This is a genomic window from Allopusillimonas soli, assembly GCF_004153445.1.
GTDB lineage: Bacteria > Pseudomonadota > Gammaproteobacteria > Burkholderiales > Burkholderiaceae_B > Allopusillimonas > Allopusillimonas soli.
In genome coordinates this window covers 226670-282975 of the sequence record NZ_SDQC01000006.1, presented here as the reverse complement: position 1 = coordinate 282975, position 56306 = coordinate 226670, and the positions used below count along the sequence as shown (strand labels likewise).

52 protein-coding genes (2 of these 52 running past the window's edge) are annotated in these 56306 nt (G+C 62.1%); 33 read left to right on the top strand and 19 right to left on the bottom strand.

All coding sequences use genetic code 11. From position 1 onward, the window contains the following. Positions 1-638, bottom strand: partial view of a tRNA preQ1(34) S-adenosylmethionine ribosyltransferase-isomerase QueA gene (queA, locus tag ERD78_RS17775; RefSeq protein WP_129971027.1) — the 5' portion only. The gene continues 418 nt to the left of window position 1, outside the view; 638 of the gene's 1056 nt are visible here — the first part of the coding sequence; it begins with the start codon at positions 636-638; the stop codon falls past the left edge of the window. A 153-nt stretch (positions 639-791) separates the two neighbouring features. Here queA and dacB point away from each other — a divergent pair, with 153 nt between their 5' ends. From dacB to ERD78_RS17745, 6 genes are all read left to right on the top strand, one after another. Beyond that, complete coding sequence (dacB, locus tag ERD78_RS17770) at positions 792-2267, top strand: D-alanyl-D-alanine carboxypeptidase/D-alanyl-D-alanine endopeptidase (RefSeq protein WP_371734620.1); 1476 nt, start codon at positions 792-794, stop codon at positions 2265-2267. 42 nt (positions 2268-2309) lie between these two features. After that, positions 2310-2948, top strand: coding sequence for a uracil phosphoribosyltransferase (gene upp / locus ERD78_RS17765; RefSeq protein ID WP_129971025.1), 639 nt, complete (start codon positions 2310-2312; stop codon positions 2946-2948). 137 nt (positions 2949-3085) lie between these two features. After that, positions 3086-3802, top strand: coding sequence for a TapB family protein (locus ERD78_RS17760; RefSeq protein WP_129971023.1), 717 nt, complete (start codon positions 3086-3088; stop codon positions 3800-3802). A 144-nt stretch (positions 3803-3946) separates the two neighbouring features. Beyond that, a complete protein-coding gene (locus ERD78_RS17755) occupies positions 3947-4264 on the top strand; it encodes an ElaB/YgaM/YqjD family protein (RefSeq protein ID WP_129971021.1) in 318 nt (105 codons plus the stop codon). A gap of 47 nt (positions 4265-4311) precedes the next feature. Beyond that, a complete protein-coding gene (locus ERD78_RS17750; RefSeq protein ID WP_129971019.1) occupies positions 4312-4728 on the top strand; it encodes a phage holin family protein in 417 nt (138 codons plus the stop codon). After that, entirely contained in the window at positions 4725-5075 is a 351-nt protein-coding gene (locus ERD78_RS17745) for a hypothetical protein (RefSeq protein WP_129971017.1), read from the top strand. Before ERD78_RS17750 ends, ERD78_RS17745 begins: the two co-directional genes overlap by 4 nt. 68 nt (positions 5076-5143) lie before the next feature. Here ERD78_RS17745 and ERD78_RS17740 read toward each other — a convergent pair whose 3' ends face one another. After that, positions 5144-6715 carry a UbiD family decarboxylase gene (locus tag ERD78_RS17740; protein ID WP_129971015.1) on the bottom strand — a complete coding sequence of 524 codons (1572 nt, stop codon included), beginning with the start codon at positions 6713-6715 and terminating at the stop codon, positions 5144-5146. Between the two features lie 93 nt (positions 6716-6808). On the opposite strand from ERD78_RS17740, the gene ERD78_RS17735 reads away from it, so the two are divergent. After that, the gene (locus ERD78_RS17735; RefSeq protein WP_129971013.1) at positions 6809-7675 is read left to right on the top strand and encodes a lytic transglycosylase domain-containing protein; all 867 of its coding nucleotides are present in this window, start codon (positions 6809-6811) and stop codon (positions 7673-7675) included. A gap of 2 nt (positions 7676-7677) precedes the next feature. Here ERD78_RS17735 and ERD78_RS17730 read toward each other — a convergent pair whose 3' ends face one another. Further along, positions 7678-8841, bottom strand: a complete 1164-nt coding sequence (locus tag ERD78_RS17730; protein WP_129971012.1) for a pyridoxal phosphate-dependent aminotransferase — start codon at positions 8839-8841, stop codon at positions 7678-7680. Positions 8842-8969: 128 nt separating this feature from the next. Here ERD78_RS17730 and ERD78_RS17725 point away from each other — a divergent pair, with 128 nt between their 5' ends. The 4 genes from ERD78_RS17725 to ERD78_RS17710 all read left to right on the top strand — a co-directional run bounded on the left by ERD78_RS17725 (position 8970) and on the right by ERD78_RS17710 (position 13997). After that, positions 8970-9896, top strand: a complete 927-nt coding sequence (locus ERD78_RS17725) for a hypothetical protein (RefSeq protein ID WP_129971010.1) — start codon at positions 8970-8972, stop codon at positions 9894-9896. Between the two features lie 153 nt (positions 9897-10049). Then, on the top strand, positions 10050-12338 hold the full coding sequence (locus tag ERD78_RS17720) for an NADP-dependent malic enzyme (protein WP_129971008.1): 2289 nt from the start codon (positions 10050-10052) through the stop codon (positions 12336-12338). After that, positions 12319-13533, top strand: a complete 1215-nt coding sequence (locus tag ERD78_RS17715; protein WP_129971006.1) for a patatin-like phospholipase family protein — start codon at positions 12319-12321, stop codon at positions 13531-13533. The genes ERD78_RS17720 and ERD78_RS17715 overlap by 20 nt, the downstream gene beginning before the upstream one ends. Beyond that, positions 13533-13997 carry a barstar family protein gene (locus tag ERD78_RS17710; protein ID WP_129971004.1) on the top strand — a complete coding sequence of 155 codons (465 nt, stop codon included), beginning with the start codon at positions 13533-13535 and terminating at the stop codon, positions 13995-13997. The genes ERD78_RS17715 and ERD78_RS17710 overlap by 1 nt, the downstream gene beginning before the upstream one ends. 58 nt (positions 13998-14055) lie before the next feature. Here the strand turns inward: ERD78_RS17710 and ERD78_RS17705 are convergent, their stop codons facing one another. Continuing rightward, positions 14056-14787: a 16S rRNA (uracil(1498)-N(3))-methyltransferase gene (locus ERD78_RS17705; RefSeq protein ID WP_129971002.1), complete on the bottom strand. Its 732-nt coding sequence runs from the start codon at positions 14785-14787 to the stop codon at positions 14056-14058. 155 nt (positions 14788-14942) lie between these two features. Here ERD78_RS17705 and tkt point away from each other — a divergent pair, with 155 nt between their 5' ends. From tkt to ERD78_RS17655, 10 genes are all read left to right on the top strand, one after another. Continuing rightward, the gene (gene tkt / locus ERD78_RS17700; RefSeq protein WP_129971000.1) at positions 14943-16988 is read left to right on the top strand and encodes a transketolase; all 2046 of its coding nucleotides are present in this window, start codon (positions 14943-14945) and stop codon (positions 16986-16988) included. A 104-nt stretch (positions 16989-17092) separates the two neighbouring features. Continuing rightward, the gene (gene gap / locus ERD78_RS17695; RefSeq protein ID WP_129970998.1) at positions 17093-18103 is read left to right on the top strand and encodes a type I glyceraldehyde-3-phosphate dehydrogenase; all 1011 of its coding nucleotides are present in this window, start codon (positions 17093-17095) and stop codon (positions 18101-18103) included. Between the two features lie 9 nt (positions 18104-18112). Next, entirely contained in the window at positions 18113-19306 is a 1194-nt protein-coding gene (locus ERD78_RS17690; RefSeq protein WP_129970996.1) for a phosphoglycerate kinase, read from the top strand. Positions 19307-19439: 133 nt separating this feature from the next. Beyond that, entirely contained in the window at positions 19440-20873 is a 1434-nt protein-coding gene (locus tag ERD78_RS17685) for an aldehyde dehydrogenase family protein (RefSeq protein ID WP_129970995.1), read from the top strand. Between the two features lie 26 nt (positions 20874-20899). Next, complete coding sequence (mog, locus tag ERD78_RS17680; RefSeq protein WP_129970993.1) at positions 20900-21538, top strand: molybdopterin adenylyltransferase; 639 nt, start codon at positions 20900-20902, stop codon at positions 21536-21538. Between the two features lie 120 nt (positions 21539-21658). Further along, positions 21659-22723, top strand: a complete 1065-nt coding sequence (fba, locus tag ERD78_RS17675; protein ID WP_129970991.1) for a class II fructose-bisphosphate aldolase — start codon at positions 21659-21661, stop codon at positions 22721-22723. A 69-nt stretch (positions 22724-22792) separates the two neighbouring features. Further along, positions 22793-23677: a phosphoribosylaminoimidazolesuccinocarboxamide synthase gene (locus ERD78_RS17670; RefSeq protein ID WP_129970989.1), complete on the top strand. Its 885-nt coding sequence runs from the start codon at positions 22793-22795 to the stop codon at positions 23675-23677. 40 nt (positions 23678-23717) lie between these two features. Continuing rightward, the gene (gene purE / locus ERD78_RS17665; protein WP_129970987.1) at positions 23718-24266 is read left to right on the top strand and encodes a 5-(carboxyamino)imidazole ribonucleotide mutase; all 549 of its coding nucleotides are present in this window, start codon (positions 23718-23720) and stop codon (positions 24264-24266) included. A 76-nt stretch (positions 24267-24342) separates the two neighbouring features. Beyond that, positions 24343-25593, top strand: a complete 1251-nt coding sequence (locus ERD78_RS17660; protein WP_129970985.1) for a 5-(carboxyamino)imidazole ribonucleotide synthase — start codon at positions 24343-24345, stop codon at positions 25591-25593. Beyond that, positions 25590-26633: an L-threonylcarbamoyladenylate synthase gene (locus ERD78_RS17655; RefSeq protein WP_129970983.1), complete on the top strand. Its 1044-nt coding sequence runs from the start codon at positions 25590-25592 to the stop codon at positions 26631-26633. Before ERD78_RS17660 ends, ERD78_RS17655 begins: the two co-directional genes overlap by 4 nt. A 99-nt stretch (positions 26634-26732) precedes the next feature. Here the strand turns inward: ERD78_RS17655 and ERD78_RS17650 are convergent, their stop codons facing one another. From ERD78_RS17650 to ERD78_RS17620, 7 genes are all read right to left on the bottom strand, one after another. Then, entirely contained in the window at positions 26733-27443 is a 711-nt protein-coding gene (locus tag ERD78_RS17650; RefSeq protein ID WP_129970981.1) for an ABC transporter ATP-binding protein, read from the bottom strand. After that, positions 27440-28192 (bottom strand): ABC transporter ATP-binding protein, encoded by a 753-nt coding sequence (locus ERD78_RS17645; RefSeq protein ID WP_129970979.1) that lies wholly within the window; start codon positions 28190-28192, stop codon positions 27440-27442. The genes ERD78_RS17650 and ERD78_RS17645 overlap by 4 nt, the downstream gene beginning before the upstream one ends. An 11-nt stretch (positions 28193-28203) precedes the next feature. After that, positions 28204-29208: a branched-chain amino acid ABC transporter permease gene (locus ERD78_RS17640; RefSeq protein ID WP_129970977.1), complete on the bottom strand. Its 1005-nt coding sequence runs from the start codon at positions 29206-29208 to the stop codon at positions 28204-28206. A 3-nt stretch (positions 29209-29211) separates the two neighbouring features. Then, positions 29212-30093, bottom strand: coding sequence for a branched-chain amino acid ABC transporter permease (locus ERD78_RS17635; protein ID WP_129970974.1), 882 nt, complete (start codon positions 30091-30093; stop codon positions 29212-29214). Positions 30094-30174: 81 nt separating this feature from the next. After that, complete coding sequence (locus ERD78_RS17630; RefSeq protein WP_129970972.1) at positions 30175-31332, bottom strand: ABC transporter substrate-binding protein; 1158 nt, start codon at positions 31330-31332, stop codon at positions 30175-30177. 60 nt (positions 31333-31392) lie between these two features. After that, positions 31393-32205, bottom strand: a complete 813-nt coding sequence (locus tag ERD78_RS17625; protein ID WP_129971091.1) for an alpha/beta fold hydrolase — start codon at positions 32203-32205, stop codon at positions 31393-31395. Beyond that, entirely contained in the window at positions 32205-33764 is a 1560-nt protein-coding gene (locus ERD78_RS17620; RefSeq protein WP_129970970.1) for a benzoate-CoA ligase family protein, read from the bottom strand. The genes ERD78_RS17625 and ERD78_RS17620 overlap by 1 nt, the downstream gene beginning before the upstream one ends. 223 nt (positions 33765-33987) lie before the next feature. Here ERD78_RS17620 and ERD78_RS17615 point away from each other — a divergent pair, with 223 nt between their 5' ends. The 5 genes from ERD78_RS17615 to ERD78_RS17595 all read left to right on the top strand — a co-directional run bounded on the left by ERD78_RS17615 (position 33988) and on the right by ERD78_RS17595 (position 39982). Further along, the gene (locus ERD78_RS17615; protein WP_129971089.1) at positions 33988-34887 is read left to right on the top strand and encodes a helix-turn-helix transcriptional regulator; all 900 of its coding nucleotides are present in this window, start codon (positions 33988-33990) and stop codon (positions 34885-34887) included. A 144-nt stretch (positions 34888-35031) separates the two neighbouring features. Then, entirely contained in the window at positions 35032-36690 is a 1659-nt protein-coding gene (boxC, locus tag ERD78_RS17610) for a 2,3-epoxybenzoyl-CoA dihydrolase (protein ID WP_129970969.1), read from the top strand. 33 nt (positions 36691-36723) lie between these two features. Next, the gene (boxB, locus tag ERD78_RS17605; RefSeq protein WP_129970967.1) at positions 36724-38151 is read left to right on the top strand and encodes a benzoyl-CoA 2,3-epoxidase subunit BoxB; all 1428 of its coding nucleotides are present in this window, start codon (positions 36724-36726) and stop codon (positions 38149-38151) included. A gap of 30 nt (positions 38152-38181) precedes the next feature. Beyond that, the gene (gene boxA / locus ERD78_RS17600; protein ID WP_129970965.1) at positions 38182-39456 is read left to right on the top strand and encodes a benzoyl-CoA 2,3-epoxidase subunit BoxA; all 1275 of its coding nucleotides are present in this window, start codon (positions 38182-38184) and stop codon (positions 39454-39456) included. Between the two features lie 82 nt (positions 39457-39538). After that, positions 39539-39982, top strand: a complete 444-nt coding sequence (locus tag ERD78_RS17595; protein WP_129970964.1) for a MaoC family dehydratase — start codon at positions 39539-39541, stop codon at positions 39980-39982. A 40-nt stretch (positions 39983-40022) separates the two neighbouring features. On the opposite strand, the gene ERD78_RS17590 is transcribed toward ERD78_RS17595, so the two are convergent. Then, entirely contained in the window at positions 40023-41252 is a 1230-nt protein-coding gene (locus tag ERD78_RS17590; RefSeq protein ID WP_129970963.1) for a nucleoside recognition domain-containing protein, read from the bottom strand. A gap of 142 nt (positions 41253-41394) precedes the next feature. Here ERD78_RS17590 and ERD78_RS17585 point away from each other — a divergent pair, with 142 nt between their 5' ends. Next, positions 41395-43611: an acyl-CoA dehydrogenase gene (locus ERD78_RS17585; RefSeq protein WP_129970962.1), complete on the top strand. Its 2217-nt coding sequence runs from the start codon at positions 41395-41397 to the stop codon at positions 43609-43611. A gap of 6 nt (positions 43612-43617) precedes the next feature. On the opposite strand, the gene ERD78_RS17580 is transcribed toward ERD78_RS17585, so the two are convergent. From ERD78_RS17580 to ERD78_RS17565, 4 genes are all read right to left on the bottom strand, one after another. Beyond that, the gene (locus ERD78_RS17580; protein WP_129970960.1) at positions 43618-44826 is read right to left on the bottom strand and encodes a CaiB/BaiF CoA transferase family protein; all 1209 of its coding nucleotides are present in this window, start codon (positions 44824-44826) and stop codon (positions 43618-43620) included. Beyond that, positions 44826-45653, bottom strand: coding sequence for an HTD2 family dehydratase (locus tag ERD78_RS17575; RefSeq protein ID WP_129970958.1), 828 nt, complete (start codon positions 45651-45653; stop codon positions 44826-44828). The genes ERD78_RS17580 and ERD78_RS17575 overlap by 1 nt, the downstream gene beginning before the upstream one ends. A gap of 223 nt (positions 45654-45876) precedes the next feature. Beyond that, on the bottom strand, positions 45877-47400 hold the full coding sequence (locus ERD78_RS17570; protein WP_129970956.1) for a fumarate hydratase: 1524 nt from the start codon (positions 47398-47400) through the stop codon (positions 45877-45879). 66 nt (positions 47401-47466) lie between these two features. Then, positions 47467-48234: a crotonase/enoyl-CoA hydratase family protein gene (locus ERD78_RS17565; RefSeq protein WP_129970954.1), complete on the bottom strand. Its 768-nt coding sequence runs from the start codon at positions 48232-48234 to the stop codon at positions 47467-47469. Positions 48235-48398: 164 nt separating this feature from the next. Here ERD78_RS17565 and glyQ point away from each other — a divergent pair, with 164 nt between their 5' ends. The 6 genes from glyQ (at position 48399) to gloA (ending at position 54241) form a co-directional block, all read left to right on the top strand. After that, positions 48399-49307, top strand: a complete 909-nt coding sequence (gene glyQ / locus ERD78_RS17560; protein ID WP_129970952.1) for a glycine--tRNA ligase subunit alpha — start codon at positions 48399-48401, stop codon at positions 49305-49307. Next, a complete protein-coding gene (gene glyS, locus ERD78_RS17555) occupies positions 49304-51454 on the top strand; it encodes a glycine--tRNA ligase subunit beta (protein WP_129970950.1) in 2151 nt (716 codons plus the stop codon). Before glyQ ends, glyS begins: the two co-directional genes overlap by 4 nt. Then, positions 51451-51996: a D-glycero-beta-D-manno-heptose 1,7-bisphosphate 7-phosphatase gene (gmhB, locus tag ERD78_RS17550; RefSeq protein ID WP_129970948.1), complete on the top strand. Its 546-nt coding sequence runs from the start codon at positions 51451-51453 to the stop codon at positions 51994-51996. The genes glyS and gmhB overlap by 4 nt, the downstream gene beginning before the upstream one ends. After that, a complete protein-coding gene (locus ERD78_RS17545; RefSeq protein WP_129971087.1) occupies positions 51996-52724 on the top strand; it encodes a lysophospholipid acyltransferase family protein in 729 nt (242 codons plus the stop codon). Before gmhB ends, ERD78_RS17545 begins: the two co-directional genes overlap by 1 nt. Before the next feature lie 73 nt (positions 52725-52797). Next, positions 52798-53691: a M48 family metallopeptidase gene (locus ERD78_RS17540; RefSeq protein ID WP_371734628.1), complete on the top strand. Its 894-nt coding sequence runs from the start codon at positions 52798-52800 to the stop codon at positions 53689-53691. A 154-nt stretch (positions 53692-53845) separates the two neighbouring features. Further along, positions 53846-54241, top strand: a complete 396-nt coding sequence (gene gloA, locus ERD78_RS17535; RefSeq protein ID WP_129970944.1) for a lactoylglutathione lyase — start codon at positions 53846-53848, stop codon at positions 54239-54241. 99 nt (positions 54242-54340) lie between these two features. Here the strand turns inward: gloA and folK are convergent, their stop codons facing one another. The 3 genes in view from folK to ERD78_RS17520 are tightly spaced (at most 25 nt apart) and all read right to left on the bottom strand, a layout consistent with a single transcriptional unit that may run on beyond the window. After that, complete coding sequence (folK, locus tag ERD78_RS17530; protein ID WP_245152515.1) at positions 54341-54856, bottom strand: 2-amino-4-hydroxy-6-hydroxymethyldihydropteridine diphosphokinase; 516 nt, start codon at positions 54854-54856, stop codon at positions 54341-54343. A gap of 25 nt (positions 54857-54881) precedes the next feature. Beyond that, complete coding sequence (gene pcnB / locus ERD78_RS17525; RefSeq protein ID WP_129970942.1) at positions 54882-56264, bottom strand: polynucleotide adenylyltransferase PcnB; 1383 nt, start codon at positions 56262-56264, stop codon at positions 54882-54884. Positions 56265-56273: 9 nt separating this feature from the next. Then, positions 56274-56306 carry the 3' end of an HAD family hydrolase gene (locus ERD78_RS17520; RefSeq protein WP_129970940.1) on the bottom strand. The gene runs 669 nt beyond the window's last position, so 33 of the gene's 702 nt are visible here — the last part of the coding sequence; its start codon lies beyond the right edge, outside the window — the gene reads right to left on this strand; the stop codon is at positions 56274-56276.

The following is a 56306-nucleotide window of genomic DNA, read 5'->3' as shown; positions in this document are numbered from 1 at the left end:
GGCTGGAACGTGCCCGCCCCCACATGGAGCGTGACAAATGCCTGTCCCACGCCCTGCGCCTTCAGGCGCTCCAGCATGCGCTCGTCGAAATGCAGGCCTGCGGTCGGCGCGGCCACCGCGCCTGGTTCGCGGGCGTAAACGGTCTGGTAGCGCGCCTCGTCTTCGCTTTCGGCGGCGTGCTCGATATAAGGCGGCAGCGGCGTGGTGCCATGACGATCCAGCAGATCCAGCACGCGCTCGGGAAACACCAGGTCAAAAAGCTCGCCCTGCCGCCCGGCAACCTCGACGGCAAAAGCGTTGGCCAATAGCAGGCGGCTACCCGCTCGAGGCGATTTGCTGGCTTTCACATGCGCCAGGGCACGATCGGGGGCAATGATGCGTTCGATCAGGACTTCGACCTTGCCGCCGCTCTCTTTGCAGCCATTCAGGCGCGCCTTGATCACGCGGGTGTCGTTGAATACGAGCAGGTCGCCGGGCTGCAGAAGCTGGGGCAGATCTGTGAACACGCGATCGTGCAGGCAGCCTCCGGCATCCAGATGGAGCAGGCGGCTGTCCGCCCTATGGGCGGCGGGAGACTGGGCAATAAGTTCGGGCGGCAGTTCGTAGTCGAACTGGGAAAGTTCAAGGTCAGGATTCACGGAAGCAGGGCGCGGGCCCGGAATGCGGCACGGTACGGGATATCTGAAAATACCCGCAAGTGTACCGCGCTCATGGAACGAGCCGTTACCATGGGGCGCTGTTCCAGGTGGGGCGAGTTTGGTTATCCTGATGTTTTTTTGAGGATGTGATCCATGTTGAGACTTTCACCGCGCCTGTTCCGTCATGCACGTCCCCATGGGCGCTGGCGATTCGGCGCGACGGTCTGGCTGGTCATGTTGCTGGCACTGTTTTCCGTGGCTGGCGTCCGGGCCCAGGGCCTGCCGCCCGAGCTGGCGTCGCTCTGGCGGGCCACCAAGCTGCCCGAGTCTTCTCTGTCGCTCTACGTCAAGGAAGTGGGGGCGGCAACGTCCATGCTTGACATCAATTCGGGTGTGCCACGCAATCCAGCGTCCGTCATGAAAATGGTGACGACCTGGTCGGCCTTGTCGGGACTGGGCAATGATTATGTATGGCGCACGACCATGCTGGCACGCGGCAAAGGACGTGTGGACGGCCAGGGCACGCTTATGGGGCCGCTGTATATCAAGGCGGCGGGTGACCCATTTCTTTCTGTGCAGGATCTCTGGAGCCTGCTGCGTGAGCTGCGCCTGCGCGGCATCAAGAATCTGACCGAAGTCGTGGTGGACCGTTCCATATTCGGGCCGGTGGCTACCGATCCGGGCGCCTTCGATGGCGCGCCAGACCGGCCCTACAATGCCAGCCCCGACGCCATGATGGTGGGGTTGGGCGCCGTGCGCCTGGTTTTTCAGCCGGACATGGCGGCGCGCAAATGGATTCCCATTGTCGATCCGCCCTTGCGCGATGTACGGATAGATGGCGAGATCGGGTGGCGCGACGCAGTCTGCCCGGGATCGCCGTCCATCAATACCCGGATAGAGCCGGTTTCGGGCCGTTATGTTGTCCATATCAGCGGGGCGGCCGTGGGTTCTTGCGGTGAGTTCAGTCTTTATCGGCTCGTGATGCCGCAGCCGCAATACTTCGAGGATATCTTTCGCCAGCTCTGGCGAGAGCTGGGTGGAACGCTTGCAAAGGGCATCCATGAGGGAACGGTGCCTGCCGACGCCACAGTACTGGCCTGGCACGACTCCCGCAGCTTGGGCGACACCATTCGCCAGATCAACAAGCACAGCAACAACGTCATGGCGCGCACGCTGCTTCTGACGCTGGGTGCGGAAAGGCTGGGTCCCGGTGCGACGCCCGATAGCGGCGCCCGCGCCGCGATGTCGGTGCTGGCGGCCCAGGGCGTGGATACGCGCGGCTGGCATATCGACAACGGCGCGGGCCTGTCCAGGGAAAGTCGGCTGACTGCCTCTGGCCTGGCGGGCATGCTCGACGTTGCCTGGCGCACGCCGCTCATGCCGGAGTTTATTTCCTCGCTGGCGGTTGCTGGCATAGACGGCACGGTGAGGCGACGCATGCGCGACGATGCGGTGCAGGGGATGGCGCATTTGAAGACCGGCAGCCTGCGCGCGGCCCGTTCGCTGGCGGGCTATGTGCTGGGAGCCAGCGGGAAGCGCTATATTCTCGTCAGTTTCGTCAATGATGACCGTGCCTATGCCGTGCGCGCATTCGATGACGCGCTGGTCGCCTGGCTGGCGGAGCAATGATGCCGCCGGGGCGCATGCCCAGATATTCGCAAAGGAAACGCCATGCCCATACATGAAATCCGTCACCCGCTCATTCGTCACAAGCTCGGCCTTATGCGCCGCGCCGACCTCAGCACCAAGAATTTCCGCGAGATGGCCCAGGAGGTTGCTGCGCTGCTCACCTACGAGGCCATGAAGGATCTGCCGCTGGAACCCGTGCGCATCGAAGGCTGGGCAGGATCACTGGATGTGGAGAAGCTGGCGGGCAAGAAGGTGACGGTGGTGCCGATACTGCGCGCGGGCATAGGCATGCTCGATGGTGTGCTGAGCCTGATTCCGGGCGCCCGCGTCAGCGCGGTGGGCATTGCGCGCAACGAAGAGACCCTGGAAGCCCACACTTATCTTGAGCGCCTCGCGGGCCAGATGGACCAGCGCATGGCGCTCATTGTCGATCCCATGCTTGCCACCGGCGGCTCCATGGTGGCCACGATAGACTTGCTCAAGAAAGCTGGCTCCCGGTCTATCCGAGCGCTGGTCCTGGTGGCCGCGCCAGAGGGTATACGCAGAGTGCAGGCGCGGCATCCGGATGTGGAGATCTACACGGCCTCCATAGACAGCCATCTGAACGAAGACGGCTATATCATTCCGGGCCTGGGAGACGCCGGCGACCGCATCTTCGGGACGCGCCAGAAGGGCGCCTGAACGACAGCGGTCGCATTGGCGTTTCGGACAGTGTGTAACGGTCCGAACATTTCCTAACCATCGCATGCGCGGCACGGGCGCAGTCATGCGTGTAAATCGGTTAGTATGAAGCTATGTATCTCCAACTGAAGGCTTTCATGCGTTCATTCTGGTTCAGGATTCTGGCGGTTTGCGCGTTCGGCGTGGCGGCCGCTCCGGCGTTCGCGGGCATGTGCCAGACGCCGTTCATGCATGATGGCGGCCATGTAACGCTGGCTGGGCAGGGCACCTTCAACCTGGGCGCCGACCTTTCGTTTTCCGAGGTGAGCAAGCAAGGCGACAACAGTTGCAAGGCGCGCGTGCAAGGCAAGGCCACGTACGGCTTGGCCGGCCTGCCGGGGGGAAGTTCTCGCGTTGACTATTGGATGACTGTGCGCAACGGCGAAGCAAGTTTCGAGAAGCAGGATGAGTCCGGGCGGCGCGTGCCTGTGCAGGGCAAGTTCGATTTGCGCATGTTGGGGCTGTTCTCTTATGCACAGCCCATCACACATGCCGGCCAGACATTTCCGGGCCAACATTTCCAGATTCAGGTCGACAACAAGGGCAGCAAGCCAGTTCGCATCAACACCACGGAACGCACCGTGGGTGAGAAGCAGACGCTGCAGACTGCTGCGGGCGCGCAGTCGTGCTGGCCGGTGCGCTACACCCGCACGAGCGAGGCCACACAGGCTTCTTTCAGCGGCCTGGTCCTGCCCATACCTGCCATGACGGCACAGGTCACCGACTGGTATTGCCCGGATGTCAGCATGGTCATGAAACAGGAAAGTGTTCAGAGCGGGGTAAGTTCGTATGTCGAGGTGACCGAACTGCGCTAGGGTGGCAGGAAAAAATGTTCCAGGCATCATTCTTGCTCCAGCCTGTTCCGCACCCGGCCCGAAGCAGCCCCTGGCGTGGAGTGCGTGGCTTTGGACGTGGCAAGGCATAGTTCTATTTGTTCATGTTTTATCAGGAGTTGAATCATGGCAACCAAGAAAACCGTTCGCAGCAGTGAAGAAGAACTCATCGACAGCGTCAAGGCCAGCCTGGACGATGCCGAGAAGCTGCTGCGCGAAGCGGCTGAAGCCACTGGCGACAAGGCGACCGAACTGCGCGAGCGCGCGCTGCTGTCCCTCAGGCGCACGCGGGAGGCGATGTACGACACCCAGGACGCGCTGGTTGAGCATGGCCGCCGGGCAGCCCGGGTCACGGATGATTATGTGCATGACAACCCATGGCAGGCCATCGGCATGGCCGGCCTGGCCGGCGTGCTGCTCGGCGCCTTGCTGTGCCGCCGATAGGAGCGGGGCATCATGTGGTGCAACCGTCCTGACAAGCAGGGCAGGCCATGGCATTGAGAGAATCAGCGGGCAATCTGGCCTGCTCCCTGCTGTCCATCGTGCGTACACGCCTCGAGCTTTTTTCGCTTGAGGCGTCCGAGCAGAAATCCCAGATCATTACCTTGCTGGGCCTTGCCTTCGGTGCGCTGCTTTTCCTGACGCTGGCCCTGCTGGTGTTTTCGATAGCTGTCGCACTGTATTTCTGGCCCACTGAGCAGCGCTACGTCGCGCTTGCCGTACTGGCGCTGGTCTATTTTCTGCTCGGTGCGGGCCTTTTTCTCTGGGTTCGGCGCACACTGCTGTACGCACCCATGCCTTTCCATGCCACGGTTGAGGAACTCAAGCGCGATCTGGCGCTGGCCGAGCGCCTGCGTGACCCCGAATCGGTAGACCGCGACGACGCGGTGGGGAGGACCTTGCCATGACGCAAGCAGGCATGTCGGCGCGTGAACGCGCCGTGCGCATAGAGCTGGCCCGGGCCCGGGCGGCGCTGGAGCGCCAGGCGGTGGCCCGCAGCACAAATGAGCTGGCGGCGTCGCTCACGCCCAGGGCGCTCTTGCACAGCGCCTTTCCGCGAGCCACCTCGAAGTCGCCAACCGACCTGCTGTTTCAGGCGCTGCGCCTGACACGCCGCTATCCGCTCCTGACATCCAGCGCCTCCGCCTTGGTATCGGGTGTATTGGGCCGCAAGCGCCGATGGTGGTGGCGTCTTGGCGCCGGCCTGCTGCTCAGCTGGCAGGTGGCGCGGTCCATGGATCGCAAGAGCGATTGATACCGGGCCGCTGCTGGCGGCATGGCCGGCGGCGAGGGAAAGAAAGCGTGATACCTGCCGGCCGGGGATCAAAGACCCAGGCTGCCCCATATGGCATCCACCCGGGTTTTCACGGCCGCATCCATCTCGATGGGACGCCCCCATTCACGCTGCGTTTCCCCTGGCCATTTGTTGGTTGCGTCCAGCCCCATCTTCCCGCCCAGCCCGGATACGGGCGAGGCAAAATCGAGATAGTCGATGGGTGTGTTTTCCACCAGGACGGTATCTCGTACGGGGTCCATGCGCGTGGTCATGGCCCAGATCACTTCCTGCCAATTGCGCACGTCCACATCATGGTCAACGACAACGATGAATTTTGTGTACATGAATTGGCGCAATACACTCCATAGTCCAAACATCACGCGTTTTGCGTGACCAGGATACTGTTTGCGCATGGACACGACAGCCATGCGATAGCTGCATCCTTCCGGAGGCAGGTAGAAGTCCACGATCTCGGGCAGTTGACGTTTGAGCAGGGGCACGAACACCTCATTCAGCGCCACCCCCAGCACCGCGGGCTCGTCAGGTGGTTTGCCGGTATAAGTGCTGTGGTAGATTGGCTGGCGTCTCATGGTGATACGGTCTACCGTGAACACCGGGAACCAGTCCTGTTCGTTGTAATAGCCGGTATGGTCGCCGTAGGGGCCTTCGAGCGCCATCTCATAGCCTGTGTCCGGCGGCGGTGGCGGCGCGTGCAGTGCATGGCCTTCGGAGGTCTGCCCTGGTGCGTGTGCCTGCCGCGCGCGCGCATCGGTGGCGGGAAGAATATGGCCTTCGAGCACGATCTCGGCATAGGCGGGCACGGAGAGATCGCTGCCGAGCGTCTTGGCGAGTTCGGTGCGTGAACCGCGCAAGAGGCCGGCAAATTGATACTCGGAAAGACTGTCAGGTACCGGCGTTACGGCGCCCAGTATCGTGGCGGGGTCGGCGCCCAGCGCCACCGCGATGGGAAAAGGCTGGCCGGGATTCGCAAGCGCGTGATCCCGAAAATCGAGTGCGCCGCCACGATGGGGCAGCCAGCGCATGATGAGCTTGTTGCGGCCCACGATTTGTTGCCGGTATATGCCCAGGTTCTGGCGCTTGGCGTTCGGGCCGCGGGTCACGACCAGCCCCCAGGTCAGCAACGGCGCGACATCGCCAGGCCAGCAGCGCTGCAGAGGAATGCGGTCGAGATCGACATCGTCGCCTTCGAGCACGACTTCCTGGCAAGGCGCATTCCGTATCGTCTTCGGGCTCATGTCCCACAAGGCGGACTTGAGCTGGTTGACGGTAGTCAAGGCTTCGCGCAGGCCGCGCGGCGCCTGAGGCTCGCGCAGCGATGCGAGCAGTTCGCCGGTACCGCGCAGGGCGCTGACATCATCTGCGCCCATGCCCCACGCAACGCGCCGCGGCGTGCCAAACAGATTGGTCAGGACGGGCATGCCGGCGGGGACGCCCCGGTGGGCGGGCTGCTCGAATAGCAAGGCGGGCCCTGCGGCGCGCAGAACGCGGTCGCTGATTTCCGTCATTTCCAGGTCTGTCGACACGGGGACGGCGATGCGCTTGAGCTCGCCCGCGCGCTCGAGCTGGGAGATGAAGTCCCTGAGGTCACGGTATTTCACTGGCTTTTCCTGCAATCGTGATACATTGAGTTACATAAAATTGACGTCCGGAGGTTAACATCGACCTTCTTCATTCTATCTTCAAGGATCATTATGGCTGGCGCTGATGCCGACGCGCTGCTTGGGAGAATGGCGCGCGGTGTGGGTTATCGCCTGGGCGAGTTTCTGCATGTATGCGCAGTGTACCTGGGCATTGCGGCGCTGGTGGCCGTCGTCCTGGGACTGAGCGTACCGTCGCTGCGTGAGCAGGCGCGCGCCCTGCATGAGGCGCTGGTGGCGGCCTTGCGGCCCGACGCGCTGGGCGGGCCATTTTCCGCGCTGTATTCCGTGGAGAGCGGGTTATTCATGCCCGATACGGCTGGGGCCGACAGCGGCCTGCCGCCGGAAGATGCGGTGGCGGCGGAGCAGGCGGAGCGCGCTTCGCAACCCAGGGCCGGAACCCAGCTCAGTTTCTCGCAAGCCCTCAAATCGTCCGAGGCCGGGCAGCATGTGCCGGGCATCACCAATGACCAGGCCGAAGCGCTGCGCAGCTACATTGCCCGCAAATACCGCATTGCCGCCAGCGTGGCTGGCGCGCTTGTGAATACGGCATTCGTCGTTGGCCGCGAGCGTAATCTGGATCCGCAATTGGTGCTCGCGGTGATTGCCATTGAATCGCGCTACAACCCCTATGCGGAAAGCCATGTGGGCGCCCAGGGCCTGATGCAGGTGATGACGAAGGTGCATAAGGACAAGTTTGCCGTCTTTGTGGATGGGCCGATCGCGGCGCTCAATCCGATTGCAAATATTCGCGTGGGCACGCAGATTCTGCGCGACTGCATAGATCGGCGCGGTTCGCTCAAGGGCGGTCTTGCCTGTTATGTGGGCGCCACGGGGCCGAGCGACGGCGGGTATGGCGAGAAGGTGCTTGCCGAGCGTCGTCGCATTGCGCTTGCGTCGGGCATCGCCATACGCAATTAGGCTCACTGACGTTCGAGAAAACGCGCCATGCGTTGCACGGCTTCCTGCAGCCTGTCCAGCCCGGTGGCATAGGAGAAGCGAAGGGTGTGGGCGGCGTGTGCCGATCCGAAGTCCTGCCCGGGTACGGCGGCAACGCCCGCCTCGTGCAGAAGCCGGTGCGAGAATACAGTGCTGTCTTTGCTGTGATGACTGATATCCGCGTAGATATAGAAGGCGCCGTCGGGCTCGACCGGCACGTGCAGCTTCAATTTTTCCAGTTCGGGCAGCAGATAATCCCTGCGCTGCTTGAACGACAGCCGCCGGGTTTCAAAAACCTGCATGACCTCGGGCTCGAAGCAGGTGATGGCGGCATGTTGCGCTAATGTAGGCGCGCAGATGGCCAGGCTGGCCGCCAATTTCTCGACGGCGGGCACCATGGTTTCGGGTGTGATCATCCATCCCAGGCGCCAGCCTGTCATGTGGAAGTACTTGGAAAAGCTGTTGATGACAATCAGGTCGTCATCCAGAACGAGGGCGCTTTGCGGCGCGTCACCGTAATACAGGCCCAGGTAGATTTCATCCATGATGATGAAGCCATTGCGCTGGCGCACCTCGGCGATGAGTTCGGCCAGGTCGGCGCGGGTTATGGTGGTTCCTGTGGGGTTGCTTGGGGACGCGATGAGCACGCCCCGGGTGTCCGGACCCCAGTGTGTGCGTATGTGCTCGGCATTCAGCTGGAAGCGTTGCGCCGCGCTGGACGGGACGAGGCGCGGGATGCCGCCGGCGGCGGTTATGAAGTTCTGGTTCGCCGGATAGGAGGGGTCGGGCAGCAGGACTTCATCGCCTGGATTGATCAGTGTCATGGCCGCCAGCAGCAGGGCGCCGGACGCGCCCGAGGTGACGATCACCCGGGCCGGATCCACTTGCGCGCCGAAATGTTCGCCGTAGTATCGGGCGATGGCATCCCGCAGCGTGGGCAGCCCTGCGGGCGAGGAATAGCCGCTCAGGCCGGCCTGAGCCGCGCGCTGAAGGGTTTCAACAACCTGCGCAGGCGCCGTGAAGTCAGGCTCGCCTATGCCCAGACTGATGACATCCCGGCCCTGCGCGTTCAGCAGGCTGGCCTGCTTGAAAAGTTCGACGGCGTAGAATGGCAGCACCTGTTCGGTGCGCGTGGCAAGGCGGGACATGACCGGAATCTCAGGCAAAATTGCGATTGTAGCCCTGACCTGTTGAAAACTGTGCCACCCGCGTTGCCCGGAGTCGTCGGGCTCATTGTTCGGGGTGGCTGATAAAACAAAGAAAGATGGAAAAGACAATGTTGTCCCAATCGCGACGTGCCTTCTTGACGGGAAGGCGCACTCCCCAGGATGCCTGGCAGGCTTTTTGCCAGGCCATGCGCCGCACGATAGACGGTACCTTCTATGAATTCGACCGAGGCGATGGGCCGGGCAGCGCGCGCTTGACCCCCAAGCAGGCCTCCGATGTCCACAAGGCGCGCGCGCTGTGTGGCGAGCATGGCGTCTTGTTCGCCTTGGATGATGTGGCGCGCGCCGCGCGACAGGACGAGCTGCCCGTGTTGTGGGTGGATCCGGGCCGCAGCCTGGGCCTGTGCCAGCGGCTGGAGCCCGATGGGCCGCTGTGGTTCGTGCAGCCGGGCTGTTTGCTGGGCGAACTGGAAGCGGCAGGCATGACAGCATTCGCCGAGTTGCCATGCCATATCACGGTGGCGTCCTGGTTGGCCGACCGCTGCCTGTGCGATTGGCCAGCCGGAGAAACCTTCCGCAGTGGTGTGGTGCAGGCCTCCGTCTTGCTGGACGACGGCGTAGTCGTCAACTTGGGGCCGTTCGGCGAGCGCAACCGCAAGCCCTTGGACGGCGCGCGTCTGCAGCGGCTCATTCCGGCGCTGTTTCAATTGTCGGCCGAGAGCGCGGCGCGAGACTGCCGCGGGGAAGTGGCCTGGCCCGCCCGCTACCGGCTTGATGCGCTGTCGCCTGCGGCCGGACACACTGTCAATCTGGCCCATCTGATCCTGGGGCATGGGGGCGATCTGGGCTGGCTGGAGTGGGTCGTGATCGACGAGCGCCTGGCCATGCCGTTGGCCGAGCGGCCCTACGAGCAGCGCTTCTCCGTCTCGCGGGCAGACGATGCGGGGCTGGCCGCCCAGGCTGGAGAGCTGGACATGCGCATGAAGGCGCTATTTGATCCGGAAAGCCGTTTTCCGCATCCAGGCCAGGATCTCTGACGCGGCAATTGCCAGGGTTATCCAGCTGGTTATAACCTGGGGGCATAAGTGCGCACCGCGGCTTGCGCGTGTGGCACCGCCGCATGTTCCAAATCGTGGCAAAACGCTAGAATGAGCGTCTCCCACACATTCTTTGAGTACGAATCAGTCATCATGGAAGACACTCTTCGCAAGGCCGCGCTTGAATATCACGAGTACGGCCGTCCCGGCAAAATATCCGTCACGCCCACCAAGCAGCTATCCAACCAGCGCGATCTGGCGCTGGCCTATTCACCGGGCGTGGCCGCGGCATGCGAAGAAATTGTTGCGGATGAGCACAATGCCGTCCGATATACCGGGCGCGGCAACCTGGTGGGCGTCATCACCAATGGCACGGCGGTGCTGGGGCTGGGCAATATCGGCGCCCTGGCTTCCAAGCCCGTCATGGAGGGCAAGGCCGTCCTGTTCAAGAAATTCGCCGGCATTGACGTCTTTGACATCGAGATCAATGAAACAGACCCCGACAAACTGGTCGATATCATAGCGGGTCTGGAGCCCACTTTTGGCGGCATCAACCTCGAAGACATCAAGGCGCCCGAATGTTTCATCGTCGAGCGCAAGCTGCGGGAGCGTACGCGCATTCCCGTTTTCCACGACGACCAGCATGGCACAGCGATCTGTGTGTCGTCGGCCTTTATCAACGGCCTGGAGGTCGTGGGCAAGGACATCCGGCAAGTCAAGGTCGTGGTTTCGGGCGCGGGTGCGGCGGCGCTGGCCTGCCTCGATCTACTTGTCGATATGGGATTGCCGCTGGAGCACATCTGGGTATCTGACATCGAAGGTGTGGTGTACAAGGGGCGCAAGACACTCATGGACCCAGACAAAGAGCGCTTTGCCCAGGATACCGGGGCACGCACGCTGGGCGACATCATTGATGGCGCCGACGTTTTCCTTGGGCTGTCGGCCGGAGGCGTGCTCAAGCCGGAAATGGTGGCCAGGATGGCTGCAAGACCGCTTATCCTGGCGCTGGCCAACCCCACGCCTGAAATTCTCCCGGAGGAAGCGCACAAGGTGCGCGACGACGTTGTCATGGCCACAGGACGGTCCGATTACCCCAATCAAGTCAACAATGTCCTGTGCTTTCCGTACATTTTCCGCGGCGCGCTCGATGTGGGCGCCACAACGATCACGCGCGGCATGGAGAAAGCGGCGGTCATGGCGATCTGCAAGCTGGCCCGTGAAGAGCAGAACGACGTCGTAGCGGCAGCCTATGGCACATATGGCGTGTCCTTCGGCCCGGAGTACTTCATTCCCAAGCCATTCGACCCTCGCCTGATCGTGCGCATCGGTCTGGCCGTGGCCAAGGCGGCCATGGACGACGGCGTGGCTACGCGTCCGCTGGCTGATCCTGAGAGCTATGCCGACCAGTTGCAGCAGTTCGTGTACCGTTCGGGCTCGTTCATGAAGCCCCTGTTCTCCTCTGTCAAGAAACTCGTGCGCGACGGTGGCAAGGCGCGCATTGTCTTTGCAGAGGGCGAGGAAGAGCGCGTGCTCCGAGCCGTGCAGATCATCGTCGATGAAAAACTGGCCCGACCCATTCTGGTGGGCCGGCCTTCGGTGCTGGCCGATCGTATCAAGCGGTTCGGCCTGCGCATTCGCCTGGGCGAAGATGTCGAGGTAACCAATCCCGATTACGACGAGCGCTTTCATCGCTACTGGACAACCTATTGGGAAATCATGTGCCGACGCGGCATCAGCAAGGAAATGGCGCGCGTGGAGATGCGCCGCCGGCTCACCCTGATTGGGGCCATGATGGTGCATCTGGGCGATGCCGACGGCATGGTGTGCGGTACGGTGGGTACCTACGCCAACCACCTTCAGTTCATTGATGAAGTCATTGGCAAGGCACCGGGTACCTGCACCTATGCCGCCATGAACATACTGCTGCTGGCCGAGCGCACCATCGCCCTGGCGGATACGCATGTCAATGAGCAGCCCGACGCGCGCCAGCTTGCCGAGATTACGCTGGCCGCCGCGGCGGAAATGCAACGCCTCAACATGGAGCCAAAGGTAGCGCTCCTGTCACGGTCGAATTTTGGCACCGGCAGTTCATCTTCCGGCGCTCTCATGCAGGAGGCGCTGACCCTGATTCGTGAGTGCAACCCCAGCCTGGAGATCGATGGCGAGATGCACGGCGACTGCGCGCTCGATGAAGCGCTGCGCCAGCGCATCCTGCCATCGAGCACGCTGCATGGCGAGGCCAATCTGCTGATTTGCCCCAATGTCGACGCGGGCAATATTGCATACAACCTGCTCAAGACCGCCGCCGGCGGCAATGTGGCGGTGGGGCCATTCCTGCTGGGCGCCAATGCGCCCGTGCATATCCTGACATCCAGCTCAACAGTACGGCGCATCGTCAACATGGCTGCGCTGACCGTGCTCGATGCCAACCGTCCAACTTGAACCCCGCGCCCATCCGGGGGCCACTGGCCTCGTATTGACCGGGGGTGGCGCGCGCGCCGCTTATCAGGTTGGTGTGCTCTCGGGCATTCTGGATATACTTGACCCCGGCCGCACGCCGGGCTTTCGCAACCCTTTTGACATTATCTGCGGCTCGTCGGCGGGGGCGGTCAATGCGGCATCGCTGGCTTGCCATGCCAACGATGTGCATGAGTCTCTGCGCAGGCTGGAATTGTTGTGGGGCAACCTGCATGCCGGCAAGGTATACCATGCCGATGCCCCGCGCTTGCTGCTTACAGGATTGCGCTGGCTGGGCCTGCTGGTAGCGGGTTGGGCGATCCCCGCCACGCGCAGCCGGCAGCCGCGCGCGCTGCTGGACAACTCCCCATTGCGTGCGCTGCTCACCAAGTCGCTCGATTTTGACCAACTGCAAAGAAATCTGGACGACGGGTATCTGCAGACTGTGGCCATTACAGCGGCGGCATACACCACCGGCGAGCACCTGACGTTTTATCAGTCCACTGGCTCCATTGAGCCATGGCGCCGGCCTCTGCGCCGAGCCTTGCCCACGAGGCTGAATGTTGACCATCTAATGGCCTCGTCCTCGATTCCGTTCATTTTCCCGGCGCAGTCGCTTCAAGTCCAGGGCCTGCATCCCTGGTGCGGCGACGGTTCCATGCGGCAGTTGGCGCCGCTCAGCCCTGCCATCCATCTCGGCGCCCAGCGCATCATGGTGGTGGGCACCGGCCACAAGGACGATATCCATCCTGAAGACCAGGAAAGACACCCGCCTTACCCATCGCTGGCGCAGATTGGCGGGCATGCGCTGTCCAATATTTTTCTGGACAGCCTGTCCATGGATGTGGAACGAATGCAACGCATCAATGATCTTCTTGCGCTGTTGCCCGCAAATGTATTAAAAACCCAGTCGCTGCGGCCCGTGAGCATCTTTGTAATGACCCCGAGCCGGTCCCTCGACGAGCTTGCGCTGGCGCATATCGAACAGTTGCCACGCGCTGCCCGTACCCTTTTCCGGGTACTTGGTGTATCGTCCTCGTCAGGACCGACAACGGGAGGTGCGCTCATCTCCTATCTGCTGTTTGAGTCTGGCTTTACCCAGGAACTCATACGCCTGGGAAGGGCCGACAGCATGAGCCGAGTCGAGGAAGTGAAAGCGTTTTTCAAGGAGACGCAGTAATGAGCCAAGCGCAGTCGTTGCAAAAGAAATTGCAAAAAGGCGGTTTGATCGATGTCTCTGCGGATGCGCAGTCGCAAACCCTGGAGGCCGCCCGCACGGAAGGCATGACGGCCTTTGTTGTCGACTGCGATCGCGCGCGCAGCCGTTCCGCCGTATTGCGGGCAGTGGTCAAGGCGGTTGATTTTCCGGAGTATTTCGGCGGCAATCTCGATGCGCTGTACGATTGTCTCTGCGATACCGTGCTTGATCACAAGAATGGCCTGTTTTTATGGTTTCACAAGCTGCATTCGGGCGACCCTGCGCTGGCTGAAGATGCCAAGGCCATTGTGGCCGTCTGCGACGATATCGTGGATTTTGCCGCCAACAACGACAGGCGCTTTGCCTATACGGTCGTGCATGCCGGCAAACATCCAGACCCTGAGCCCGGAGAGCATCCCGCCCCCTATGGTGAGCGGGCAGAATAGCGCTCGGGTGGAGGGCTCCCGCGCGAAGTCGATTTCTTACAACCTCCTGCTGCGGCGCCTACCAGCCCAATAGCGCACTGCATGCCGCCATGAGTGCCAAGCCGGCTGTTTCAGTGCGCAGTACCCGCTTGCCGAATGATACGGGCTGAAGGCCTCGTGCCCGAGCCAGCGCCTGCTCTTCCTCCGACCATCCGCCTTCGGGCCCCACCAGCAGTGCAAATTTGTCCCGCACGCCATGCAGCGCATGGGCAAGCGTTGATGACGCGTCAGGGTGGCAGAACAGCGCCGGCTGGCTTGTGGCATCGGCTTCCTCGAGGTAGTGGGCAAGATGGCGTGGTTCATCCACGCGCATGATGCGGTTGCGGCCGCTTTGCTCGCTTGCGGCCTGTGCAATGCGGCGCCAATGCGCCATGCGTTTGCGCAGCCTGTCTCCCGACAGCTGCAGCACGCTGCGATGCGCTGCTATGGGCACCACGGCGCAGGCGCCCAGCTCCACCGCTTTTTCAATGACCCAGTCCATTTTGTCGCCTGATGCAATGCCTTGCACCAGCGTGATCTGGCCGGCGAGCTCGGCCTCGGCCGGATCATGTGCCCCCAGTATGGCGCTGGCGCCTTTGCCGTGAATCTGCAGCGTTGCGGGGAATTGGCCGCCGCGGCCATCGAAGAGAATGATGGAGGCGTTGTCACGCAGGCGCAAGACCCGCAAGGCATGGTGCGCCAGCGCGTCCGGCAGGCGGATTGTGGCGGCGGCGGTCAAGGGAGGCGGAAGGAAAAATCTGGGCGTGGGCATGAGCGGCCGGCGCGTTCCGTGGTGAATGGGTATGATCCAGATGATACTTGAGGTGACCAGACTGGAAAATGTCCGGGTGGTAAAATCTCTAGCTTTGCAACCCCTGTTTTCCGGTGTCCGCCGATCGTCAGGCAGGCGCCCGCTGCGAGCCTTCCATGAGCCTTACTCCCGCCCAAGACTCCTCCATGGCCAATGCCATCCGTGCGCTGGCTATGGATGCTGTCCAGCAAGCCAATTCCGGCCACCCCGGCGCGCCCATGGGCATGGCCGACATCGCCGAGGTACTCTGGACGCGCCATCTGCGCCATAACCCCGCCGACCCCGCATGGGCTGACCGCGACCGCTTTGTGCTGTCCAATGGCCATGCGTCGATGCTGCTGTATGCCTTGCTGCATCTCACTGGCTACGATCTTCCCATTGAAGAACTGCGCAATTTCCGGCAGTTGCATTCACGCACGCCGGGCCATCCCGAAGTTGGTCTGACGCCTGGCGTCGAAACAACCACCGGACCGCTTGGCCAGGGCATCGCCAACGCCGTCGGCATGGCTCTCTCGGAAGCCCTGCTGGCGCAGGAGTTCAACCGCGAAGGCCATGCCATCGTTGATCACTATACCTATGCCTTCGCTGGCGACGGCTGCCTGATGGAAGGCATTTCGCACGAGGCCTGCTCTCTTGCCGGCACGCTGGGGTTGTCCAAGCTCGTCCTGTTCTATGACGACAACGGCATTTCCATCGACGGCCAGGTACAACCCTGGTTCGGCGACAACACCCCCGAGCGCTTCGAGGCCTATGGCTGGAATGTCGTGTCCGGCGTCGACGGGCATGATGCCGCGGCGATTGAAGCGGCCATCGAGCAGGCCCACGCCAATGCCGGGCAGGCCAAAGGGCCCACCATCATCTGTTGCCGCACAGTCATTGGCAAGGGGGCGCCCAACAAGGCTGGCACTGAGAAAGTCCACGGCGCGGCATTGGGCCAAGAAGAGGTCGAGGCCACGCGCGAGGCTCTGAACTGGCCTTATCCGCCATTTGATATCCCCAAGGAAATCTACGACTATTGGAACGGCAAGCCCAGAGGCGCCAAATTGCAGTCAGAATGGCAGCAGCGCTTCGATGCCTACGAGAAAGCCTATCCTCGCGAGGCCGCCGAGTTTCTGCGGCGCATGAAGGGCAGTCTGCCGGCGGATTTCGCCGAGCGCGTCAACGCTTTTGTGCAGGACACCAACCAGAAGGCTGAAACCGTGGCTACGCGCAAGGCCTCGCAGTTGGCCATTACGGCGCTTGTGGATGTTCTGCCCGAAATGCTGGGCGGTTCGGCCGACCTGACCGGCTCCAATCTCACCGACTGGAAGGGCGTTGAGCCTGTGCGGGCGGGGCAACTGCATCTGCGTTTCGGGCGCCATATCAACTACGGCGTGCGAGAGTTCGGCATGTCGGCCATCATGAATGGCATCGCCCTGCACGGAGGCTATCTTCCGTTTGGCGGCACTTTCCTGACATTCTCCGACTACTCCCGCAACGCCATTCGTATGGCAGCGCTTATGAAGCAGCGCGTTGTCCACGTGCTGACGCACGATTCCATCGGGCTGGGCGAAGATGGCCCCACACACCAGTCCGTCGAGCACGCAGCCAGCTTGCGGCTGATACCCAATCTTCACGTCTGGCGTCCCTGCGATACAACGGAAACCGCGGTGGCCTGGGCTCACGCCGCGAGCCGGCCCACCAGCATCGGCATGGATGTGCATGAGGGCGGCCCGACTGCCTTGCTGCTTTCGCGTCAGAATCTCGAGTTTGTTCCGCGCGACGAGGCCACTATTGCAGGGATATGGCGCGGCGGCTATGTGCTGCGCGATGCCGATGCGCCGCGGGCGATCATCATTGCCACGGGCTCGGAAGTCGCCCTGGCGCTTGCCGCGCAGACGCAGTTGGCGGAAAAGGGCATTGCGGTGCGCGTGGTGTCCATGCCCTGCTGCAACGTATTCGACGAGCAGGACGAAGCCTGGCGGGAGCAGGTGCTGCCCAAGAATCTGCCGCGCGTGGCGGTTGAGGCCGGTGTGACATGGGGCTGGCACAAATACGTGGGCATCCATGGCGCGGTCGTCGGGCTTGACCGCTATGGCGAGTCGGCGCCGGGCGGCGCGCTTTTCAAATTCTTTGATTTCACGGCCGAGCATGTCGCTCAGGCAGTGGAAAAGGTTCTGTAGTCTGTAATGTGGGGCTGCGCGGCGCGGGCCGGGTTGCTTCAGGGGTCGATCAGCCCGGCACGCGCCGGGTTGTGGAAAAGGTTCTATAAAACAGGAGTTATGCAATGACCATTCGCGTGGCAATCAACGGCTATGGGCGTATTGGGCGCAACGTTCTGCGTGCGCATTACGAAGATGGCAAGAAACACGACATCGAGATCGTGGCCCTCAACGATCTTGGCGACCCCAAGACCAATGCGCACCTGACGCGCTACGACACCGCCCATGGGAAATTCCCCGGGACGGTCGAAGTGGACGGCGACTACATGGTTGTCAATGGTGACAAGATCCGCGTGCTGGCTGAGCGCAATCCTGCCTCTTTGCCCTGGGGCGAGCTGAACGTCGATGTCGTGCTCGAATGCACGGGCCTGTTCACCAGCAAGGAAAAGGCGAGTGCGCACCTGAACGGTGGGGCGAAGAAGGTCGTTATCTCGGCGCCTGGTGGCAAGGATGTCGACGCCACCATCGTATACGGGGTGAATCACGGCGTGCTCAAGGCCGGCGATACGGTCATTTCCAATGCCTCCTGCACCACGAACTGCCTGGCACCGCTGGTCCAGCCTCTGCATCAGGCGCTGGGCGTGGTCAACGGGCTCATGACCACGGTGCATGCGTATACCAACGACCAGGTGCTTACCGACGTATACCATTCCGATCTGCGCCGTGCGCGGTCTGCCACGCACAGCATGATTCCCACCAAGACGGGCGCCGCCTCGGCCGTCGGTCTGGTATTGCCCGAGCTGAACGGAAAGCTTGACGGCTATGCCATTCGCGTCCCGACCATCAATGTATCCATTGTTGATCTGTCCTTCATCTCTGCGCGCGAGACCACGGTCGAAGAGGTCAACCGCATTCTGAAGGCTGCTGCCGATGGTCCGCTCAAGGGTATCCTGAACTACAGCGAAGAGCCGCTCGTGTCGGTCGACTACAACCACGATCCTGCATCCAGCACGGTCGATGCAGGCCTGACCAAGGTGTCGGGTTCGCTGGTGAAGGTGTCGTCGTGGTATGACAACGAATGGGGATTCTCCAATCGTATGTTGGATACCACGGTTGCACTGATGTCGGCCAAGTAAGCCCGTTTCATGAAACCCATCAAGACTCTCTCGTCCCTGGCCAGCGCGGGCGCGCTGGCCGGCAAGCGTGTATTTATCCGCGCCGACCTCAATGTGCCCTTGAAGGACGGCCAGATCACCGAAGACACCCGCGTGCGTGCGTCGGTGCCTGGCATAAAGATGGCGCTGGATGCCGGCGCCGCGGTCATGGTCACCTCGCATCTGGGGCGCCCCAAGGAAGGCATTGTCGGGCCCGACGATACGCTGGCGCCTGTCGGCGAACGCCTGTCCGAACTGCTAGGCCAGGTTGTCACGCTCGCCACCGACTGGGTCGATGGTGTCGGCACTGCGCCTGGCCAGGTGGTGCTGTTGGAGAACTGCCGCTGCAATGTGGGCGAAAAAAAGAACGACCCGGCGCTTGCCAGGAAAATGGCTGCTTTGTGCGACATCTACGTGAACGATGCATTCGGCACCGCGCATCGCGCCGAGGCCACGACCTATGGCATGGCCGAGTTTGCGCCGGTGGCCTGCGCGGGCCCTTTGCTTGAAGCCGAGCTTGACGCTCTGGGGCGGGCGCTGCATGAGCCCCGGCGTCCGCTGGTTGCCATCGTGGGCGGGGCCAAAGTCTCGACCAAGCTGTCCATCCTTCAGGCGCTTGCCGACAAGGTGGACCAACTGGTGGTGGGCGGCGGCATTGCCAACACCTTCATGCTGGCGGCGGGCCTGCCCATAGGCAAGTCCCTGGCAGAGCCCGAGCAGGTGGCGCAGGCGCGCGCCGTCATCGACATGATGAAAAAGCGCGGTGCCGCTGTGCCGATTCCGGTCGATGTTGTATGTGCCAAGTCATTCAGCGCGGATGCGCAGGCCAGCACCAAGACGGCCGAGCAGGTCGAGGATGATGACATGATCCTTGACATTGGGCCCAGAACCGCGCAGCAATTGGCCGGCATTCTTGCCAAGGCGGGAACCATTGTGTGGAACGGGCCAGTGGGTGTTTTCGAGTTCGACGCTTTTGCCCACGGCACAGAGACTGTGTCCAAGGCCATTGCCGATTCGCCCGCCTTTTCCATTGCCGGCGGGGGCGACACGCTGGCCGCCATCGACAAGTATGACATCCAGGAAAAAATCGGTTATATCTCAACCGGTGGCGGCGCCTTCCTGGAGTTCCTGGAAGGCAAAACGCTGCCGGCGGTGGACATCCTGCAAAAGCGCGCCCAAGACTGATAAGGGTCCAAAGGCGTACTCCCGCATGCCTGGATACCGTCAGTGCGCGCGTGATCGCGCACTGGCGGCATCCGGCGCCAGGCTGTTTCCCGTCCGTTGAAACACGAACCGGGCCACAGAAGGAGACACAGGCATGATCTACAAGAATTTCATCGGCAATCAGTGGCTGAGCGCCATGTCGGGGCAGAGCCTGCCCGTGGTGGACCCTTCTGATGGGCAACTGTACGCCGAGATTGCGCGCTCGGGGGAGCCGGACATCGAAGCGGCTGTGCGCGCCGCGCGAGCTGCCTTCGATGGCGAGTGGGGCAGCATGGCGCCGGCTGCGCGCAGCCGCCTGCTTTGGCGCGTCAGTGCGGCCTTGCTCGAACATCAGGAAGAACTTGCCCGGATGGAGTCCCGCGACACCGGCAAGCCGCTGCGGCAAGCCATGGCCGACGCGGGGGCTGTGGCGCGTTATTTCGAGTTCTATGCGGGTGCTGCCGACAAGCTTCACGGCCAGACCATTCCTTATCCCGAGCAGTTCACGGTTTTTACCTTGCGCGAGCCGCATGGCGTCACCGGGCATATCGTGCCCTGGAACTACCCCTTGCAGATATTTGGACGCAGCGTCGGCGCCGCCCTGGCTGCGGGCAATGCCTGCGTGGTCAAGCCGGCAGAGGATGCCTGCGTGTCGCTGCTGCGCGCCGCCGAGATTGCCATGGAGGCGGGCCTGCCCGCAGGGGCGTTGAATATCGTGACGGGTCTCGGTTCGGAAGCGGGTGCCGCGCTGGCGGCGCATCCCGGCGTTGATCATGTATCGTTTACAGGCTCGCCGCAGACGGGCCGCCAGGTGGCCATGGCCGCGGCGGGGCATTATGCGCCGGTTACGCTGGAGCTTGGCGGCAAGTCGCCGCAGATTGTCTTCTCCGATGCCGATATCGAGGCCGCCTTGCCGGTCTGGCTCAATGCGATTGTGCAGAACGCGGGGCAGACCTGCTCGGCGGGCAGCCGGCTGCTTGTGCAGCGAGCCATCTACGCCGATGTCATCACTCGGCTGTCCGAGCTCTTCCAGGCCACGCGCACAGGCAGGGCGGGCGACGACCCGGATTGCGGCCCACTGATCAGCGCGCGTCAGCGTGATCGCGTGCGGGATTATCTGGGCCTTGTGGATGAGGCCGGCATCACCGTTGCTGCGCGCGGGCAAATGGATGCCAATGCGCCCAAGGAGGGCTTCTACCAGGTTCCGACCCTGCTCAGCGATGTGCCGCCCAGCCACAAGCTGGCGCAAGAAGAGATTTTCGGGCCCGTCCTGGCAGCTATTCCGTTCGATACCGAAGACGAGGCCCTGCGCATTGCCAACGGGACGCCATTTGGCCTCGTTGCCGGGGTATGGACATCGGATGGTGCGCGGCAGATGCGTCTTGCGCGCAAAGTGCGCTCGGGTCAGGTGTTCATCAACAATTATGGCGCCGGCGGCGGGGTGGAGCTGCCGTTCGGTGGCACCGGCCAATCGGGATATGGCCGGGAGAAGGGGTACGAGGCCCTGTATGGCTTTACCACAGTCAAGACAGTTGCCATCAGGCACTAGCGTTCAAACTCAGCGGGAAAGGTTTTATGTCGAATGAAAAACGCATGGTGCGCGCCCATCCGGATCAACTGCTGGTGGGGCTGGTGTCGATTTCCGATCGCGCTTCAAGCGGGGTCTATCAGGACGAGGGCATTCCGGCGCTGCGCAGCTGGCTGGACACGGCGCTTACCGCCCCTCCGCAATATGTGGAGCGCCTGATTCCGGATGAACCTCGACGCATTACCGATACGCTGATCGAGCTGGTGGACCAGGCCGGCTGCGACCTCGTGCTGACCACGGGCGGCACCGGGCCTGCCCGCCGAGACTGCACGCCGGAGGCCACATTGGCGGCGGGAACCAAGGAAATGCCGGGCTTTGGCGAACAGATGCGGCAGATCAGCCTGCGGTTCGTCCCCACAGCCATTCTTTCACGCCAGGTGGCTGTCATTCGCGAAACGCCCAGCCATGCGGCGCTCATCATCAATCTGCCAGGCCAGCCCAAAGCCATACGCGAAACGCTGGAGGGACTGAAGGACGACCACGGGGCTGCCGTGGCGGCTGGCATCTTTGCGGCCGTGCCTTATTGCATAGACTTGATCGGCGGGCCGTATATCGATACACATGAACACATCGTGAAAGCCTTCCGGCCGAAATCGGCGCGCCGGCCGGCTGAATCCACCTCCTGAGTTTTCCATTGGAGGCTGCCAAGGGCGCGCATTGCGGCGAACACCCGGCGCACGCCCGTTATGCGCCGGCCATTCGGGTAAAATGGCGGGAATCATTCAATCCATTGCAGGAGTCTATTCATGGCCCTAGTTTCCATGCGCCAGTTGCTCGACCATGCCGCCGAGAATGGCTACGGCATTCCCGCGTTCAATGTGAACAATCTCGAACAGGTTCAGGCCATCATGGAAGCCGCCGCTGAAACCGACAGCCCGGTGATCATGCAGGCTTCCGCCGGCGCCCGCAAATATGCCGGCGAAGGCTTCCTGAAGTATCTCATCCAGGCCGCCGTCGAGTCATATCCCAACATTCCCGTCGTCATGCACCAGGATCACGGCCAGTCACCCGACGTATGCCGGGGCGCTATCGATCTGGGCTTCTCTAGCGTGATGATGGATGGCTCGCTGCGCGAAGACGGCAAGACCATTGCCGATTACGATTACAACGTCGATGTCACCCGCCGCGTGGTCGAGATGGCCCACAAGGTTGGCGTCACCGTTGAAGGCGAGTTGGGCTGCCTGGGCTCGCTTGAGACCATGAAGGGCGACAAGGAAGACGGCCACGGCGCCGAAGGCACCATGACGCGCGAGCAGTTGCTTACCGATCCGGAACAGGCAGCGGACTTCGTTCGCCAGACGCAGCTCGATGCGCTGGCCATCGCCATCGGCACCAGCCATGGCGCCTACAAGTTCACGCGCAAGCCTACGGGCGACATCCTGTCCATTTCCCGCATCAAGGAAATTCACCAGCGTCTGCCCAACACGCATCTGGTCATGCATGGCAGCTCCAGTGTGCCCCAGGATCTGTTGGCCGAGATCCGCCAGTTTGGCGGCGACATGAAGGAAACCTACGGGGTGCCGGTCGAGGAAATCCAGGAAGCCATCAAGTTCGGCGTGCGCAAGGTCAATATCGATACCGATATTCGCCTGGCCATGACAGGTGCCATCCGCCGCTTCATGGCGGAGAACCCCTCCAAGTTCGATCCTCGCGAGTACCTCAAACCTGCGCGCGCGGCGGCCAAGGCCATCTGTGTGCAACGCTATCAGCAGTTTGGCACCGCAGGCAACGCAGGCAAGATCAAGGCCGTTTCGCTTTCCGACATGGCCAGCAATTACGCTGCCGGCAAGCTGGCACAAGTGGTCCAGTAAACGGCTGCCGACTCCCTTCCCCATCCCGCACGGCGCGTCCGGCGGGATGTTTCGTTTCAAGGACACATCGTGGCTCAGGCCCTACACCAATCCTCCATCACATCACTGCCTCTGCTGGGGCGCGGCAAGGTGCGCGATATGTATGCCGTCGGCGACGACAAGCTGCTTATCGTGGCCAGCGATCGCATCTCGGCGTTCGACGTCATTCTCGACGATCCTATCCCCGGCAAAGGGCAGGTGCTTACGCAACTGACGTCGTATTGGCTGGACAGGCTTGCCCATGTTCTGCCCAATCACGCCACCGATATTGCGCCAGAGGATGTCGTGACGCCGCAGGAGCGGGATCAGGTGACGGGCCGGGCTGTGGTGGTCAAGCGACTCAAGCCCATTCTGGTCGAGGCAGTGGCGCGCGGTTATTTGATCGGATCGGGTTGGAAGGATTACCAGGCCACGGGCGCCGTGTGCGGCATTGCGCTGCCGCCGGGATTGAAACAGGCAGGCAAGCTTCCCGAGCCGATTTTCACGCCTGCGGCCAAGGCTGAGTTCGGCACCCACGATGAGAACGTCGACTTCGATTATGTGGTCAAGGAAGTGGGCAGCGACCTGGCGGTGCAAATACGCGACATCACCCTGCAGTTGTATGCCGAGGCTTCCCGCCACGCGGCAGACAAAGGCATCATTATTGCCGATACCAAGTTCGAATTTGGCCTGGACGAAGCCGGAAGGCTGCATCTCATGGACGAGGTCCTGACACCCGATTCCTCGCGATTCTGGCCGGCTGATCAGTATGCGGAAGGCACCAGCCCGCCGTCGTTCGACAAACAGTTCGTGCGTGACTGGCTTGAGACACAGGTGTGGGACAAGACGCCGCCGGCGCCGAGGCTGCCAGCCGATGTGCTGGCAAAAACCGCCGCCAAGTACCGCGAAGCACTGGACCGATTGACGGCAGCCTAGATCGCCGCCGCGCAGAACAGGTTTTTCAAACGGAATCCTCATGACAGCATCGACCTCGAATCATTCTCCCGCCGTAGCCGGCCGCGGCACTGTGGGTGCGCCCGTGGCGGGTGTCATCATGGGCTCGTCGAGCGACTGGGAGATCATGCGGCATGCGGTTGCCATGCTTGACGAGTTCGGCATTCCTTGCGAAACGCGCGTCATATCCGCCCACCGCATGCCTTTGGATATGGCGGAGTATGGCGCCAGTGCGGCGAAGCGGGGGTTGCGCGGCATCATCGCAGGAGCAGGCGGCGCCGCGCATTTGCCTGGCATGATGGCGGCCTTGACGCCGGTTCCGGTATATGGCGTCCCCGTGCCGTCACGCTATTTGCGTGGTGAAGATTCCCTGTTGTCCATTGTGCAGATGCCGCGCGGCGTGCCGGTGGCCACGTTCGCCATCGGCGAGGCTGGCGCCGCGAATGCCGCCCTGCATCTGATCGCTTGCCTGGCCACGACAGATGCCGCCTTGCAGGAAAAGTTGTCAGCCTTCCGCGCGCGTCAGACCGATGCGGCGCGCAACATGGCCGTGCCGCCGCCGGGTGCGTAGGCAAGGGCATCCACATCTGTGGCCATAGCGCCAAATCCGCGCATCTTCTTTGTTTTCCGCGTACAGGTTTTTCATCATGAGTGATAATTCCGCCGATTTTTATCTCCCGCCGGGGAGTTGGCTGGGCATGATCGGCGGCGGCCAGTTGGGCCGCATGTTCTGTCAGGCCGCGCAGGCCATGGGCTACAAGGTCGCGGTACTGGATCCCGACGAGCACAGTCCCACGGGAGCGGTGGCGGAGCTCCATATTCAGGCTGGCTATCGCGACGAGGCGGGACTGGCGCGGCTGGCCGAGCGCTGCAAGGCAATCAGTACGGAATTCGAGAATGTGCCTGCCGACAGCCTTGACGTATTGGCGCGCACGTCGGCGGTGAGCCCAGGCGCCCATGCCGTGGCCATTGTCCAGGATCGCATCAGCGAGAAGGCCTTTATCGAGAAAGCAGGTGTGCCTGTGGCGCCGTACGTGGCTGTCCGCGATGAAGCCGATATCCAGGGCGCGCCCGTGGCACTCTTTCCGGGCATTCTGAAGGTTGCGCGTCTGGGCTACGACGGCAAAGGCCAGGCGCGCGTGCGCACTCGCGAAGAGGCGCTGGACGCATTTCGTGCGTTTTCCGGGGCGGAATGCGTGCTTGAGGCCATGCTGCCCTTGGATTACGAACTGTCCGTGGTGCTTGCACGCGGGCGCGATGGCGCTACGGCGCTGTACCCGTCGGCACGCAACGAGCACCGTGACGGCATACTTGCCGTTTCAACCGTCGATGCGGCATTGAGCGCTTCAGCCGCTGATGCGGGTAGCGGCGAAGCGGGCAATACAGCGGATGCATCCTTGTGGGAATCCGATAACATCGACGCGCAGGCCGAGCGTGCCGCCGTGGCCATCGCGACGGCGCTCGAGTATGTGGGCGTCATGTGTGTGGAGTTCTTTGTGCTTCAGGACGGCAGCCTGGTTGCCAATGAAATTGCGCCCCGGCCGCACAACAGCGGGCATTACACCCTGGACGCCTGCGCATGCAGCCAGTTCGAACAGCAGGCGCGCGTCATGGCCGGACTACCACTGGGCGATACGCGCTGCCTGACCAATGCCGTTATGCTCAATATCCTGGGCGACGTCTGGTTCGATTCGGATAGCGGCACGCTCCGCGAGCCCGACTGGCGTCGCGTCCTGTCGGTGCCCGGCGCCCGCCTGCATTTGTATGGCAAGGCTGAAGCGCGGCGAGGCCGTAAGATGGGGCATGTGAATATCGTCGGCGCCACGCTGGCGCAGGCACAGTCGGGCGCGGCGCGTGTTGCGGCGGCACTGGGCATTGCCTGGTCCACGCAGCCATGACTCAGGACATGTCCAGCCTGCTGGCCGAAGCGGCGCGGCGCCTCGATGCAGGCGGGCTGGTGGCGTTTCCTACCGAAACCGTCTACGGCCTGGGTGCGGATGCCGAGAATCCCGAGGCGATAGCCGCCATCTACGCTGCCAAGGGAAGACCTTCCAGCCATCCCGTCATTGTGCATGTCGCGCCCGAGGCGGATCTGCTTTATTGGGCCGCTTCCGTGCCGCCCCAGGCTCAGGCGCTCATACAGGCTTTTTGGCCAGGCCCGCTTACGCTGATTCTGCCGCGCGCTCGTCATGTGCCGCCTGCTGTCAGCGGCGGGCAGGACAGCGTGGGGCTGCGCTGTCCTTCGCATCCCGTGGCGCAGGCCCTGCTGAGGCAGTTCGCATCGCTGCGCCGCAGCGGCCAGGCTGGTGTGGCGGGCCCTTCGGCAAACAAGTTCGGTCAGGTTTCACCCACGCGGGCATCTCATGTGCGCAGCGAGTTCCAGGATCTGGACGAGGACGCGCTTCTGGTGCTCGAAGGCGGCCCATCGCAAGTGGGCATTGAGTCCACGATAGTCGATGTCTCGCGCGTCGAGCAGGGTGTGGAGCCGGTACTGCTTCGGCCAGGGCATGTTACCGCCGCGCAGCTTGCGCAGGTGCTGGGAGGGGCGATTGCCCGACCCGATGCCGCGGCGCCGCGGGTGTCGGGATCGCTCAAGGCACACTACGCGCCCCGTACGCCACTGAAACTGATGAGCCGCGCCGCCATCGATGCGTGGGCGCAGACGGAGTCCGGCGCGGCCCGGCGGTGTGTGGCTGTGGTGTTCGATGCGCCTCCCGAGAATGCGGACAGCCAAATTGCCTGGCGCCGCCATGCTGCCGACGCGGCATCGTTTGCCAAAGATATGTATGCGCTGTTGCGCGACCTTGACCAAGGCGGCTACGATCTCATCGTCATGGAGCAGCCACCGCGCAGCGAGGCCTGGCGCGCGGTCAATGACCGGCTGGGCCGGGCTGCAGCCGCGTTCGAGGCCGCCGAGCCGAGCGCCGCGCCTGATTGAGGTGTCACACCCGGGGTGCTGCCCCGTATTCATACCCCGGGAGAGTCGGCGTGGTGTTGGCTCGCCGCCTACCGATTGAACTTCCACGCCTTTGAGGCCCTACACACCCAGAAAACGCGTGAGCAACGCCGACTGCTGCGCCAGGGCGGCGCTGTCGCGCGCTTCGACCACAATGCCTTTCTCCAGCACCACGCAGCGGTCGGTGTGCGCTAATACCTTGCGGTAATTGCGGTCGACGATGAGCGTTGCCACGCCTGTTTCTCGTATGGCCCGGATGATGCGCCAGATTTCGGCGATGACAAGCGGCGCCAGACCTTCGGTCGCCTCGTCGAGAATCAGCACATCCGGGTTGGTCATCAAGGCCCGGCCTATGGCCAGCATCTGCTGTTCGCCGCCGGAAAGCTGCTGTCCTCCATGGCCTAGCCTCTCCTGCAGGCGGGGAAATATCTGCAGGACGCTTGCGCACGTCCAGTCGCGGCGCCCATCGTAGCCAGGGCGTGCGGCCACCAGCAGGTTCTCACGCACATCAAGATTGGGAAAAATGCCGCGCCCTTCCGGCACATAAGCCACGCCCAGGCGGGCTACCTGATGCGGCCGCGCGCGCGTACTGTCTCTGCCTCGAATGATGATCTGTCCTTCAGTGGGTGCGACATGCCCCATGATGCTGCGGATCAGTGTGGATTTGCCCATGCCGTTGCGGCCCAGCAGGCCAATGGATTCGCCCGCGCGGATCTGCAGGTCAACACCGTGCAGGATGTGACTGGCGCCATAATGGACATGCAGGCCACTGGCCTGTACAAGCGGGGTCATGCGTCGTCCTCCCCAAGATAGGCAGCCTGTACTTGCGCATCGTCCCGTATGGTCTGGGGATCGCCATGTGCAATGACTGTGCCGTTGACCATGACGGTGATTTCATCCGAAATCCTGAACACGGCGTCCATGTCGTGTTCAATCAGCAGAACGGCATGGTCCGCCTTCAGCGAAGCCATCAGCTCGAGCATGCGCCCGGTTTCTTCGGCACCCATGCCGGCCAGCGGCTCGTCCAGCAGCAGGACATCGGGGCTTGTGGCCAGGCTCATCGCTATTTCAAGCTGCCGTTTTCCGCCATGCGAGAGCAGGCCGGCCACGCGTGAGCGCGCACTGTCCAGGCCGGCCAGGGCGAGTGCATGGTCGGCGGCCTCGTTGCTGGATCTGCAGTTGCGCGCCGCGATGTGCCAGTGCCAGAAGTGCTGGTGCCTGGCCTGCGCCGCGATACGGCAGTTTTCATGCACTGTCAGAGACGGAAAGATGGTTGTGCGCTGGTAGCTGCGCCCCATGCCGGCACGCGCCCTGCGCGGCTGCGGCCATGCGGTGACATCCTGGTCGCGCAGGAAAATCGTGCCGGCATGGGGCGCCAGCTCGCCAGCCAGTACGCTGACCAGTGTGGACTTGCCGGCGCCATTGGTGCCAATGACGGCATGTACAGCGCCACGCTTCAAGTCCAGCGACACATCGTCGATGGCGGTCAAACCGCCGAAACGTCGGGTGATATGGCGGGCAGATAGCAAGGGTTGCGGCATGGACGTGTCCTTCACAATGCGGATGCGGAAGACTTGGGCGTGCCCGCCTTCCCGCGCGGACGGCACCTCAATCCGGGCAGGCCAGCCAGGCCATGTGGCAGGATGGCGACCAGACCAATGATTGCGAGCCCGAAGGGCAGGTGCCAGTTCTTGGCGAAGTCGCCCAGCAATGCCTGGGACTGGAACACTTCCTGAAGCAGCGTCAGGGCCAGGGCGCCGACGATGGCGCCCCAGAGGCGGCCGGTTCCTCCCAGGATCACCATCAGCAACACGAGGCCGGACTGCTCCCAGGCCAGCAACTCGGGATTGACGAAACCATCCTTGGCTGCATATAGAAAACCGGCGACGCCGGCCAGGCCGCCAGCCACGATATAGGCGACCAGTTTGTAGCCATAGGTCGAGAAGCCGGCTGCACGCATGCGCTGCTCGTTCACGCGAATGCCGGTCAGTGCGGCGCCGAAGCGCGAGCGCATCAACATGGCCAGAAAGGCCCAGGTCAGCAGCAGGCAGGCCAGCGTGAACAGATAGAACCCATAAGGATGGTCGATGTTCAGCAGTACCAGTTCGCCGACACGAAGTTCGGGGCGAAAATAGAGATAAATGCCATCCGTGCCCCCGCCCACCGAGGTGTCGTGAAAGACGTAGTAGGCCATTTGCGCGAATGCGAGCGTCACCATGATGAAATAGATACCTCGCGTGCGCAGCGCGAGTGCGCCCGTCAGGCCCGCATAAACCATGGCGGCGATCATGGCCCCGGGCAGCAGCCAGAACATGTTGCCCGGGCCGGCCTGCGGCGCGAGAAGAGCGACAAAATATGCCGCAATGCCAAAGAAGGCGGCATGGCCCAGACTGGCAAGGCCGGCGCCGCCCACGAGCAGTTGCAGGCTGAGCGCAAACAGGGCGTAGATCATGATCTTGATCGTCAGGCCTGTATAGTAGTCGGACAGTGCCATGGGCAGCAGCGCGATCAGTCCGGCCAGGGCCAGCAGCGACAGGGCGCATAGAGTCTTGTGCATTTGTCAACCTTGCCGGAACAACCCTTCGGGCCTGAACAGGAGAATGGCGGCCATCAACAAGTACACCATGACGCCGGCCGCTGCGGGAAAGAACACCTGGCCAAAGGTATCGACGACGCCTACCAGCATGGCCGCTACGAACGCGCCCCGGATGGAGCCGATGCCGCCGATGACGACGACCACGAAACAAATGATGAGCACCGCATTGCCCATGCCGGGATAGACCGACGAGACCGGCGCCGCGACCGCTCCGGCGAGGGCGGCGAGTGCCACCCCGATGGCAAACACGATGCGGAACAGCCGGTTGATGTCTATACCCAGGGAGTCGATCATTTCCCGGTTGCTTGACCCCGCGCGTATCATCATGCCCAGCCGGGTTTTCGTCAGCACCCAGTACAGCAGCCCGGCCACCAGCAGACAGACAGCAGAAATAAAGAGCCTGTATACGGGATAAGTCATGACGCCGCCCAGCGGGATGGATCCCGCCAGCCAGTCCGGCACGGGCACGCTGTGCACATCGTTGTCTATGATGAGCGTGCGCAGTTCTTCGAACACGAGGATCAGACCGTAGGTCATGAGTACCTGCTGTAAATGGTCGCGGCTGTACAGGAAGCTGTAGAAGGCCCATTCGAGAACATAGCCCATGACTGCGGTCAGGGCGACGCAGGCCAGCAGCGTAACGGCGAAGCCCGCGCCCAGATGCTGGGCAACAAGCGGTTGCAGGGCAAAGGCCATATAGGCGCCGACCATGTAGAAGCTGCCGTGAGCGAGATTGATGATGCCCATGATGCCGAAGATCAGCGTCAAGCCGCTGGCTACCAGGAATAGCAGCAGGCCGTACTGGACCGCATTCAGGCACTGAATCAGAAAGATGACCGGATCCACGGCGGAGTCCTCCCGGTTTTGGGCGCGGTGCATGCGCGGCAAGTGCGTTTGCGCATCATGCCGCGCATGTGTGGCCGGTTGTTAGAGCCTGCAGCCGCGCGCCGGATCGGCAAGCGCCTTGGCGGCAATGCCAATGTCCTGGTTCTTGTGTCCCTGGACTTCACGCAGGTAGATGTCCTGGATGGGGTTGCCCGCCTTGGAGAGTGTGAATTTGCCACGCGGGCTGTCTATGGTGGCAGCGCTGATGGCCGCACGCATGGCATCCTTTTGCTTTACGTCGCCATTGACGGCTTTCAGTCCGGCCTCCAGCATCTGCGCGGCATCGTAGCCCTGTACGGCGTATACGTCGGGCGGCATGTCGGGGTATTGCTTGGCGTAGCTGGCCCGGAAGGCATTGTCGCGCGGCGTGTCGAGGCCGTCGGCATAATGCAGGGTTGTCAGTATGCCTTTGGCTGCGTCACCCTGCGCCTCCAGCGTGCCGTCGGTCAGGAAACCGCTGCCCAGCAAAGGTATGGTTTGGTTCAAGCCTGATGCGGCATAATCCTGCACGAATTTGACCGCTCCGCCACCTGCGAAAAAGGTATACACCGCATCAGGTTTGAGCGACGCGATCTGCGTGAGCAGCGGCTGGAATTCCACCTTGGGAAAGGGCAGAGTGAGGTGCTCGATGACCTTGCCGCCGGCTTTCTCAAACGATTCTTTGAAGCCGTTGGTGGATTCCTTTCCGGCAGCATAATTCCATGTAATGGTGACGGCGGTCTTGTAGCCCTTCTTTGCGGCCACAGGCCCCATGGCGTAGCCCGGCTGCCAGTTGGAGAACGAGGAGCGGAAAATTCCCTTGCTGCATAGCGGGCCGGTAATGGCATCGGCACCCGCGTTGGGGATGATGAGGGTAACATCCGCGTCCTTGGCGGCCTTGGCCAGTGCCATGGCCACGCCCGAATGCACGGTTCCGACCAGTATATCCACCTGATCGCGTTTGATAAGGCGGTTGGCGTTCTCGGGCGCCTTGGCGGGGTTGGACTCGTCGTCTACCTTGAAGTATTCGAGTTCCTGGCCCGCGAGCTTGCCGCCTTGCTCCATGACATAAAGCCGGAAACCATTTTCTATGGCTTCTCCCAGCTTTGCGTAGGTGCCGCTGTACGGCAGCATGAAGCCCACCTTGACAGCCGCACAGGCTGTGCCGGCACCCAGCGCCAGCAGCACCGCGAGCGCGCTGTGGGTCACGATTTTCTTCATTGTCTTCTCCTCGTTTTTATATAGGAAGGATACTGCCATGGGATGCGCACGAGGCGCGGTTCAATCGAGCGAATGAATCAATGCGGAGATCTCGGTGATGACGGCTGCGGGCTGGTCTTTGTGCGGCGAGTGGCGGCAATTGTCCAGAATCAGCGCACGGGCCTGGGGCGCATGCTTCCGGATGCTTTCCACCTGCCTCAGTGTGCCGTATTCGTCCTCTCTGCCTTGGATGACGCACAGCGGGCAGCGGATGCCGCTTACCGCCTCTTCGATATTCCAGTCGCGGAAAGCAGGATCAAGCCAGATATCGTTCCAGCCCCAGAAGGTCAGTTCGGGATACTGGTGATACCGCCCCAGCCGCTGCGGCAGGTCGGTTTCAAGCCAGGCCTGGCGTGCGGCGCATATGCTCTCCACGGTGATGTCTTCCACGAATACATGCGGCGCCGCCACGGCAATGGCCTTGACGCGCTCAGGGTACATTGCGCCATACAGCAGGGCAATGGAGGCGCCGTCGCTATGGCCGAACAAGACCGGGCGCTCATTCTCCAGCCCCAAGGCCCGCAGCAATGCCGGCAGCGCCTCACGGGCCTGATCGTGCATATACGTTACGGGCCAATGCTCTTGCTCTCCGCGCGGCGTGCTGGCGCCATAGCCGTTGCGCGAATACACCAGGCCTCGGCAGCCGGCAGCTTCGCACACCCGCGCGGGCCAGTCTTTCCACATGGAAAGCGACCCTAGTCCTTCATGCAGGAAGATGATCAGATCAGCCTCAGGTTTGTCAGCAGCGATGAGCTCGTATTCTATGGACAGGGGGCGGCCAAGCGCCTGAATCTCAGCGAAGCCGCGCGTGCCGGCCGGCGTGCTTACGGACATCATGGGTGAAGGCTCTCCATTTGGCGCAGGCGGAAGCGCTGTATTTTTCCAGTGGCGGTCTTGGGCAGGTCGTCGATGAAGTGTATCGTGCGCGGATACTTGAATGGCGCCAGATTCGCCTTGACGAAGGCCTGCAGCTCGGCCTGCACCGCCTCACAGGGCGCCGTGCCCGAACGCAGCACGACATAGGCGGTTGTCTTGACCAGGCCCTGGCCATCTGCCACGCCGATCACGGCGGCTTCCAATACAGCTGCATGCTGAACGAGCGTGTTCTCCACTTCGACTGGAGACACATACTGGCCGCTGACTTTGATCATGTCGTCGCTTCGGCCTGAATAGGTGTAGTAGCCATCTTCATCGCACACGTATTTGTCGCCGCTCTTTATCCAGTCGCCCAGGAAGGTCTCGCGGCTCTTGCTGCGATTGTGCCAGTACATCAGTGCAGCGCTCGGGCCTTTTATGTACAGGTCGCCGATGGCGCCTGGCGCCACCAGTCCTCCGTTTTCATCCCGCAATTGGACTTCATAGCCAGGCACCGGTTTGCCGGTTGTGCCGTAGCGTATATCGTCAGCGCGGTTGGAAAGAAAGATGTGCAGCATTTCAGTGGAGCCTATGCCGTCAAGAATCAGGCATCCGAAATGATCGGTGAAACGGTCTCCAATGTTGCGTGGCAGGGCTTCACCCGCCGAGGCGCAGACACGCATGGCCACCAGGCTTCTGTCAGGGATATCGTCATGTGCCAGCATGCCAGCATATAGCGTGGGCACGCCACAGAACACAGTGGGCTTGTGATCGACCAGTCGTTTGTAGACGGCGGCCGGGGTTGGCCGTTCGGCCATCAGCACAGTGGTCGCGCCCGCCGAAAGCGGAAAGGTCAACGCATTGCCCAGGCCATAGGCGAAAAAGAGCTTGGCCGCGGAGAACACGATATCGTCTTCTCGTACGCCCAGTATGGGCTTGCCATAGATCTCGGCTGTATGCCATAGATTGCCGTGGGTATGCACCACTCCCTTTGGCTGCCCGGTGGATCCCGAAGAGTACAGCCAGAACGCGACCTCGTCTGCCTGTGTCTGAACCGCCTGTGCCTCGCCGGCTTTCCGCAATCGGGTTGCCAGATCAATTTGGTCAGCCTGCGTCGCGTCGGCAGTGCCCGAGACGACGACATGCCGGACCTCGTGTCGCGCAAGGGCCAAGGCTTCCCGTACTGTTGCAAGCAGCGGCCCCGATGTGAACACGGCCTGGCAGCGGCTGTGTTCCATGATATAGGCCTGGTCCTGCGAGGTGAGCAGGGTATTGATGGCCACAGGGACAACGCCTGCGTAGAGCGCGCCTAGGAACACGACAGGCCAGTCCACGGTGTCGAGCATGACAAGCAGAATGCGCTCTTCCCGTCTCAGCCCCATCTCATGCAGCAACCCGGCGAACTTGGCGACCCGCTGTGCCAATTCACCATAGGACAGGCTGCCGGTGTCATCGATATAAGCAGTTTTTTCAGCGCGTCCGGCATTCACCTGCATGAGATGACTGGCGAAATTCAGTTGCGCGGGACAGGCTTGCATCAGATATCTCCGTCTATTTATAGTGCTTTATTGGCCCGGGGAGGCCAGGCGGCGCGCCCCGGGAAGGTGCCCTGGCGCGCGTTAAACTTGTGCATCCTGATGCAAAATTATGTCTTTTACCAAACCAAGTCAAGCACTATAATGCATATTCATCGTCAGATAAGGGTTTTTCTGGGTGAAAAATAAAGCAGTCGATCCCGCTTCCCCAGAACGCGGGCGTACAGTGTCCGCGGGTTCCGATGCGCGCGGCGAGGGCGCAGACCCTTTTCTGGCTGCGTTGGGGGAGCGGGTACGCCGGATGCGAGCCCGGCGCGGCATGACGCGAAAGGAGCTTGCCAGGGCCGCTTCCGTGTCGGAACGTCATCTTGCCAATCTGGAGCAGGGCGTGGGCAATGCGTCCATCCTCGTGCTGCGGCAGATTGCCTCCGCCTTCAATTGCGTGCTGGCGGAGCTGGTGGGCGATGTCACCACGTCCACCCCGGAGTGGCTGCTGATACGGCAGTTGCTTGAGGATCGCCCTGAGCAGGATCTGCAGCGCGCCAGGCAGTTGCTGGCCGAACTGTTTGACGATCCCGATGCCCAGCGGCGCAACAAGCTGCAGCAGATTGCCCTGATCGGACTGCGCGGCGCCGGCAAATCCACGCTGGGCCGTTTGCTGGCGGCCGATCTGGGGTATCCCTTCGTCGAGCTCAGTGCCGAAATCGAGCGGGTGGCCGGCTGCGGCATTCTCGAAATACACAGCCTCTATGGCCCCACGGCCTATCGCCGCTACGAGCGCCGCGCGCTTGAGGAATCTTTACAAATCTACCCGGAAATGGTGCTGGCCACGCCGGGCGGGCTTGTGTCCGAGCCTGGCACGCTGAATTTGCTGCTATCGCATTGCTACACCATCTGGCTGCGGGCCTCTCCCGAGGATCATATGCAGCGTGTCATGGCCCAAGGCGATTTCCGCCCCATGGCGGGCAACAACGAGGCCATGGCCGATCTCAAGCGTATTCTCTCCAGTCGTGAGGCCTTTTATGCGAAGGCCGACTGGCAATGTCTCACCAGCGAGGTCACCCTGCAGGACTGCTTTGCGCATTTGCGGGAGCATGTCCGCGAGGCAACTGGGCTGGAAGCCTAGGCCGTAAATCACGCATCTTGTCTGTGGTATGCATTTTTATGCATTTTTCTTGACGCATCCAAAAAAATGCAATATTCTGCATTTATAAATGGTGCGAAGGAATTATTATTCACTTCGCCGGAACGAGACAACAAGGGATGAATCATGAGCGATACCACCACATCTGTTGATTTCCGCACCGATCCCTCCCGGTATCGGCATTGGTCCATGACGTTCGATGGACCGGTGGCCACTCTGGCCATGGATGTTGCCGAGGACGGCGGCATCCGCCCGGGGTACAAGCTCAAGCTCAATTCGTATGACTTAGGCGTGGATATCGAACTTCATGACGCCTTGCAGCGCATCCGCTTCGAGCATCCCGAAGTGCGCACTGTCGTGGTGACCAGCCTCAAGGAACGGATTTTCTGCTCGGGCGCCAACATTTTCATGCTGGGCCTGTCCAGTCATGCCTGGAAGGTGAATTTCTGCAAGTTCACCAACGAAACCCGCAATGGCATGGAAGACAGCAGCCGGCACGGCGGGCTGAAATTCCTGGCCGCGCTCAACGGCGCCTGCGCCGGCGGTGGTTACGAACTGGCCATGGCCTGTGATGAAATTCTCCTGGTGGATGATCGCTCGTCGTCAGTTGCGCTGCCCGAGGTGCCGCTGCTGGGCGTCCTGCCTGGAACCGGCGGCCTTACCCGCCTGACGGACAAGCGCCGTGTGCGGCACGACCACGCCGATATTTTCTGTACGCTGGTCGAAGGCATACGAGGCCAGCGGGCTCAGGACTGGCGACTGGTCGACTCGGTGGCCAAGCCGGCACAGTTCTCCCAGGCTGTCCAGGCCCGGGCGCTTGAGTTGGCGGCGCAGAGTGATCGCCCGGCTGATGCTCAGGGGATCGCATTGACGCCGATTGAACGCACGGATTCCGCGGACGGGCTCGCCTATCGGCTTGTGCAGGTCGATATCGATCGCGGCAGACGCCTGGCAACCTGGACGGTGCGCGCGCCACAGTCGCCGCCCGCGCGGGATATCGAAGGCATACTGGGAGAAGGCGCTGCCTGGTGGCCGCTGCAGTTGGCACGTGAGCTTGACGACGCCATACTCAACATGCGTACCAACGAGCTGGATATCGGTACGTGGATATTCAAGACGGAGGGCGATCCGGCCCTGGTAATGGCAGTCGATGAGACGCTGGCGCGCGAAAGCGGCCACTGGTTTGTACGCGAGGTCGCGGGCATGCTGCGGCGCGCGCTTGCCCGCCTGGACGTTAGTTCCCGTTCGCTGTTTGCGCTGATCGAAGAAGGATCGTGCTTTGCCGGCACGCTGCTGGAACTGGCATTGGCATGCGATCGCATCTACATGCTTGACGATCCCGACGCCGGGCGACCGGCGAGGGTGGCCTTGAGCGAGCTGAACTTCGGCCACTATCCCATGGTAAGCGGGCAGAGCCGCCTGGCGCGCCGCTTCTATGACGAGGCACAGCCCATGCAGGCGTTGCGGGAACAGATCGGCGCCATGCTGGAGCCGGCGCAGGCTGAGGCACTGGGCCTGGTGACCTATGCCCTGGACGGCATCGATTGGCACGATGAGATACGCATCGCCATTGAGGAGCGCAGTGCGCTTTCGCCTGATTCGCTGACCGGCCTCGAGGCCAATCTTCGCTTCGGCGGACAGGAAACCATGGAGACACGGATATTCGGGCGTCTGTCTGCATGGCAGAACTGGATCTTCTATCGCCCCAATGCGTCGGGAGAAAAAGGCGCCCTGAAGTTGTACGGCAAGGGCGAGCAGGCGGCATTTGACTGGAATCGCGTGTAGCAGGCCCCAACACAACCCTCAGGAGCAAGAGACATGTCCGGCATCAATTACACAGACAAAATTCCCAACAACGTCAACCTTTCCAATGACCGTGCGCTGCAACGCGCTTTGGAACACTGGCAGCCCAACTATCTTAATTGGTGGCAGGAAATGGGCCCTGAGGGCGCCCAGAGTTTCGATGTCTATCTGCGAACGGCAGTCAGCGTCCAGCCTGACGGATGGGCGCATTTCGATCATGTGAAAATGCCGGATTACCGCTGGGGCATTTTTCTTGCGCCGCAAGATGGCGAACGCAAGATCCATTTCGGTGAGAACAAGGGCCGCGATGCATGGCAGGAGGCGCCGGGTGAACACCGCGCCAACCTGCGCCGCATTATCGTCACCCAGGGCGACACCGAGCCCGCATCAGTCGAACAGCAGCGGCACCTGGGCCTGACGGCGCCTTCTCAATACGATCTTCGCAACCTCTTCCAGGTCAATGTCGAGGAGGGCCGCCATTTGTGGGCCATGGTGTATTTGCTGCACCGCTACTTCGGACGTGATGGCCGGGAAGAGGCCGATGCCTTGCTGCAGCGCAATTCGGGTGACCAGGACAGCCCCAGGATCCTGGGCGCGTTCAATGAGAAGACGCCGGACTGGCTGGCATTCTTCATGTTTACCTACTTCACCGACCGGGATGGCAAGTTCCAGTTGTGCGCCCTGGCTGAGTCCGGTTTTGATCCGCTCGCCCGCACCACAAAATTCATGCTGACCGAAGAGGCCCATCATATGTTTGTGGGCGAGTCGGGCGTGTCGCGCATTCTCCAGCGCACCGCCGATGTCATGAACGAGCTGGGTACAGAGAACCCGGAGAGCGTGCGCGCAGCGGGTGTCATAGATCTCCAGACCATCCAGCGTTATTTGAATTTCCATTACAGCGTCACCATCGATCTGTTCGGGGCTGATCAGTCCTCCAACGCTGCCATTTTCTACAGCGCCGGACTGAAAGGCCGCTACGAGGAAGGCAAGCGAACGGATGACCATGTCCTGAAGCACGACACCTACAAGGTGCTGGAAGTGGCGGACGGTCGCCTGCGCGAGGTGGAAGTGCCCATGCTCAATGCCCTGAACGAAGTGCTGCGCGATGACTTCATCAAGGACTCGATGGCCGGGGTGGGCCGCTGGAACAAGGTGCTGGAAAAGAAGGGCATTGCCTTCCGGCTGCAGTTGCCGCACAAGGCCTTCAACCGCCGTATCGGCTCGCTAGCGGGCATACGCGTGGCGCCCGACGGCACGGTTGTGACGGAGGAACAATGGCGCGCTCACGAGCATGACTGGCTGCCCTCTGCGGAAGACCGCGAATTCGTGGCGTCGTTGATGGGCCGCGTGGTTGAGCCCGGAAAGTTTGCGAATTGGATCGCACCGCCGGTCATCGGCATCAACCGCCAGCCCGTGAACTTCGAATACATCCGGTTCAACTGAGCCGGAAGCCTGGCATCGAGGGAGGCGAACATGAACGCACCCATACCCGCACGCATCCTTAATCAGCACCTGATCGATCCCGAGGTCTGCATACGCTGCAACACCTGTGAGGAAACCTGTCCGATTGATGCCATAACCCACGACGACAACAATTATGTGGTCGATGCAAGCATCTGCCAGGCTTGCATGGCCTGTGTGCCGCCTTGCCCGACCGGTGCCGTGGATTCATGGATCAAGGTGCTCACGGATCAGCCTTATACGCTGGAGCAGCAGTTCTCCTGGGATGAACTGCCCGCTCCCCAGGCTCTGCCGGACGAGGCAGTCCTGGGTGCGGCGGACGAGCAGAAGTCCGGCGATGCCGCCCAGCCAGTTCAAGCGGGGGATGAGGGCGCGATCATGCTGGATGGCCTGCCATCCACGGCTGCGGGAGCCAGCATCCCGCCGTGGTCCGCGGCGCATCCCTATGTGAATCTGTACACGCACAAGAACCCGGTCACGGCGACAGTCGTGGGTAATTACAGGGTTAGCGGTGACGATACGGAGAGCGACATCCGCCATATTGTGCTGGATTTTGGCAGTACGACCTTTCCGGTGCTGGAAGGGCAGTCCATTGCTATTTTTCCGCCCGGCGCCGATGAAAATGGCAGGCCCTATCATGCGCGCCAGTATTCCATCGCCAGCCCGCGCGATGGCGAACGGCCGCGCTACAACAATCTTGCGCTAACGGTAAAGCGGGTCACCATCGGGCATGACGGCTCGCCGGTGCGCGGTGTATGTTCCAATTATCTGTGCGACTTGAAGAAGCACGATACGGTGCAGGTCATCGGGCCTTTCGGGCAGAGCTTCCTCATGCCCAATCATCCGGGCGCCAACATTGTGATGATTTGCACGGGAACAGGATCGGCGCCAATGCGCGCCATGACCGAGCATTGCCGCCGCCTGCTCAAGGACGCGGCTTTCGACGGTCGCCTCATGCTGTTCTTTGGCGCCCGCACGCAGGCCGAGCTGCCTTATTTCGGGCCGTTGATGAAGCTGCCGCGTGATTTCATCGATATCAATCTGGCCCTGTCGCGCGAGCCCGGCCAGCCCAAGCGCTATGTCCAGGATCTGATCCAGGAGCGTGGCGAGGACATGGCCGCCCTGCTGGGCAGCGCGCATACCTGCATTTATGTGTGCGGACTGAAGGGAATGGAGCAGGGCGTGCTTCAGGCCTTGGAGGCGGTGGCGGCCCAGGCGGGGCATGACTGGCCGGCGCTGCATGCGCAACTGAAGTCGCAGGGCCGCCTTCATTTTGAAACCTACTGAGGACACGGTTCACCGGGGGGAACGGCACCGATGCCCCGACAAACAGTTACACTGCTGGCTTCAGAAAAAGAGTGGAAGCAACATGAAATTCAGTGAACTGAAGGTGGGGATGGTCATCACCCATCCCCCCGTGGTCGTCAGCGAAGAAGAAATGCTGGCATTTGCCAAGGCCTATGACCCGCAGTGGTTCCATGTGGATCCCGAGCGAGCCCGGACGGGACGCTGGGATGGCCTGATTGCCAGTGGCTGGCTCACGTGCGGCATAGCCATGCGCATGGCGGTGGAAGCGGCCTTGCAGAATTCCGAGTCGTTCGGCTCTCCAGGGCTGGAAAAGCTGCGCTGGCTCAAGCCTGTGCGTCCTGGCGATGCGCTGCGCCTGGAGGCCAAGGTGGATTCCCTGCGCACGTCCGAGTCGCGCAAGGACCTGGGCATACTGCGTTGGACCTGGCGCGTGTTCAACCAGCGCGATGAGCAGGTCCTGGAGGTTGAGGCTACAAGCCTGTTCGACCTGGGAAGCGGCGTCTAGGCGGTTTTTTTCGCTTTGAGACTTCGGGGTTCGGTTCGGGCTAGCCAAAGAACCAATAGCAGATGCCTATGGATGCGAGCACCCCGGCCAGATCCGCGAGCACGGCGCATCCCACGGCGTGCCGCGCGCGCTGGATGCCGACGGCGCCAAAGTATACGGCCAGGACATAAAAGGTGGTTTCTGTGCTGCCCTGCACGGTGGCGGCCAGCAGGGCAGGGAAGCTGTCCACGCCAAAGTGCTGCATGGTTTCGATGAGCATGGCGCGCGCGGCGCTGCCCGAAAAAGGTTTGACCAATGCGGTGGGCAAAGCATCGACAAAGCGAGTATCCAGGCCAGCGCCATGCGCCAGCCAGCGTACTGCATCCAGAATGACATCCAGCGCGCCCGAGGCGCGCAGCACGCCAATGGCGCACAGCATGGCGACGAGGTAGGGCAGCAGATCACGTGCAATGCCAAAGCCTTCGCGCGCGCCTTCCACGAAACATTCATACACGGCCACCTTTTTCCAGGCCCCTGCCAGCAGGAAGGCCATGATGATGCCGAACAGTACCAGATTGCCCACCAGCGAGGACGTGGCCTGGATGGCGGCGGTGCTGAGCGTGGCGAGCGCGGCCATGATGCCGCCCAGCCCCAGGATGATGCCACCCAACCAGGCGAGGACAACGGGATCGTAGAGCTTGAGCCGCTGCATGAACGCGACCGACAGCAGGCCCACCAGCGAGGAGGCCGACGTGGCCAGCAATATGGGCAGGAACACCATGGCCGGATCGGGCGCACCTTGCTGCGCGCGGTACATGAAGATGGTGACGGGCAGCAGCGTGAGCGACGACGAGTTCAGCACCAGGAACAGGATTTGCGCGTTGGTGGCGGATTTCGGATCCGTGTTCAGGCTTTGTAGTTCGCGCATGGCCCGCAGCCCGATCGGCGTGGCCGCGTTGTCCAGCCCCAGACCGTTGGCGGCAAAGTTGAGCGTGATGAGCCCCAGGGCTGGATGGCCGCGCGGCACGCCCGGCATGAGCCGCGCGAACAGCGGGCCGAGAAGCCGGCTGAGCTTTTCGACCAGCCCCGCGGCTTCGGCGATGCGCAAAAAACCCAGCCATAGCGTCAAGGTGCCGAAAAGCAGGATCATGATCTGCACCGACAGGTCGGCCATGTCGAACAGGCCGCCCACGATACGGGCAAACACGTCGGTATCGTGCAGCACCAGCCATTGGTACAGGCCCGACAGGGCGCCTACGACGAAGAACGCGAGCCAGAGCGTATTGAGCATGAGGTCCTGATTTTCGGATTGCGGCAGACATGATTGTCGCAGACATTAGCTGGGTGAACCCAGACCCATATGGCGTCCGCCTGTTCAGGATGCCGTCTTTCAGGGGATAATGAATGTGTCTTGATATCTGGGAAGGTGCCTCATGAACTGGAGAGCCTGGCGTCGCCGCTGGTTGACGGAGCCGCTTTACCGTATGGGCCGCAAGGCCATGCCGCGTTTGTCCGATACCGAGAAAGAAGCCATTGATGCGGGCGATGTCTGGTGGGAGGCCCAGCTGTTTGCCGGCAAGCCCGACTGGCGGGCCATGCTCGACCTGCCGCCGGCAAGCCTTACCGCTGAAGAGCAGGCATTCCTGGATGGGCCGGTGGCGCAGGTTTGCCGCATGCTGCACGACTGGCAGATCAACTGGCACGATGGCGACCTGCCGCCCGAAGTCTGGTCCTTTCTCAAGGAGCAGGGTTTTTTCGGCATGATTATTCCCAAGGAGTACGGCGGGCTGGGCTTCTCCCCCTATGCGCATTCCGAGGTGGTGCGCCAATTATCCGTACGCTCCGTAACTGCGGCCGTGACGGCCATGGTGCCCAACTCACTGGGTCCAGGCGAACTGCTGCTGCAGTTCGGCACGCAGGCGCAACGCGACTACTGGCTGCCGCGACTGGCCAAGGGCCAGGAAATACCGTGTTTTGGCCTCACCAGTCCAGAAGCAGGGTCGGATGCGGCCTCCATGGTGGATACCGGCGTGGTGTGCCGCCAGGATGTCGATGGCATCGACACCTTGGGCATCCGCCTGAACTGGCGCAAGCGTTTTATTACATTGGCGCCGGTCGCCACCGTGCTGGGGCTTGCCTTCAAGCTGTCCGATCCCGATGGCCTGCTGGGTGGGGATCCCGAGCCCGGTATTTCCGTGGCCCTGGTGCCCACCAACCTGCCCGGCGTCGTGACGGGCAGGCGCCATCTGCCCGCGATGCAGGCCTTCCAGAACGGGCCCACGGAGGGGCATGATGTCTTCGTGCCCATAGATGCGCTAATCGGCGGTGCGGCGCAGGCCGGCAAGGGCTGGCAGATGCTGATGAGTGCGCTGGCGGCGGGGCGCGGCATCTCTCTTCCGTCGCTGTCTGCCGCCGCGTGCACATTTACGGCACACACATCGGGCGCCTATGCGCGGGTGCGGACACAGTTCGGCATTCCCATCGGCAAGTTCGAGGGCATCCAGGAAAAACTGGGGCGCCTGGCCGCCAATGCCTATCTGGTCGAAGCGGCGCGTCGCTATACATGTGCCGGACTGGCCACCGGCATCAAGCCGGCCGTGGTGTCGGCGATCATGAAGCTGCATGCCACCGAGCGCATGCGCGAATCGGTCAACGCCGCCATGGACATTCATGCAGGAAAGGCAGTCATCGATGGCCCCAGCAACTACCTGGGCAATCTGTATCGCGCGCTGCCTGTGGCCATCACCGTCGAAGGCGCGAACATTCTTACACGCAATCTCATTATTTTCGGCCAAGGCGCCATTCGCGCGCATCCCTACCTCATGCAGGAGATCCAGGCCATCAATAACCCCGATACCGCCAGGGGCGAAGACGATTTCGACGCGGTGATATGGCGGCATCTGGGCCATAGCACGCGCAACGCGCTTCGCGCCACCGGCCTGGCGTGGACGGCCGGGCAGTTTGCTAGCGTGCCACGCGGCGTGGGTGCGGCGGCGCCGTTCTATCGCGGACTTTCGCGTTGGACGTCGGCCTTTTCGCTGCTTTCCGAGATGGCGCTGCTCACCTTGGGCGGGACACTCAAGCGCAAGGAAATGTTGTCGGCAAGGCTGGGGGATATCCTGGCGGAGCTTTTCCTGTTGTCCGCCGTGCTGAAGCGCTGGCACGACGAGGGCCAGCACGAGGCCGATTTGCCGCTGGTGCGGTATTGTGCCCTGCATGCTTTCACGGCCATGGATCGCTGCATGGACGAAGTGCTGGTCAACCTACCAGCAAGATCTGTCGCGGGCCTGCTGCGTTTTCTGGTGCTGCCGCCCTGGTCGCGCGCACGGCGCACTCCCGACGCCATTACAGGCGATTGCGCCGAGATTCTGCTCGATCCGTCCACTGCCCGAGATCGTCTGGTCGGGGCCGTCTGGGAGGGGCACGACAGTCCCACGGTGGAACAGCTCGAGCGTGCCTACGAATTGGCCATCGACGCCCAACCGCTGCTGGACCGCATCCGCAAGGCGGGCTTCGATGACTGGCAGGCGGCGCATGCCCGGGGCGCCATCACCGACGAGCAGGCCAAGGTACTTGAGGCGGCCGAGGAATCGGCCGCCCAGGTCATAGAGGTCGATGATTTCGCGCCCCAGGACCTGAAGCGCGGGTGATGTCCGTCAGATCATCCCTTCTTGCTTGAAAACCGCGATCTGGTCTTCGTCATAGCCCAATTCCCCGAGAATAGCGGCGGCGTTCTCGCCCAGGTCCGGAATGCGGTCCATGCGCGCCTGGAATGCCGAGCTGGTGGCGGGTGGAATCAAGGCCGGCAGCGGGCCTACCGAACTGTCGATCTGGGTCCAGCGTTCTCGCTGCCGCAGTTGCGGATGGGCCCAGACATCCGCCATGGTATTGACGCTGGCATTCGCAATGGGGGCGGCTTCAAGCCGCTCGATGACCTGGGTGCGCGAGAGCGTTGCAAACTTGGTGACAATAAGGACGCGCAGAGCATCCTTGTTGCGCACGCGCAGCGAGTTTGAGCTGAAGCGTTCGTCGGAAGCAAGCTCAGGCTGCTCTAGCACCACGCTGCAGAATGCCGCCCATTCGCGTTCGTTCTGCAGGCCGAGCATGACTTCAGTACCGTCGCCAACGGGAAAAGGTCCATAAGGATAAATGGTGGCGTGCGACGCGCCCGCCCGGGGGGGCGGCGACGCGCCATCGAAAGCATAATACATGGGGAAACCCATCCATTCGACCATGCTTTCCAGCATGGACACGTCCAGGCGGCTGCCGACACCCGTGCGCTCGCGAAGCAGCAACGCAGACAGAATGCTGCTGTAGGCGTACATGCCGGCGGCGATATCGGAAATGGAACAGCCAGCCTTGGCTGGGTGCTCCGGCGTTCCGGTCACAGACAGGAAGCCGGCTTCGCTCTGGATGAGGAGGTCGTAGGCCTTCTTCTTTTCGTAGCTGCCGCCCTCGCCATAGCCGGAGATGTCGCAGACAATCAAGCGCGGATGGCCGGGGTGCAGGGCCTCGAAGGAAAGGCCAAGCCGTGCCGCCGCGCCTGGCGCCAGGTTCTGTACCAGCACGTCGGCTTTTTCCAGTAGTTTGTCCAGAATTTCGCGAGCCTCCGGGCGCTTGAGGTCGAGCGTGAGACTTTCCTTGGAGCGATTGGTCCAGACAAAATGGGATGCCAGGCCCTTGACCCGCTCATCGTATTTGCGCGCAAAGTCGCCGACCCCAGGCCGTTCGATCTTGATGACGCGCGCACCCAGATCGGCAAGCTGGCGGGTGCAGAACGGCGCCGCAATGGCGTGTTCAAGGCTGATGACGGTGATGCCTTCCAGAGGGCGCGGGTTGGTGCCTTGGACGGGAGTGTTGTGCATTATTTGAACTCCAGTTCTGCTTCGTGAGCCAGGGTATCGTCCTGCTCTATCCAGAGATGTGCCTTGCCTGCCTGGTCAATGCGGCCCGAAGACTGGAACGGGCGAGGCGAGAACAGGGGGCGCAGCCCGCGGTAGGACAGGGAAACGGGCGTGCGGTCTGGGTTGGCGCGTCGAAATGACCTGCACATCAGGGTGGCCAGCATGGGGCCATGTACGACAAGCCCAGGATAGCCTTCTTCCTGCGTGACGTAAGGATAGTCATAGTGGATGCGATGGCCGTTGAAGGTCACGGCGGAATAGCGATAGAGCATGATGCTGCTCGGCTCCACTGTTTCGGACCACTGGGCTTGCGGCGCCTGGGTGGAACCCTGCAGCCGGGGTGGGCTGGGTTCGCGGTAGACGATGTCCTGTTCCTCGTCTATGCATAACTGGCCATCCTGGCTGTATTGATGGCCGACGGTCACGAACAAAAGCTTGCCGGTGCGGCCTGTTTTCTCATTGATGGCCAGAATGGTGGATTGCTTGACTGCGGGGCTGCCAACGCGCAGGGGCTGCAGAAACGTGAGGCGTCCTCCCGCCCACATGCGGTTGCGATCATCAGCGGGAGGAAGAAACCCGCCCCGCTTGGGATGGCCGTCGCCACCGATTTCGGCGTAAGGAACGCCACGTATGAAATACGCCCATTGCCAGAGCAGGGGCAGTTCCTGGCCAGGTCCCGGCGCGGGCTCATCAAGAGTAAGGGCGACCTTTTCAGTGTGGCCTGCATCGAGGTTGTCGTGGATGGTTTCCTGACGGCCTATCCAGGCGCCGAGGTCTTGGGTGGTCATGGGTGTTCCTTGGTCTTGTCCGATTGCAGACAGATCTGCAAGGGATAGAGTGCCTCCATCCGGCGGATTTTTGAATTTGTTTTTGTGCAAGGGGTGGTTTGGCTGTGGCTAACCGGCCCGGATGCTGCGCTGGCGACGCGGGGCCGGACTGCAGCCGTTCGGGCCCGGACCGTACGGGCCGCGCCACACGGCTGCCGTGGGGCAGCCCGGCCAAACCGGCGGGTCAAGCTACCGGGACGAGAGGGATTTCGGCAATGCGGGTCTTCCAGGTCCGGGGGCCTGTGTCATGCACGGACGTGCCTGTGGCGTCGACGGCCACGGTAACGGGCATGTCCTTGACGTCGAACTCGTAGATGGCTTCCATGCCGAGATCCTCAAAGGCGACGACACGGGCCGCGCGTATCGCTTTGGAGACGAGGTAGGCCGAGCCGCCGACCGCCATGAGGTAGGCTGACTTGTGCCTGCGGATGGCCTCGATGGCCTCCGGGCCGCGTTCAGCCTTGCCAACCATGGCAATGAGGCCGGTTTTGTCCAGCATCATGTCGGTGAACTTGTCCATGCGCGAGGAGGTAGTGGGGCCCGCGGGGCCGACCACCTCCTCGCCGACGGGGTCCACGGGGCCAACATAGTAGATGACGCGGTTGGTGAAATCGACCGGAAGTTTTTCGCCCTGGGCGAGCATGTCCTGGATGCGCTTGTGGGCGGCATCGCGGCCGGTGAGCATCTTGCCAGAGAGCAGGAGGGTCTGCCCGGGCTGCCAGCCGGCCACTTCCTGGGGCGTGAGCGCATCCAGATCGACCTGCCTGGATGCGTTGTAGTCGGGCGCCCAGTGTACGTCTGGCCATTCGGACAGAGAAGGCGGCGCAAGTACGGCGGGACCGCTGCCGTCGAGCGTGAAGTGGGCGTGCCGCGTAGCGGCGCAGTTGGGTATCATGGCCACAGGTTTGGACGCTGCGTGCGTGGGGAAGGTATTGATTTTGACGTCGAGTACGGTTGTGAGCCCTCCCAGGCCTTGTGCGCCTATGCCCAAGGCGTTGACTTTCGTATAGAGCTCGATGCGCAATTCTTCGAGCTTGCTCTGCGGGCCGCGCTCGAGCAACTCGTGCATATCGATGTCGTCCATGAGCGACTGCTTGGCCATGAGCATGGCTTTTTCGGCCGTGCCGCCCACCCCTATTCCGAGCATGCCGGGCGGACACCAGCCGGCGCCCATGGCGGGAACGGTCTTGAGCACCCAATCGACCAGGGAGTCGCTGGGGTTGAGCATCGCAAACTTGGATTTGTTTTCAGAGCCGCCGCCCTTGGCGGCGATCTGGACATCGACCTTGTCGCCGGGGACGAGCTCGACGGAGACAATACAGGGGGTATTGTCGCGCGTGTTTTTTCGGGTGAAGAGCGGATCGGTGAGTATGGATGCCCGCAGCGGGTTGTCGGGATTGGTATAGCCGCGGCGCACGCCTTCGTCGCAAAGATCCTGCATGCTCAGGCGCGTATCGAACCGGACGTCCATGCCTATCTTGAGGAAAACGTTGACCACGCCGGTGTCCTGGCAGATGGGGCGCCTGCCCTCGGCGCACATGCGCGAATTGGTAAGAATCTGAGCGATGGCATCCTTGGCGGCGGGATTCTCTTCGCGCTCGTAGGCGCGGGCCAGGTGGCGGATGTAGTCGGCGGGATGGTAGTAGCTGATGAACTGAACCGCGTCGGCAATGGACTGGATCAGATCTTCTTCTTTGATGAGGGTCATGGCGGAGCTCTATGTAAAAGGGCGGACCGCCGTGGGCCCGCCTGCGGGAAAACAGTAAGGGAAGACCTATTTGCCGGTCCAGACCGGCTTGCGCTTCTCGGCAAAGGCCGTGGCGCCCTCTTTGGCATCGTGCGACGTGAACACATGCGCGATGCGAGGGCGCTGCAGGTCGAACATATCGGCTTCGCGCCAGTCGCGCGATTCGCTCACAACGGTTTTGGCCGTGCGCACGGCCAACGGGCCGTTGGCGGCAATGGCGCGGGCCAGCTCCATGGCGGCTTCCAGGGCCTTGCCTGGGGCGACCAGGCGATTGACGAGGCCATAGGCGTGCATGCGGGGAGCGGGCATCATGTCGCCGGTAAGAATGGCTTCCATGGCGATGTGATAAGGGATGCGGCTGGGCAGGCGCAGCATGCCCCCCGCGCCCGGCACGATGCCACGCTTGACCTCGGGCAGGCCGAAATTGGCATTCTCGGCCGCCACGATGAGATCGCAGGAGAGCACGATTTCACAGCCGCCCGCCAGCGCATAGCCTTCCACCGCCGCGATGAGCGGCTTGCGCGGCGGACGTTCGGCGATGCCGGCGAAGCCCCGGCCGGCGGCATAGGGCCGCTGGCCATCGCGCGCGAAGGCTTTCAGGTCCATGCCGGCACAGAAGGTGCCGCCCGAGCCGGTAATGATGCCGATAACCAGATCTTCGCGTTCGTCAAGCTCCTGCATGGCCGCGGCGATGCCCTGCGCGGTTTCCAGGTTGATCGCGTTGCGGGCTTCGGGGCGGTTCAGGGTGACGATCTGTATGCCGGATTGGACTTCAACCTTTACCACGTCAGACATGAGCTTTCCTTGTTGATGTGCGGTATCTTGCGCCCTTCCCGATGGCCGGTCGGGGGCGGTGGAGCCGCAAATTGGGAGGCGGCGGGCATGGTTGCGACTGTGTTGGCGGGGAAGCAGTTAAAATCGAAGAATTTTTCGGCCCACCGCTATACTTGCCATCGCACATGCTCACCTTTCAGCAAATCATTTTAACGCTACAGCAATACTGGGACCGGCATGGCTGCGCCCTCCTGCAGCCCTACGACATGGAAGTGGGCGCTGGCACATCGCATACCGCCACATTTCTGCGGGCCATCGGGCCGGAGCCCTGGCGTGCCGCCTATGTCCAGCCATCGCGCCGGCCCAAGGACGGCCGCTACGGAGAGAACCCCAATCGGCTCCAGCACTACTATCAGTATCAAGTCGTGCTCAAGCCCGCCCCGCCAGAGATCCTGGATCTGTATATCGGCTCGCTGCGGGCGCTGGGCATAGATCCCAAGCAGCACGACATCCGGTTTGTTGAGGACGACTGGGAGAATCCCACGCTTGGGGCATGGGGACTCGGATGGGAGGTCTGGCTCAATGGCATGGAAGTGACGCAGTTCACCTATTTCCAGCAGGTGGGCGGCCTGGATTGCACACCTACGACGGGCGAAATCACCTATGGCCTGGAGCGCCTGGCCATGTACCTGCAGGACGTGGAAAGCGTCTACGACCTGGTCTGGACGGAAGGCGCGGACGGGCGCAAGGTTTATTACCGCAATGTGTTCCACCAGAACGAGGTCGAGCAGTCCACCTACAATTTCGAGCATGCAAACAGCACCATGCTGTTTGCGCATTTCAATGACTACGAGGCGGAGGCCCAGCGCCTTATCGAGGTGCCCCTGGCGTTGCCAGCCTATGAGGCGGCGTTGAAAGCGGCGCACACCTTCAATTTGCTCGATGCACGGGGCGCCATCAGCGTCACGGAGCGTGCGGCTTACATAGGACGCATTCGCAACCTGTCGCGCGCGGTTGCCCAGGCTTATTTCGATTCACGCGAGAAACTAGGATTTCCCATGCTGGCCCATGCAGCCACGGAGGACGCACAATGAGCGCCGCCGTTCCCACTCAAACCCAGGCATTGCTGGTTGAACTGCTTACCGAGGAACTGCCTCCCAAGGCGCTCGATCGATTGGGCAAGGCTTTTTCAGAGGGCATACGCAAGATCCTGGCGCAGCATCATCTGCTCGCCGAAGGCTGCGGAGCAGTTGATTTCGCCACGCCGCGCCGGCTGGCCGTGCGGTTCGATGCCGTGCTCGAACGCGCGCCCGATCAGTCCTTCACCGAGAAACTGATGCCGGCCCGCATAGGCCTGGACGACAGCGGCGCGGCTACACCTGCGCTGACCAAGAAATTGACCTCCAAGGGGCTGGGCCATCTGTCCGTCGGGGACCTGGTCACGGAGTCGGATGGCAAGCAGGATTACCTCTATGCGCGTGGTATGGCTGCGGGGAAATTACTGAGCGAGGGGCTGCAGGAGGCCCTGGACCACGCCATCGGCAGCCTGCCCATACCCAAGGTGATGCGGTATCAACTGGCCGATGGCGTTACCAGCGTCAAGTTCGTGCGTCCGGCGCATCGGCTGGTGGTGCTATGGGGCGACACGATCGTGCCAGCACGGGCGCTGGGGCTGACATCGGGCCGCCGCACGCTGGGCCATCGGTTCATGTCGGAAGGCGACATAGAGATCACTACCGCGGCTTCCTATGAACAGCAGCTTGCCGCTCAGGGCAAGGTGGTTGCTTCATTTGACGGACGGCGTGGCCTTATCCGCGAACAGTTGCTTACGCGTGCCGCCGATGTGGGTGCCACGATAGGCGAGGGCGCCGAGGTCGATGCGCTGCTTGACGAGGTCACGGCGCTGGTCGAGCATCCCACCGTCTATGCGGGGCAATTTGACGAGCAGTTTCTGGCAGTGCCCCAGGAGTGCCTCATCCTGACCATGCGGCTCAATCAGAAATACTTTCCTCTCTTTGAGCCGGACAGCGGCAAGCTGACACATCGTTTTCTTATCGTCAGCAATATGCAGGTGGATGATCCGTCCAATATCATCGAGGGCAATGAGCGGGTGGTTCGCCCGCGCCTGGCCGATGCGCGCTTCTTCTTCGAAACCGACCTGAAGACGCCTTTGCCCGACCGCGTCGTGGGGCTGGCGTCCAGCGTATATCACAATAAGCTGGGCTCGGTATTCGAGCGCGTCGAGCGTGTGCGCCGCGTCTCGCGCCATGTGGCCGAGCAGTTCGGCCTGAACCCCGCCAGGGCCGGCCGCGCCGCGCTGCTGGCCAAGGCGGACCTGAGTTCCAGCATGGTGGGCGAGTTTCCCGAGCTGCAAGGCATCATGGGCGCCTATTACGCCGCCGCCGATGGCGAACCCGAGGATGTGGTTCGCGCCATAAGGGATCAATATCTCATCAGGCTCGATGCGCCCGTGACCGATGCCACGCTTACGAGTACGGTGCTGTTCATTGCCGAGCGCGTGGAAACGCTGGTGGGTATCTGGGGCATAGGTCTGGCGCCCACAGGAGAGCGCGACCCCTTCGGCCTGCGGCGCGCGGCGCTGGGGCTGATCAGCGCCTACGAGCAGTTGCGGGCGGGCGGCTACCTGAAGGTGAGCGACAGCAACACTCTGGCGCTGGACACTCTGCTGGAGGCCGCTGCGGGCACCTTCAAGCGAGGCGTAATTGCCGGCGGAACGACGCAGGAAATCGAGGCCTTCATCTATGAGCGCTATAGAAATCAGCTCGCTGGCGAGGCGGATCGCAATGTCATCGATGCCGTGCTGGCGCTTGCGCCGCCGCTGCATCAGGTGCAGGCGCGCATACAGGCCTGCAGCGCCTTTGCGGGACGGCCCGAGGCAGTGAGCCTGGCGGCTGCCAACAAGCGTATCGCCAATTTGCTCAAGAAGGCGGAATCCGCGCCGGGCGAGGTGGACGCCGAGCATTTGCAGGAACCTGCGGAGCGTGCTCTTGCAGACACCATTGCGACGCTGGCGCCGCAGGCCCGCGCCCAGTTCGAGCAGGGTGAGTTCGCCGCTAGCCTGGCTACGATGGCGGGCGCGCGCGATGCGGTCGACGCCTTCTTCAAGGATGTCATGGTCATGGCCGAAAACCCCGCCGTACGCGCCAATAGGCTTGCCCTGCTTGCGAGTCTGCATAGGCTCATGAATCAGGTGGCCGACATATCGAGGCTGGCGCAGTGAAACTTGTCATTCTTGATCGCGACGGCGTCATCAACCAGGACAGTGCCGATTTCGTCAAGACGCCTGACGAATGGATTGCGTTGCCTGGCAGCATCGAGGCCATTGCGCGGTTGTCGCGGGCCGGCTGGCGGGTTGTAATCGCCAGCAACCAGTCGGGCATCGCACGCGGCCTGTTCAGCATGGATGTGCTCACCGCCATACACGCCAAGATGCGCAGGGAGGTCTCGGAGGCGGGCGGAGCCATAGACGCAATTTTCGTCTGTCCTCATGGGCCTGACGACGGATGCCTATGCCGCAAGCCGCTTCCTGGGCTGTTCCAGGATATTGGCAGGCGTTATGAAATGAGCCTGGCCGGCATTCCAGCAGTCGGCGACTCGCTGCGCGATCTGCAGGCTTGCGCCGCGGCCGGCTGCGCGCCGTGGCTGGTGCTGACAGGCAATGGCCGCAAGACGCAGGACGGTGGATCGTTGCCGGCAGGCACGCAGATCAGAGATAGCCTGGCATGTGTCGCCGATGCGCTGCTCGCGGGAGAAGCGCAATGATGGGGGTGCTGCGAGCGGCGGCATATCAGCTTTTTCTTATCGTCACGGTCATTCCTTATGCCTTCCTCTGCCTGCTGTGGGCTCCCTTGCCACGGCACTGGCGCTATCGGCTCACTGTGGGCTGGCCGCGAATGGCGGTCTGGGGTGCAAAGGCCATTCTTGGCATACGCTGGCAAGTCAAGGGCTGGGAAAATCTTCCCGATGGCCCGGGCATTCTGCTTTCCAAGCATCAATCAGCCTGGGAGACCCTGTTTTTTCCATCCTACATGCCGCGCGAACTCTGCTTTGTGTACAAGCGCGAGCTGCATTGGGTTCCTTTTTTCGGCTGGGGTCTGGCACTGCTGCAGATGATCCCCATCAACCGATCGCGTGGCAGGGATGCCTTCGAGCAGGTGGTGCGCATGGGACAGCGGCGCATCGACGAAGGGCGCTGGCCCATTCTGTTTCCAGAAGGCACACGGATCGCTCCAGGCAAGGAAGGGCGCTATAAAATGGGGGGCGCCTTGCTGGCTTCGCGCACCTGCACGCCGATCATTCCCGTGGCGCACAATGCTGGTGAGCTTTGGCCGCGCAAGGCTTTCATCAAAAAGGCCGGTACGATCACAGTTTCCATCGGCCCGCTGATCCATCCTGACGGCCTGTCGCCTGAAGCGCTCAATAAGCGGGTGCATGACTGGATAGAAGGGGAAATGCGCGTGCTTAATCCTGAACGGTATGGCGCGGCCTGAACAGCTCGATTTGTTTGCTGATTTGCCCGCAGCGGGCCCCACCGCCGGCGGCGCCATGGCCCCTGCCTCCAGTATGGATTCGCATGTGTCTGGCGCGGCACAAGACATCCAGGTTTCTGACAAGCATGCCGTACCCGGTGATGCCCGGCACGTGTCGCGCGAGAAGTCCCCGGAAAGCGGCGCGCTGCCCGTTCCCATTGCCCCGCCGTCGGTGCTGCCCGATGGCATGCGCTGGCGTGAGGTTTCCACACCCCAGCAGACCATAGGCTTTCTGTTGCGCCGCTCGCGCCGCAGAAGCATAGGGCTGTCCGTTGACGATGGCGGCTTGCTGGTTACTGCGCCAAACTGGGTTACGTTGCGGCAGATCGATGAAGCCGTTATTGAGAAGTCGCGCTGGATCGTGCGTAAATTGCGTGAGCGCCATGAGCGCAAGGCACAGCAGGCCACGGCGGACACGCTGTGGCAGCAGGACGGCCAATTACCCTACATGGGACAGCGCATCACGCTTCGGCTTGGCGGCGGCGATGCCAGACCATGGTTTACGGGACAGCCTTTCGCGCCCTCCGCTGGCGACCAGCTTGTGCTTGGACTACCGGCCGGCGCCGATCCCCTGCGCGTACGTGACAGCACCTACGCCTGGCTGCAGCAGCAAGCGCAAGCATGGCTTGGCGCGCGACTGCAGCATTTTCTGGATGCGAACGGCTTGGCTGTGCGGCGCTGGCGGCTGTCCTCCGCGGCCACGCGCTGGGGGTCATGCAGCAGCGACGGCAATATTATGCTCAACTGGCGTCTCATCCACTTTCGGCACGATGTCATCGACTATGTCATTGCCCACGAGGTTGCCCATTTGCGCTATTTGAACCATAGCGCCGACTTTTGGCGCGAGGTGGGGCGTATTCTGCCCGGCTTCGAGGCGGCCCGGGATGTCTTGCGTCGGCACGACCCCGCTTCGCTGCCATTAATCTGACGACAGGCCGCTGTTAATCCGAAAACAATTCCCTGGCATTTTTGCCATGCCGTGCCCGCCAACAGCGGGGCGGCGACGGGCAGGCTGATACACTTTCCCAACAAGGCAGGCATGGCAGTGCATGCGTGCCGGCATGCGAACAGGAGAATATGAAATGCGTTTGTTGCACACTATGCTTCGCGTGGGCGATCTGGATCGCTCGCTGTCTTTCTACACGGATATTCTTGGAATGCGCGTCTTGCGTCGCAAGGACTATCCCGACGGCAAATTCACGCTTGCTTTTGTGGGCTACCAGGAAGAAAGCGAAGGTGCCGTGATTGAACTCACCTATAACTGGGATACCCGTCATTACGAACTGGGCGACGGCTACGGGCACATTGCACTGGAAGTGGATGACGCCTACGAGGCCTGTAGCCGCATCAAGGAAAAAGGCGGCAAGGTTGTGCGGGAAGCCGGGCCCATGAAACATGGCACGACTGTCATTGCCTTTGTTGAGGATCCGGACGGTTACAAGATAGAACTCATCCAGAAGAAAGACCGCAACGACTAGGTTTGGGGTTTGCTCCGCGATTGGGGAATGCGCAGGCGGATCCGCCAGAAAACGGTTGGCCCGCGGTCATGTTTCGCTTACCCGAGGGCGTGGAACGGCTCAGTCCGGGAGCCGCTCCAGGCGCTGGCCCTGGCAGGCCAGCAGCAGCGCGTGCACGGATCCCTGTTCAAGACACAGACCGGGATCCAGGTCTGACAGCGGTTGCAGCACGAAAGCGCGCAGATGCATGCGCGGATGCGGCACTGTCAGCACCGGCGTATCGATATGGCGTCCGCCATACAGCAGCAGATCCAGGTCCAGCGTGCGTGGCGCGTTCCGATAGGGTCGCTGCCGGCCATGTGCGCACTCTATGGATTGAAGCAATGAAAGCAAAGCATCGGGTGGCAGGCGGGTGTCGACTTGCGCCACCGCATTGACATAGTCTGGGCCGTTTGATTCCACAGGCGCGCTCCGATACAGGGGCGACAGGCGCAGCAGAGCCACACCTGGTGAAGCCGCCAGCGCTTGGGCGGCCTGCTCCACATGCCGCCTGGGTTGATCCAGGTTGGCACCCAGTCCCACATAGCAGCGGATCACGCTTTCGGGCATGGCGGGACTGCCGAGCGCCGCTTCCATACTGGAATCATAATTGCGCGACCTCTTATTCCGATGCGGTGCGGCCCCGTTCGACCGCACCCTGCTGGCTGTTGGCGCCGCCCGAGCGACGGCCGCGGCCGCGGCGACGGCGTGCGCCAGCTGGCCGGCTGCGTTGCTGGGCCTGATAGGCCTCCAGCATGATCGCTCTGGTGGCGTCATCGGCATCGGCCAGATCCATCCACCATTGCGCCTGCACGCTGTCCACCTCCCGCGCTTCCGCGCGCAACTGGAGGAAATCGACCGCTGCGCGAAAACGCGGCTGTTCGAGCATGCGCCAGATGCTGCGCGCGCTGGCGTTTTCAAAACGAGGTTGCATGAACCAGATTTCGCGCATATCGGACTGAAAGCGGCGCTGGATGGCCAGCTTGCGTGTCTGCGCCTCCATGACCATGTCCGCCGCCTGCACCAGGGCCTGGGCCTTGTGCTCGCCTTCCGCGCACAAAGCTTGCCAACGCTTGTTAACCAGTTTCCAGAGCAAGGCAGCAAACAGAAAGCTCGGGCTGACGGTCTTGCCCGCGCGCACACGGGCATCGGTGCGCTCAAATGCAAGCTCAATGAACGCTTCGCCCCCTTCTTCCGCGAATATCTGATCGACCAGAGGCAGCAGGGATCGATGCAGTCCCATGGCGCGCAGCTGACGCAGGCAATCCATGGCGTGCCCACAGGTGAGCAGCTTCAGGGTTTCGTCGAACAGCCTGGATGCGGGCACATGTTCGATGAGCGAGGCCATGCGGGCAATGGGTTCGGCGGAAGCGGGATCGATCGTCCCGTCAAGCTTGGCGGCAAAGCGCACGGCGCGCAACATGCGCACGGGGTCTTCGCGGTAGCGGGCTTCGGGTTCGCCTATCATGCGCACAACGCGCTTTTTTAGGTCAGCCACACCCTGGTGGTAGTCGATGACCTCTTCAGAGAGGGGATCGTAGTAGAGCGCGTTGAGGGTAAAGTCGCGTCTGGCCGCGTCGTCTTGTTGTGTGCCGAACAGATTGTCGCGCAGAATGCGCCCGTGTTCGTCGGTGTATTCGTCCCCGTCTGCGGTGGCCCTGAACGTGGCTGTTTCAATGATTTCCTGGCCGAACACCACGTGCACGAGCTGGAAGCGCCGGCCAATGATGCGCGCTCGCCGAAAAAGCGGACGGACCTGCTCCGGCGTGGCGTTGGTGGCAACATCGAAATCCTTGGGCGCCAAGCCCACGATGAGGTCGCGCACGGCGCCGCCGACGATATAGGCCTCATAGCCCTCTTTCTTGAGGACCTCGCAGACTTTTATTGCATGGCGCGACACCTTGCGCCGGTCGATGCCGTGTTTTTCGCGGGGCAGGCGTTCCGGCCCCCGCGGCGCGGACATGAACAGACGTTCTACAAAACTTTTTATTGTTTGCTTGAGCATGGTGCTATTTTAGGACTTTGCGTCCTGCATGTCCTTGAACAA

Excerpts from the sequence above, each read along its gene's own strand:
- folK (WP_245152515.1), bottom strand. The coding sequence starts at position 54,856 with ATGGAAGCGGCGCTCGGCAGTCCCGCCATGCCCGAAAGCGTGATCCGC.
- ERD78_RS17565 (WP_129970954.1), bottom strand. The coding sequence starts at position 48,234 with ATGTCTGACGTGGTAAAGGTTGAAGTCCAATCCGGCATACAGATCGTC.
- fba (WP_129970991.1), top strand. The coding sequence starts at position 21,659 with ATGGCCCTAGTTTCCATGCGCCAGTTGCTCGACCATGCCGCCGAGAAT.
- purE (WP_129970987.1), top strand. The coding sequence starts at position 23,718 with ATGACAGCATCGACCTCGAATCATTCTCCCGCCGTAGCCGGCCGCGGC.
- ERD78_RS17580 (WP_129970960.1), bottom strand. The coding sequence starts at position 44,826 with ATGCACAACACTCCCGTCCAAGGCACCAACCCGCGCCCTCTGGAAGGC.
- ERD78_RS17715 (WP_129971006.1), top strand. The coding sequence starts at position 12,319 with ATGCCAACCGTCCAACTTGAACCCCGCGCCCATCCGGGGGCCACTGGC.
- glyQ (WP_129970952.1), top strand. The coding sequence starts at position 48,399 with ATGCTCACCTTTCAGCAAATCATTTTAACGCTACAGCAATACTGGGAC.
- ERD78_RS17745 (WP_129971017.1), top strand. The coding sequence starts at position 4,725 with ATGACGCAAGCAGGCATGTCGGCGCGTGAACGCGCCGTGCGCATAGAG.
- mog (WP_129970993.1), top strand. The coding sequence starts at position 20,900 with ATGTCGAATGAAAAACGCATGGTGCGCGCCCATCCGGATCAACTGCTG.
- ERD78_RS17725 (WP_129971010.1), top strand. The coding sequence starts at position 8,970 with ATGTTGTCCCAATCGCGACGTGCCTTCTTGACGGGAAGGCGCACTCCC.
- ERD78_RS17760 (WP_129971023.1), top strand. The coding sequence starts at position 3,086 with ATGCGTTCATTCTGGTTCAGGATTCTGGCGGTTTGCGCGTTCGGCGTG.
- ERD78_RS17720 (WP_129971008.1), top strand. The coding sequence starts at position 10,050 with ATGGAAGACACTCTTCGCAAGGCCGCGCTTGAATATCACGAGTACGGC.
- ERD78_RS17630 (WP_129970972.1), bottom strand. The coding sequence starts at position 31,332 with ATGAAGAAAATCGTGACCCACAGCGCGCTCGCGGTGCTGCTGGCGCTG.
- ERD78_RS17690 (WP_129970996.1), top strand. The coding sequence starts at position 18,113 with ATGAAACCCATCAAGACTCTCTCGTCCCTGGCCAGCGCGGGCGCGCTG.
- ERD78_RS17585 (WP_129970962.1), top strand. The coding sequence starts at position 41,395 with ATGAACTGGAGAGCCTGGCGTCGCCGCTGGTTGACGGAGCCGCTTTAC.
- ERD78_RS17575 (WP_129970958.1), bottom strand. The coding sequence starts at position 45,653 with ATGACCACCCAAGACCTCGGCGCCTGGATAGGCCGTCAGGAAACCATC.
- ERD78_RS17625 (WP_129971091.1), bottom strand. The coding sequence starts at position 32,205 with ATGTCCGTAAGCACGCCGGCCGGCACGCGCGGCTTCGCTGAGATTCAG.
- ERD78_RS17705 (WP_129971002.1), bottom strand. The coding sequence starts at position 14,787 with ATGCCCACGCCCAGATTTTTCCTTCCGCCTCCCTTGACCGCCGCCGCC.
- ERD78_RS17710 (WP_129971004.1), top strand. The coding sequence starts at position 13,533 with ATGAGCCAAGCGCAGTCGTTGCAAAAGAAATTGCAAAAAGGCGGTTTG.
- ERD78_RS17570 (WP_129970956.1), bottom strand. The coding sequence starts at position 47,400 with ATGACCCTCATCAAAGAAGAAGATCTGATCCAGTCCATTGCCGACGCG.
- ERD78_RS17640 (WP_129970977.1), bottom strand. The coding sequence starts at position 29,208 with ATGCACAAGACTCTATGCGCCCTGTCGCTGCTGGCCCTGGCCGGACTG.
- ERD78_RS17545 (WP_129971087.1), top strand. The coding sequence starts at position 51,996 with ATGGGGGTGCTGCGAGCGGCGGCATATCAGCTTTTTCTTATCGTCACG.
- ERD78_RS17730 (WP_129971012.1), bottom strand. The coding sequence starts at position 8,841 with ATGTCCCGCCTTGCCACGCGCACCGAACAGGTGCTGCCATTCTACGCC.
- ERD78_RS17595 (WP_129970964.1), top strand. The coding sequence starts at position 39,539 with ATGAAATTCAGTGAACTGAAGGTGGGGATGGTCATCACCCATCCCCCC.
- gloA (WP_129970944.1), top strand. The coding sequence starts at position 53,846 with ATGCGTTTGTTGCACACTATGCTTCGCGTGGGCGATCTGGATCGCTCG.
- boxB (WP_129970967.1), top strand. The coding sequence starts at position 36,724 with ATGTCCGGCATCAATTACACAGACAAAATTCCCAACAACGTCAACCTT.
- ERD78_RS17660 (WP_129970985.1), top strand. The coding sequence starts at position 24,343 with ATGAGTGATAATTCCGCCGATTTTTATCTCCCGCCGGGGAGTTGGCTG.
- ERD78_RS17755 (WP_129971021.1), top strand. The coding sequence starts at position 3,947 with ATGGCAACCAAGAAAACCGTTCGCAGCAGTGAAGAAGAACTCATCGAC.
- ERD78_RS17750 (WP_129971019.1), top strand. The coding sequence starts at position 4,312 with ATGGCATTGAGAGAATCAGCGGGCAATCTGGCCTGCTCCCTGCTGTCC.
- ERD78_RS17655 (WP_129970983.1), top strand. The coding sequence starts at position 25,590 with ATGACTCAGGACATGTCCAGCCTGCTGGCCGAAGCGGCGCGGCGCCTC.
- ERD78_RS17620 (WP_129970970.1), bottom strand. The coding sequence starts at position 33,764 with ATGCAAGCCTGTCCCGCGCAACTGAATTTCGCCAGTCATCTCATGCAG.
- ERD78_RS17735 (WP_129971013.1), top strand. The coding sequence starts at position 6,809 with ATGGCTGGCGCTGATGCCGACGCGCTGCTTGGGAGAATGGCGCGCGGT.
- boxA (WP_129970965.1), top strand. The coding sequence starts at position 38,182 with ATGAACGCACCCATACCCGCACGCATCCTTAATCAGCACCTGATCGAT.
- ERD78_RS17685 (WP_129970995.1), top strand. The coding sequence starts at position 19,440 with ATGATCTACAAGAATTTCATCGGCAATCAGTGGCTGAGCGCCATGTCG.
- gap (WP_129970998.1), top strand. The coding sequence starts at position 17,093 with ATGACCATTCGCGTGGCAATCAACGGCTATGGGCGTATTGGGCGCAAC.
- ERD78_RS17645 (WP_129970979.1), bottom strand. The coding sequence starts at position 28,192 with ATGCCGCAACCCTTGCTATCTGCCCGCCATATCACCCGACGTTTCGGC.
- ERD78_RS17540 (WP_371734628.1), top strand. The coding sequence starts at position 52,798 with ATGGATTCGCATGTGTCTGGCGCGGCACAAGACATCCAGGTTTCTGAC.
- pcnB (WP_129970942.1), bottom strand. The coding sequence starts at position 56,264 with ATGCTCAAGCAAACAATAAAAAGTTTTGTAGAACGTCTGTTCATGTCC.
- ERD78_RS17650 (WP_129970981.1), bottom strand. The coding sequence starts at position 27,443 with ATGACCCCGCTTGTACAGGCCAGTGGCCTGCATGTCCATTATGGCGCC.
- tkt (WP_129971000.1), top strand. The coding sequence starts at position 14,943 with ATGAGCCTTACTCCCGCCCAAGACTCCTCCATGGCCAATGCCATCCGT.
- ERD78_RS17590 (WP_129970963.1), bottom strand. The coding sequence starts at position 41,252 with ATGCTCAATACGCTCTGGCTCGCGTTCTTCGTCGTAGGCGCCCTGTCG.
- dacB (WP_371734620.1), top strand. The coding sequence starts at position 792 with ATGTTGAGACTTTCACCGCGCCTGTTCCGTCATGCACGTCCCCATGGG.
- boxC (WP_129970969.1), top strand. The coding sequence starts at position 35,032 with ATGAGCGATACCACCACATCTGTTGATTTCCGCACCGATCCCTCCCGG.
- glyS (WP_129970950.1), top strand. The coding sequence starts at position 49,304 with ATGAGCGCCGCCGTTCCCACTCAAACCCAGGCATTGCTGGTTGAACTG.
- upp (WP_129971025.1), top strand. The coding sequence starts at position 2,310 with ATGCCCATACATGAAATCCGTCACCCGCTCATTCGTCACAAGCTCGGC.